Raw genomic sequence first — 57671 nt, 5'->3', positions numbered from 1 at the left:
CCACGGAGTAATCTTGCGGCCGACGATATTCGCCAAGGCCTGTTCGAGTACGGAGAACTCGTCACGCTGCCGTTGCGACTGGTAGACAATCGGGCACAGATGCCCCGCCTCGAAGGTCTCCATGCCAAGCACGTACTGCGCCGCTGGGGAGTCAGCGCCGACCACGAGAGCCACCACTCGGACGACCTCGCCGGACGCGTTCTTCACCGGGCCTAGGAACAGGCAACGGTTGACCTCATGGCCGCGCCTCGTTTCGCTCAACAATTCCGACGGGGCTTCCTTGCACCCTTGAAGGAACCCGGAGAAGCGCACTTCCGGGTATTGCGGATAATAGCAGAGCTTCGCGTTGGGAGCGTCGAATTGACCATTCGGCGTGACCCACTGCCACGTCACGGGAATCTGGATGACTGGATTGCCGGCCTTCTTTTTCTGTGACTTGGTTGGAGTGTATGACGGCTCTCCCAAGGGAAGGAATGACAGATCAGACGGATCTCCCGCCAGATACACCTGCTGCTTCGAGTTGTTGTTTGCAACGAGTCGCTTGACCCAGATGCTGCTTGCACCGGTGTTGGTGAGCAGTTCGTTGACTCGGCTGATGTCGGCCGTGTCGTACCATTGACGGGCCTCATTGACGTGGGTATCGCACATGCAACTACGATACCCGCGAACAACGGACAATGGCCGGCACGACACCGGCCATTTCAGGACTAGTTCTCGCCGGCTCCGGCAATGGCAAGCTCTCGCGCCTTCTGGATCTCGTCCACGGACTTTTCTGCATCGTTCAAAATCGTGCCTTGGTCGCCTTCGGACATGACTTTGAGGATGTGGGGGCGCATGATGCGCGCGACCTCGGCGATGGCGGGCACGACCACGCTGTTGCCGAACTGCCGGTAGGCCTGTGTGTCCGACACCGGGATGCGGAAGTCATCCGGGTAGCCCATGAGACGGGCGCACTCGCGCGGCGTCAGACGGCGAGGACGCTCGTCACCTTGGGCGACGAGGATCTCGCTGCCGTCCTTGTGGTAGCGGGCGGATAGGGTACGCGACACCATGTCCGGGGTTACGAGCCCGTAGCCGAATCCATGCCCGAGGGCTTCGTGCTTCTTCCTGTAGTCTTGGAGGTACTGCCACAGACGTGGAGTGAGCGTGTACTTGTCCTGTACCTTCTGGTGCTCGAAGTCGAAGTACTTGTCGCCATCCCACGGCAGATAAGGCTCCGTTCCGTCGGTCTTGTGGAGGATGTCGGCAAGAATCGGCTGATGATCCGGGAACTTCAGGTCGTCCCATGTGAAGTCGGTCTTGGAGCAGAATCCGACGATGTAGATGCGTTCACGATGCTGGGGTACGAAGTGCTGGCCGTCGACGACCTTCCAGTGGACCTCGTAGCCGAGCTCGTTCTGCAAAGCGTCGAGGATGACCTTGAACGTGCGGCCTCGGTCATGCGAGGTGAGGTTCTTCACGTTCTCCAGGAGGAACGCGGCGGGACGCTTGGCGGCGATGATGCGGGCCACGTCGAAGAACAGGGTGCCCTGCGTCTTGTCGCGGAACCCGGTCTCGCGTCCGAGGCTGCGCTTCTTCGAGACGCCGGCCAGACTGAACGGCTGGCAAGGGAAGCCGGCGAGCACCACGTCGCAGTCGGGGATGTCGTTCGCGTCCACCTGCGTGATGTCGCCGGCCATGGTCTCGGCGAACCCGTAGTTGGTGCGGTAGGTGCGCGTGGAGAACTCGTTCCACTCCGAAGAGAACACGGCATGGCCGCCGGCGGTCGCGAAGCCACGGCGGATGCCGCCGATGCCGGCGAACAGATCTATAGTGCGAAAGTCAGTGCCGGTCTCGTGCGTGGTGCCATAGTACAGCTCCTGCAACGCGGGAACATAGGCCGGTTTGCACTGGACCTTGCCCGACTCCCAACGCTCCACGGTGGACGTGGACAGGCCGAGCGATTCGGCCAGCTGGCGTCGGGTCATGCTCTCGCGCAGCTTGGAGATAAGCTCGTCGGCGTCATCAATGGTCTTTTGGGGAATCAGATTACTCATAGGGAAGAATATATATCATTATGCTGACAAAAATTCCCAGCGGTGTATAGTGGATGACAATTAAGCATACGACACCACGTTCCAATAAGGTCCAAGGTTCACACCGTGTCGTGCGGAAGAATGGAGGCAAGCAGTGGCAAAGGGAAAACAAGCGAAACCCCGACACCCGATTGACATCGATGAGGCAAAAGACACTCTGCGCCGCTTTGTCGTCCGAGCAAGACGCGTTGCCGCCCATTCAATGGTGAAGGATCAGTCTGTGCTCAAGTATGTCAATCCGACATTCACAATCCAGCGCCGAGAGGGAGAACCAATAAGACTCAAGTATCACATGCCAGACCAAGAGGTCTTTGAATCCCTTGCCGCGCGCACCCGTCCTTGCATTCTGGAACGAGAACCGGTCTATCTGGACAAGGTGTTCAGATCCGTGACAATGTGCTTGGGCGCACGGAAAATGAGTGAAACGGCGCAGAAATGCTTCGACGAGTGCAAGGCGCATTTCGCACATCTACGGGACAAGGATGGCGGCACCTCATATTCCATACAGATGTTCGACACGAATGATGTTCCGCAAGGCGAACCTATGTCTGATCTGCTGATTGGCGAGGCATGGCTATATTCAGATCTGGTGCACACCGATCCCCAAGGCCGAAAGGCAGAAGCGACGGCACTCTCGTACCGAGACCGGTATTATGCCGGCACTTCGTTCTTTTCGCAACTGTCTATCATCATCGTCAACATGCTGAATCTGATTACGGCACTCAATCGAGATTTCGGATTCGGCATTGATCCAAAGGCATGGGAGGAACAGGTGGTGGCTGCCGACGAGGATTCAGAACGAGTCGCAGAAAACATGTACATGCTTCCGCAAGGGACACAGATACCAGATGGAGTGAGACCCAAGGACATGCCCAATGCTGTGGATGTGTCGTCTATGACGGAAACCGCATGGGCGTTGAATCCGCAACAGCGCGCCACCATAATCCTATGTAAGGCGGACGGGCAGCTAGTAGACCGATTCCACGGCATTTATTCATGGAACGACGACAAGATGACACTTCTTGTAGGAGATACATTCATCTGTGAGTTGGGTATTGGACAGCAAGCCGCGCTCCCTGCGGGATTCAAAGAGATTGAGGTCACTCGACGAGTATTCAAGGGAGATCCCACGATGACCACAAAGGTATGGGATGCCGTTAAACGTGCCGATCTCATGATAGGAGTCATACCCCGTAAGGAAGGTACCGCCTACGTAATTGTGCCGTTCCGGGAAAATCAAGTTCATGTCGAGAACGGGAGAATGCTAGTACGCTCAGCGGTCGAAGAAGACCATCCGACGGGCGGAACATCAATGTAGTGTCAGACGGACGGCCTTACTTACTATTCGTTCACTAGCTCTTGCTCAGCTTGCCGTTGAACGCTTGGTTCACCAAGGTGTAGACGGCTTGCGCGACGCCGATGACGCCGGTGAGGACGATGCCCCAGCCGTAGCCGTGGAAGCCGTTGGTTGCGGCGATGGCGATGACGCCGAGCAGGACGCTTACGACGAGGCTGGTCAAGCCCACGTAGTCGGCGGGGATGTATTTCTTGAACGCCTGCACCAAGGCGGGCGCGACGAGGGCGACGATGCCGGCGGCGAGGGTGGTCGCTGCGGAAATGTCCATGAATGTTCTCCTTAGGTTGGTTTGGGTATGGGAGTGGCGGCCTCCGGCGTGGTGTCGAAGGCCGCAGTCGGTATGACAGCTGCCTAGTAGCGCAGCTGCTGTCCGGGGTAGATCAGGTTCGGCTTCCTTTATTGTTTTCTCGGCCTTCCGCCGCCAATGCCGCGGCCCGGGCGTGCGGCGTTCCACGCGTCGATAGTCTCGGGTTTCCAACCGCGCGTGCGGCCTATCATCACGTCGGATTCGGGAAGCCGGTAGCCTTTTGCGGATGCATTGGTGATACCGAGGCGCTCGCTGACTTCCTTGATGCCGAGGTATCGTTCAGTCATGGTTCTCGCCCCCTTATGATGCCTGCGCAGCCGATGGTCCCTGTGGCGATGGCCATGACGGCGATGACGGCTGGGTGGAATGCGGTAAACGCTCCACATGCCGTGGCGATGGCCATGATGGCGTAACTTGCTATGTTGAGTTGATATTTCATGGTGGATGCGGTTGGATGGGTTGGAGGGATTCTAGATAGTTGGTATACCTGGAATCCCTTTTTCATTTCTTGCGATGTTTAGGCTTTTTGCACCTGTCCAGCTTGTCGATGATGAAATCGACCAGCTGCAGCAGGAAATCCGGTTCAACAACAGCATCCTCATCGCGTTCGGCGCGCGCGAGCACGGCTTCGGCCGAGGTCTGCATGGCGCGGACGTAGAGGTGTTCGACGAGGCGCAGATCCTCACCGTGCGCGCCCTGGACAACCTCGTACCCGTGATAAACACGGCGCCCGACCAGTTGGTGGTGTTCCTGGGCAACCCGCCCATGCCCGGCGACCCATCCGAGGTGTTCGCCGACAAGCGCGCCAACGCGTTGGCCGGCGTGGCGGGCGTGGCCTACGCGGAGTTGAGCACCGAACCGGGCTGCGATTTGGACGACCGTGGGCAGTGGGCGCGCGCCAACCCCAGCTATCCCAAGCGCACCAGCGAGCAAAGCATCCTGCGCCTGAGGAAGACCCCGCTCCCAATCCTTGACACGCACCACACGCTGCAAAGCATCCTGCGCCTGAGGAAGACCCTCGCCGAGGACGCCTTCCGCCGTGAGGCCTTGGGCGTGTGGGACACCGATACCGTGCTCGCCGCGATCGGCGAGGACGAGTGGGCGCACGGCAACGTCCAGGAGCCGAACATGGACGGGCGCGTCAGCTTCGGCGTGGACATGCCACCCGACCGGCCCATGCTGTCCATCGCGGTGGCCATCAAGCACGACCAGGGCGGCACCGCGATGGTCAACCTGCAGGAATACGCCGACGTGCGCGCCCAGGGCACCGCGTGGGCCGTCGACTGGCTCGCCGACAAGTGGACGAAGGCGTCCGCGATCGTGATCGACTCGATGAGCCCGGCGATGAGCATCGTCCCGGACCTGGTCAAACGCCACGTACACGTCACCGTCACCAACGCGCGCGACCTGCTGGTCGAGCTGGTGGCCGCCTTGGTGGACTCGTACGGTGACATCGCCGCCACGGCCGCGTCGGAATGGTATATGCAGGTGCGTGCGCGCAACACCGGTGACACCCGCTACCGGGGCATGCTGGGCGAGGGGTTCCCATCACAGGCCGTGCAGGACTCGATACGCTGGAAGGCCGGCGTGCTGTGGGATGACCCGGAGATGATGTACCGGTTCCTGCACAATGCCATTGACCGGTGAATGAAGTACTACGGGCGCGACACCGTCATGTCTTGTGTCGCGCACGATCCGCTCCACCCGCGCTACGCGGTCGTGCCACATGGCAAGTGCTGCGCGTACTGCACGATGATCGCCTCGCGCGGCTTCGACTACCACCCCGCCAACACCGCTCGTGCGGCCCTGCACGATAACTGCGGGTGCATGCCATGCCCGTCATGGGAAGCGAAGCGCCAGGTCATCGCCGGCTACGACCCGGACGCGATGAGGGACCAATACCAGCATGCCGTCGATGCCGTGGAAGGCAAAGCCGACCCTCCGGCATGGGCTGCGAAACTCGACGCGTTCAGCCAACGCGACAGGATTCTGGAGGCGATGCGACGACTGAAGCCGGACGAATACACCGACGGCGTGCACGGCTACACCCACGACAAGGCCACGAAGAGCAAGGCCAGCGTGGGAGACCTCAACCTTGCCACATGGCAAGACTACCGCGCCTCATTGGCCGAACGGTTCATCGCAGCAAACAACCTCGAATGGAAAATGCCACCCGAGCAGCCCGCACCGGTTCCTGATGTCTGGATCAAGGGGCTTCCATCACTGACGCCCAAACATTGGGCGCATATTCTATATGGTGATAGACAGAGGGACAGGAAGACGAAAAAGTATGAGTATGGCGGAGGTCATCTAAGCGGGTATGGGTGGATTGCGGGAAAACCTATGTTCCCAAGCAGATGCAATCCTGAAGGTGTGGCACTCATCATTAGAAAGGTGATCGAGACTGGAGACAAGGTCGGCATGGCAATACTCGGATCAGTAGATGGTGTTGAGTATTGCGTCCGTCTTGGTCCGAAGGGTAATATTATTACAGCGTTTCCTGTCGTTACCTAATTCACGTATGGGGAGGCGTATTCATGTCAGTCGAATCGATGCCATCCGATTTTTCGTTTGATGGCCTGTGTGATTGGCTATGCGCCGTCCTCGAGAAAGTCGGCTTCGAGAAAGAAGCGCATTTCGCAAAAAACTCCCAGCGTTGCGATAGTAGTTGGCTGGGAATGTACGATGCGTTCATGAGTATTGCACAGCATGATATCCCTCTTCCCGTTCCGGTTCTCGAAGCGCTGCTTGACCAATTTGACGGGCTCGAAGACATGGATGATGCGATGCTGGTTTGTCGCCGCCCACTCAAGAAAGGTGGTGCCGATGCGTCGTGATATGGATTTGGTGCGTCGTATCCTGTTGGAGGTGGGTGATTCCGACTTGCCGTTGGATGCGAACGCATTGGTGACCGATGAGTATCCATTCGAGCAGGTCGCGTATCATATCGATCTGATCGGGCAGGCGGGTCTGGTGTGGGTTGATGTGTCGCGTATGATTGGCGATCGCATCGTGCGCGCTGGCATCGGCCCGTTGACGTGGGAGGGCAACGAGTACCTCGACGCGATTCGCGACGACACGGTGTGGCGCCGGGTCAAGACGCGCATCGCCAAGACCGTGGGTAGCGCCACCATTGACACCGTCATTGCCCATTTGCGTGTCGACCAATGGTAAGGGCAAGATAACCAGCGCCTATGTGGAAAGGAGACGGACGAGTGAAACTTGACATTAAGCAGGAGACGGACGCTGATGTTCTTTTCTGCCTGTATGTTCAGAAACTGCTCGATTCCGGCCATGTGGATGCGGTTGAGGATGTAATGCGCGACTACTATGCCGGCGAACCTGGCATAGCGTTGGACGGAGCGGTGTTCTATGCGAATGACTATGGTTTGGATATTCCTAGAAAGGTCTTGGAACATACGTTGCCTTATCTTGAACCTGATAGCTACGGGTTAGAAGCGTGCCGCAAGCTTCTCAAGAAGGATGCCACACATGCGTCGTGATATGGATTTGGTGCGTCGGATCCTGCTCGAGGTGGGTGATTCCGACTTGCCGTTGGACGCAAGCGTGCTGGTGACCGATGAGAGCCCATTTGAGCAGGTCGCGTATCACATCGATTTGATTGGTCAGGCCGGTTTGGCGCAGGTGGACGTGTCGCGTATGATCGGGGGCCGCATTGTGCGTGCCAGTGTAGGCCCGTTGACGTGGGAGGGCAACGATTTCCTCGACGCGATCCGTGACGACACGGTGTGGAGCGGGGCCAAGACGCGCATCGCCAAGACCGTGGGTAGCGCCACCCTTGACACCGTCAAGGCGTTGGCGGTGCGTGTCGCCACCGACATGCTCATGCAATAATTCATCTTGTTTTTTCTGAAGGCCATCCTACGGGGTGGCCTTTGTGTTTTCTGGCTGGATATCCAAGCGGTCGACGGGGCCGGCCTTGTGCCGGGTGGCATTCGCCTTTGCGGGTTCGAACCCCGCTCCAGCTGCTCCGCCGCACGTTTTCGTGTGGGAGGCGTCACGCACGCGCCTTCATCCTTGTGTGGATCATTCCATGTCCACGGCGGACTCAAGCCGGCCCATCACTCATTATCGAGGAGCAATCATGTTCAAACAGTATTGGCACGCGTTCAGCAAGCTTCATAATGTGCGCACCATCGTCGAGCCGGACCTGGACGCCGGTTCAGGAAGCGACGCGGACGCTGGCGAGCCACGTGAAGAGACCCGCGAGTACACGCAAGCGCAGATTGACGCGATTGTCGAGAAGCATATTGGCCGGGTGCGCCGCGAGTACGCCGACTACGAGGACATGAAAACCAAGGCGGCTCGTCTCGACGAGATTGAAGCCGCGAACAAAACCGAGTTGGAGCGGACTGTGGCCGATCTGGAAGCGCTCCAAGCCAAATACGCCGAATCGCAGCATGCGATGCTCATCCAGTCCGCGTGCGTCAAGCATGGCGTGCCGGCCGAATATGCGTACCTTGTGTCCGGTGCGAACGAGAAAGCCATTGATATGGCGGCGCAGAAGGTCGCCAAGCTCGCCTCGGCGAGCGGACCGGCGCCACGACGCCAACACGTCACTGAAGGCGAGCATCCCGCATCCAGTGCGATGCGCAGCCTTGACGAGCAGATCCGCACCGCCGAAGCCAAGGGCGACTGGGCGCTGGCGGGACGGCTCAAGACCTTCAAGCTCGCACAACACTAACAATCATGGAAAGGAACCATCATGCCCGACATCACAGGTATGGGCACCACCTACAACCTGCCCAACTACGTGGGCGAACGGTTCGCCGCTTCCCGTGAGGACACGCCACTATTGTCCTCCATCGGAGGCCTGACCGGCGGAAGGCCCACCAAGAGCACGCGTTTCTCCTGACAGGGCTACGACCTGCGCGACGCCGATTCCGAGCGCCAGCGTGTCGAGGGTGCGGACGCGCCGGAGGGCGAGGAGCGCGTGTGCTTCAACGCGTCCAACGTGCTCGAAATCCACCAAGAGGCCGTCGACCTGTCCTACACGAAGCAGGCCGCGACCTCGCAGGCCAGCGTGGAGGGAGCCAAGACCATCGACATCGGCGGCACGATCGTGCCGGCCGACGAGATGACTTGGCAGATCCAGCAGGCGCTCAAGCAGGTCGCCCGCGACGTGGAACTCTCCTTCATCCAGGGCACCTATCAGGAACCCGGACGACAACACCAGGCCGCGCCGCACGCGTGGCCTGCTCGAGGCGATCACCACGAACACGGTGACCAGCACTCATGCCGCGAAGACCCTCTCCGAGGACGACGTGCTCGACCTGATGCAGATGGCGTGGGACAATGGTGGTATCCGCGAGGCCGAGACGCGCACCATCGTCGTCAACTCCGACCTCAAGCGCGCCCTGACGCGCATCTTCATCAAGGATGCCGGCTACAAGGAAGAGACCCGCAACGTGGGCGGCGTGAGCCTGCAGACCATCGAGACGGACTTCGGCCGTTGCAACATCATGCTCGACTCGCTCGTGCTCAAGGACAAGATGCTCGTCCTGTCCTTGGATCAGCTCGCGCCGCGTTTCCTTGAAATCCCTGGCAAGGGCCATTTCTTCGTCGAACCGTTGGCCAAGACGGGCGCGTCAGATAAGGTGCAGCTCTACGGTGAAATCGGTTTGGAGTACGGCAACGAGAAGGCGCACGCAGTGCTGACCGTGAAAACCCCGACCGTAACGGAACAACCCTCAAACGGCAAGTGACGGCCATGGCCAGCGAACCGTTCGCCACATGCGAAGACCTCGCCGCCTCATGGCGCCCATTGGACGAAACAGAACGGGTGAAAGTCGGCAAACTCATCGACTACGCATCCGACCTGATCCGCACGTACTCGGGGTGGCGTACGGACAGCGCAACAACGCTGGAACGCATCTGCTGCTCCGTGGTACGCCTCACGATGGAATCAGACGCCAACGGCGCGCCTGCCGGCGCCAGCAACATGACCCAGACAGCAGGCGCGTTTTCCAAATCGTTCGCCTTCTCGAACGCGTCCGGAGACCCGCGCCTATGGCCCAGCGAGGAAGCTCAACTGCGACGCAACCGCAACCGGTACGGCAGCCTGGACATGATGAGCGGAACGCTGGTGGACCATGATCAAGGGTGAAACCGTGACCGTGCTGCGCCCGCACACCACCGGACACGACCCGTACGGCACACCAATGGTCGAATGGGACAAGGAACACGTCGACAATGTGCTCCTCAACCCGCAAACCGGCACCACCGTGGACGACTCGACCACACCGGACGCATTGGAAACCACACTCGTCATGTACTTCCCACGCGTCTACGCCAAAACGTTGCGCGGCTGCGACATCCGCGCACGCGACCGCATCTGGCACGTCACCGGCGACCCGCTGCCAATCGACGGCGGAATCAGCCCCACACGGTGGAATAGGGAAGTGCTCGTGACCCGCGACGACGGGGGATGACATGGCACACACCACCATCGACCGCCAATGGGTGCGACAACAGCTGCTCACCAACCCTGACGTGCGACGCGCCCTGAACGCCACCGCACGCCGGCTAGCCCCGCTGGTACAACTCGAAGCGTTCAAAGACGACAACCCCGACTACGCGGCAAGCGTGCGCGTACAAACCGGAGACACCCGCCCCGGCGTCAAAGCCCCCACAAGGATGAAACGCCCCTACGCGCGCGTCATCATCGGCGACGAAACCGCCAGCGAAAAGGAATACGGCAGCAGACGCTACCCGAAAAAAGGGTTCCTCCGCCGAGTGGTAAGCCGCCTGTAAAAAACCACCAATGATCCACTACCAATGGGCACAACCCATACCCATGCTCATGGCATGGATCATGGAACACAACCCGCCCACCAACCTCACCTGCACAAGCCAACCCCCCCGGAAAGCCTGCGCGAACACCTGCCATTGCTCGTCATCAGCGCAATCCCCGGAGGCTTCTACGACGACTACACGCGAAACCAGGCATTGGACATCGACGTGTACGCCCCAACCCTGCAGCGGCCGTGGAAACCATACAAACCATCGAACCAAGCCTCACCGCCCTGCAAGGCGACAGCAACGAACTGGGCTACGTGGACACATCCACACTGACCATGTTCACCCAAATCAACAGCAGCATGACAGGCGTGACCAGAATGACCGCCACCATCACCCTGAGCATGCGTCCACAACCAAGGAGCTGACATGGCAGACACATTCGTCACCGTCGCCGAACAAATGAACAACAACAACGTGTGCAAATGGGGTACCCAACTGCTCGCGATCGCAGGAGCGGTGTCCACAGTGGCGACGGCTTTCGGCATCGCCTACAGTCCCTGCATGTATGATGTATAGAATGATGTCGCATGTGAAAAACGTCTCTTCCTATATAGCAAGGGGAGGGATGTTTTTTGTGTCATTTGTCGTAAAGAATATTAGTGGGGATTAATGCAGCGCGTGACCCGTTCATGACTGAGGAAAGACCACAAGAAAGCCGCCGTTGTTCCGAATCGTTCCGCTAACTGATTTCAAACAATATACCGACTCGTGAAAACCGTTGGAATTCCAACGTTCCAAGTCGGGCCGGCGGGATTTGAACCCGCGACCCCTTGACCCCCAGTCAAGTGCGCTACCAAACTGCGCTACGGCCCGATGTGTCTCAGGATTGCTCCGTGAAGCACCGAGTAGGAAATATACCATTGCGAGCGCCAGTGTCAAAATCGCAGGTCGTATGCGCGTGTCGGATTCAGCGTTGAACGGATGCAAACGTTTGTGATGTTTGGTTGAGTGGAATTTTTTTCATAAAACGTGTATGGTTCTGCATCGGTCAATGGAACAACTGGTGTTGTTGCGAAGATTACGTGTCACAATCCCCTGAGGTGATGCGTTGATGAGTAGAATGCGATCATAACAGAAACAATTGCGTAATAATTTCTGTATGAGCAAGCCGTTTTCTATAACAGAACGACCTTGGATGGAAAGGGTGACCATGGCGGAGCTATTCGAGCGTTCAGCTGCCAAGATGCGTGATCAAGGGCTCAGCGAAGTGGCTATTGCCCAGTTTGAGCATCTGTATAACGAATGGCAGAACAATGACTCCACAAGTTGGATCCGTGAGATTGATGTGGAGTGCTTGTCTGATGTGCCGAGTTTCCATGATGTCTATGAGACCATCGACCATGACCAGGCGGTGGGTGCGTTTGCGAAGACGGCTTTTTTGAAGCTCAACGGGGGATTGGGCACGTCTATGGGCTTGGATTGCGCCAAGTCGTTGCTGCCGGTCCGTCGTCACAAGGCCCGTCAGATGCGTTTCCTCGACATTATCTTGGGACAGGTCCTCGTGGCCCGCAAGCGTTTGGGCGTTGAACTGCCATTGACCCTGATGAATTCGTTCCGTACATCAGCCGACACAATGGCTGTGTTGCGCGGCAACAAGAAATTCCATCAGGAAGGCGTTCCGATGGAAATCTTGCAGCATCGAGAGCCCAAGATCGACATCGCCACCGGTTTGCCTGTGGAGTATCCGTCAAATCCCGAGTTGGAATGGTGCCCGCCAGGCCACGGAGATTTGTTCTCGACGATTTATGAGTCGGGATTGTTGGATTCGTTGGAAGAGCATGGTTTCAAATACCTGTTCATTTCAAATTCCGACAATCTTGGCGCTCGTCCTTCGCAGACACTTGCGCAGCATTTTGAAAATACCGGCGCGCCAATCATGATTGAAGTCGCCAAGCGGACGCATGCGGACCGCAAGGGTGGCCATCTGGTCATTGACAAGCGTACGGGCCGTTTGGTGCTGCGTGAAATGACCCAAGTGCATCCGCAGGACCGTGCCAATGCGATGGATATCACGATGCATCCGTATTTCAACACGAACAACATCTGGGTGCGCGTGGATGCGCTCAAAGCGTTGCTGGAGCAATATCATGGCGTGTTGCCGCTGCCAGTGATCCGCAACCAGAAGACGGTTGATCCCACGGATCCCGATTCGACACCTGTCATGCAATTGGAGACGGCGATGGGCGCGGCGGTATCCTTGTTCGAGGGAGCGACCTGCGTGCTCGTGGACCGCATGCGTTTCCTCCCCGTCAAGACCACGGATGATTTGTTCATTATGCGTTCCGACCGGTTCCATTTGACTGATTTGTATGAGATGGAAGATGGCAACTACATTTTCCCGAGCGTGTCGCTTGACCCGCGCTATTACAAGAACATCCATGATTTTGATGAACGGTTCCCGTATTCCGTGCCTTCCGTGGCCGCGGCGAACTCCATTACGATTGAAGGGGATTGGACGTTCGGCCGTAATGTGAGTTTCTATGGGGATGCCAAGCTGGAGGATGGCGGCAAACCAAATTATGTTCCGAATGGTGAATATGTGGGGCCGCAAGGCGTAGAGCCGGATGAGTGGCTATAACATCGGCGTTCGTCCATGCGTGTTGCCGTTCGATTTCCAAGAAATTCTAGGAAATGTGAATGCAACACGCAAAAAGGCATTATCATAGAGAACCAGTTGTGCACTCCAACGTGCACGTATAACCAAAACAATAACGATACGGTAGGACTTAATGGCAGAAGGAAGTAACGGAAGGCGCCGCTTCTCGGATAAGTGGGGCAAACACGAACTCGATGTGTTGGCAGTATTGTCTTCCGCGTTCCCCCAATGGCTCACATCTCGTCAGATTGCGCAGCGTGTGAAGGCATACGCTGATTCGTATGGTGAATTGGCTGATCAGGCCGCCAAGGCAGCGTTTGCCAAGCAATTCCAACGCGACCGCGCCAAGCTGGCGGCCATGGGCATCGCCATTGAATCACGCCAACCCGAGTACTCCTCAAAGTCCGAAGGCCAGGATTTTGCGTCATACCGTTTGCAACTCGGTAGTGAACCGCGTATCCGCTTGCATTTCGAACCCGAAGACATGCCTGTATTGGCTGCAGCCAACTATTTGGCCCGTTCGGTGTCCATCTCGTCGATGGCCGAAGAACCTGAGCCGGCCCACGTGTCCCGTACGGCACCGCGTGTGCCGCAAACGCCGATTCCGGGTTTGGGCCTGGATTCCATTGCACCTGGTTTGGGCACGCAGCATATTCCTGAAAGCCTGGTCAAGGAAATCGATTCACGTCGTTTCGCCGCCAAGGTGATGGACGGTGGCGAATTGCTCAATGTCGCCTATTCGGATTCCGATGACTTGGCGATGTTCCTGCTTGAGCATCCCAATGCGCATATCGTCAGTCCCCAAGAGGCTGTGGACGCTTACCGTCGCCGCCTGAACGCTGCAATCAACTTCGCGTTGGCTGACGATTCCGAAGGCAAGTCCAGCGCCACGGTCCGCGCGAAGTCCATCAGCTCGAACACTGGTGACGAAGACGATGACCTGGAAGCGTCGCAAAAGAACCATGCCAAGAAGAGTTCGTTCCAAACCGGCAGCGAAGTGGATCGCCGTCTGCGTCTGATGCTGTTCCTGTCAGCCCATCTGGGTGAGGAATACTCGCTTGATGAGCTGGCGGTGCGTTTCATCGGTGTGCCCAAGAGCGATGATGAAATGCGCAAGTCGGTCAATGTCATCCATAAAGACATCAACACGTTGACCACGGTGTCTGATGATGGCGAGATGGCAGGCAGCCAATTCTTCGATATCGATTGGTCATTGATGGACGCCGAAGGCATTGTGTCAGCAACGAATTCATTGGGCTTGGAACGTTTGGCGGGCATTTCGCCGCAGTACATGAGCATGCTGACGGCATCGGTCAATTATTTGGCCCATTCGCGTTTGCTGCCAGCCGACCAGCGTGCCCAGGCTGAATCACTCAATGAGCGTATGCGCGCCCATGTGACGCCAGGGGACACGCCATGGTTGAGCTTGACTGGTTATGAGGCTGAACCGTTCAGTTTCTCCGTGGTCAAATCGGCTATCGACAACCATGCGCTGCTCGATATGGAATATCGTGACGGTGCCGGCAACATGTTCCGCAAGCTCGTCGCCCCTGCCAAAATTTTCGTGGACGAAGGCGTGTATTATGCGGCCGTATGGACTGATGTGGCTGATGTTGCGCCCGAAGACAAGCGCAGTCTCGTGCACAAGGATGAGACGCTGAACAAGGTGACAGGGGAGCCGCGCATCTGGCAGATCCTGCGTTTGGCCCGCATTGAGCATGCGCGTATTGTCAAACCGTTGAGCGAACCCCAAATTCCTGACGTATCGGTCAGCGAGTTGCGTCGTTGGGCCATTGACAATGGCACACCGGCCGTGTTCATCACCGATCAACCACACCTCGAGTTCATCAAGACGCTGTCTGATGCGACGGTGGAACCCTGTGGTGACGGTGAGAAAGTGCATTTGACCATCAGGTCCGATTCCTGGTTTGTGGCGTTCTGCATTGCTCACGCTCGGCATATTGTGGCTGTTGCCCCCGAAACACTCCGTACAATGATTATTGCGCGAGCACAGCGTGAACTGAGCGTCGTCGGTGCAGCTGACGATGCTGACGACTGATAGTGACGGTACCACTGCAAGGAGGGGATTATGCCTTGGTGGATTTGGCTGGTTTTGGCCGCTTTCTGGCTGGCTATGCTGATCATTGGTGCCGTGTATGCGATCCGTCATGCTGTGCGTGCAGCGCGCATTGCTTCCGCCTTGGGTAATCAAGTGAGCAAACGTATGGCTCGTATGACTGTGGACACGGATGCTCACGCTCCACGTCCAGCCGCAATGTTCACCCGACCACTTGAGGAGGCGTCAAACGCATATGCCGACGCCCACGCTGGTGTAATCCGCCGTCGTCAGGCCCGTCGGGAACGCTATGCGCGCACGTGGGAGCAGTGGGAACAGTTCAATGACCTACCGAATGCGTAAAGAAAAATGAGCCGACATCGTCGAACACCATCCACCACACCCGTCAACGAACCCGAGCAGGAATCGCCTGCGGAACGCTACCGGCGTTTCCAGCGCGTGCAGCGTACGCGTGCGTCGGTGGCATACGAATTTGCTGAGAAAATGCCATTTGACCTTGACGGGTTCCAGATGGAAGCGAATGAAGCGTTGGAAGATGGCAGCAACGTGCTGGTTGCTGCCCCGACCGGCGCCGGTAAAACAGTAGTTGCCGATTTCGCTGTGTTCTTGGCGCAGCATCGCAATGCCAAAGCGTTCTACACAACGCCGATCAAAGCGTTGAGCAACCAGAAGTATCACGATCTTGTCGCCGTATACGGTGCAGAAAAGGTCGGCTTGCTTACGGGAGATACCTCGATCAACTCGGAAGCCGACATTGTGGTGATGACCACGGAAGTGTTGCGCAACATGCTCTATGAGCATTCCTCCACGTTGAACGCGTTGCGTTATGTGGTGCTTGATGAAGTGCATTTCCTGGCGGACAAGTTCCGTGGCCCCGTGTGGGAAGAGGTCATCATTCATTTGCCGCAAAGCGTGCGGATTGTGGGACTGTCGGCCACGGTATCCAATGTTGAGGATTTCGCCAAGTGGATCGCTTCCGTACGTGGTGAAACCAAGCTGGTTGTCTCTGAATTGCGTCCTGTGCCGCTCGAGCAGCATGTGATGATTCAAAAGGACCCGCGTACCGAACCTGAGTTGTTTGATTTGTACCGTTTCGACGAGGATGGCCATCAGACCACCAAGATCAATGGCCGTTTGGTCGCGCGTTTGAGTGAATTCGATCATCGTGCCGAACAGCGCTTGGAGCATGAACGTCCCAAACGGCGTGGCCGTTTTGGCCATCGTCCCAACGGCCGTTCACGTGGTGCGCAGGCTGAACGGTATATTCCGAAACGTTGGGCCGTGGTGGACGAACTCAACTTCCTGGGATTGTTGCCCGCAATTTATTTCATTTTCTCGCGTAACGGCTGTGATGAGGCTGTGGAGCATTGCTTGAATGCGGGACTGCAGTTGACCACTGATGATGAGGCGCGTCGCATCCGTCAGATTGTTGACGAGATGATTCAAGGCCAATTGACGCATGAGGATTTGAAAACCCTGCAATTCTCGCGTTTCCGCTATGCGCTCGAAGAGGGATTCGCTCCGCATCATGCCGGTATGGTCGCGTTGTTCCGCCAGATTGTCGAGCGCTTGTTTGAAGAGGGTCTGATCAAGGTCGTGTTCGCTACGGAAACGTTGGCGTTGGGCATCAACATGCCTGCACGTTCCGTAGTGCTCGAGAAACTTGAAAAATATGACGGAACCGGCATTGTCGGTTTGACACCAGGGGAGTACACGCAGTTGACGGGCCGTGCAGGACGCCGCGGCATCGATACGATTGGTCATGCTGTTGTCGTGGACTACCGCGGATTCAAACCTGAGACTGCGGCAGCATTGTCCAGCAAGCGCGTGTATCCGCTGCATTCAAGTTTCAAACCCACGTTCAACATGGCCGTGAACCTGTTGAATTCCAGCGATTACGAGACTGCGCGCACCACATTGGACCACTCGTTTGCCCAATGGGAAGCCAATGAATCGTCGTGGAAGCTGGAGGCCAATCTCGACAAGCTCAAAGCATCCATTGCCGCCTATGAACAGTCGTTCGCGTGTGAACACGGGGACTTCCGTGAGCTCATGCGCATGCGTATGCAACTGTCCGACATGCAGAAGAAGGAACGTAAAGCGCTCAAAACAGCGCAGTTCGCAAACAACGAGGCCCGTTCGCGCGCCTTCCGCCAATTGGACAAGCGTATTGCCGATTTGAAGCAGCTTGAAGCGCAGCATCCCGCCCATCAATGCCCTGATTTTGAAGAGCATCTTCGTTGGGGGCATCGTTGGGCGCGTGAAATGCGTGAGCTTGAGCGTCTTGAGGAGCGCTATGAGACGCGCACTGGTTCCGTGGCGCGCCAGTTCGACCGCATCTGCACGATTCTGGCGTCGCTGGGATATTTGGAACCGGCGGATCGTGATGGACACCGTGATTACACGTTGACCGAAAGCGGCCAACTGCTGCGTCGCCTGTATAGCGAGCGCGACCTGTTGCTTGCTGAAGCGATTGACAATGGTGTGCTGGAAGACCTGACAGCCGCTGAGCTGGCCGGTGTGCTGTCGTCCATTGTCTATGAGGCGCGTAGGGGAGCGGGCGGTGAACCGCGTTATTATCCGGGTGGTGCCCATGGTCGTGTCGCCGATGCCGTCACCGAGCTCAAGCTGTTGGATTCTCGGTTGAATGTGCTGTGCGAAGACGCTGGCATGACGCGTGATTTGCCGATGCTGGACTTCGGTATCAGCGACATTGTCTATGAATGGGCGTCTGGTGATTCGCTGGCTGAAGTGTTGCATGACAGTGAATTGACGGGCGGTGATTTTGTGCGCAATGCCAAGCGTTTGGCTGATGTGTTGCAGCAGATTTCCGTAGCCCAGGAGTACATGGGTCCTGATGGCGCGCAGCTGGCTGATACGGCGCGTGAAGCGTATGAACGTGTCAACCGTGGCATTGTCGCATATTCGGGTGTGGACTGATCCGTTGATACTGTGGCGCACTGGGCTGTGTTCCCGCTTGGTGCGCCACGCATCGCTTTGCGTCATCTCACATCACGCAAGTTGGTATGCCGCAGTGGCATACACCGTGGAATAAGTTGCACGTCCCAAGTGTTTTGTAGCGTAGACAAGTAATCGTCATGTTGAGGAGGAATCAATGGCAGAGCGCAGCCTGCGTGGCATGAGCATCGGTGCCAAGTCGTTGGAGAGCGACGACAACGTTGAATTTGCGGCGCGTGTGGAAGTGTCGTACGTTTGCGAGAAAGGCCATCGCACCATCCTTCCGTTCGCTGAAGGCGCTGATCTTCCCGCCGAGTGGGAGTGCCGTTGCGGTTCCGTAGCCCATCGTGAAGATGGGGATGACACTGAAGCGAATGAGATTGCCAAGCCGACGCGTACGCATTGGGACATGCTGCTGGAACGTCGTAGCGTTGAGGAATTGTCCGATTTGCTCGACAAGCGTCTCAAAATGCATCATGAGGGCTGGTTCCCGGACTACGAGTGATGCCGTTGTTCCCGTCACCATATGGGGCGGGAATTTTTCGTGTTGGTGAGAGGTAGTTGACCATAGAGAGAGGGGAGTGCTGTATCCGATGGCACAGCATCCGAAGAAAGTAGTTCTGCTTGACCTTGATGGAACATTGACCAAGTCCGATCCTGGCATTATCGGTTGTGTGGTCAAGGCGTTTGAGGCTGTTGGTTGTCCGGTTCCGGATGATGCCGAACTGCATCGTTTCATTGGTCCCGCCATCATCGAATCGATGAAGCGTAACCATATTCCTGACGACAAGCTTGATGAAGCCGTGCGCGTGTACCGTCATTATTACAGTGAGGAACCCGCGTTTGACGATCCGAACAATCCGGGTCATCTGGTTCCCGGCAACCTCTATAACACGGTGTATGAGGGTATCCCTGAGCAGTTGGCCAAGTTGCGTGACGAAGGTTATGTGTTGGCTATTGCCACGTGCAAGCCGGAATATCAGGCCAAACCTATCGCTGAGCATTTCCATCTTGATCAGATGGTTGACGCTGTGTATGGTGCGAGCCGTGACACGTCGCGTATTGACAAGGACCAGGTCATCCGGTACGCGTTCGAGAGCATGGGTTTCGATCCGCAGGCTGGTGACCGTGCGTTGATGGTTGGTGATCGTTGGACCGATGTTGACGGTGCCAAGGCCTGTGGTATTGACTGCTTGGGCTGCGGTTGGGGTTACGCCGAACCTGGCGAACTCAAGCAGCATGGTGCGTATCGTGTTATCGACACCACGAGCGAACTTGCTGACGCAGTCAACGATTACTTTGCGTAAGTCGACTGTCGGCTGATTTGCTGTGCGGACGGTATCTGGCTGGTACAGGCGCCGTCCGTTTTTCTTTTGCTGGAACGAGTTCTGTATGACCGCACATGTTACGTGGTATTCCGACATTGGTATGGCTTGGAGACTCGTGTTTCCTTCCGCCCATAAATATCCGATAAGGTACGTTATGTCAGATTTGATAGAGTCGGATGAGTGTGGGTCCCGTTTTTCCTCTCCCTCACACCTGTTCGGCTACCCACTCGCTTATATTGCAATGCTGTGATTGATCGGACTGGTTTGCTGGTATGCTGCGTCCTGTGCCGGTTCGGCGTGGCCGTACCGTAACGATATTTGGTTGTATTGAGTAACAATTATTATTTCTGATTTTTCGACATGTCAATTCTTGAGTTCACTGCGTCTAAACCGCGCATAATAAATGATATGCCCGACGCAATGAACCTAGTAAAAACATTCAGAATGCGCCTATTCAAAGTAATAAATATTTATTCAATATCGACTATGCGGTGAAGTTTGATGATATATTTTCATGTCATGTATCGGGGATGCCATACAAAAAAACTGGTTGCGCATCATCGTGTGATCGATACGCAACCAGTGTTCTTCCCTAGTCCAATCCTCTCATCGGTGGCATGTCCTACGCGATGGCGTCATAGTTATTGACGATAGGTTGAGAAGAAGTGTCCGATCTTGTCAACGGCGGTGCGTAGCACTTCAACGCGCGGCAAATATACGACGCGGAAATGATCGGGCTCGTGCCAGTTGAAGCCTGTCCCCTGCACCACGAGTACTTTTTCTTCCTTCAACAGGTCCAAAGCGAATTGCACGTCGTCAGTCATGTGGAAGCGTTTCGTGTCAATCTTCGGGAAGATGTAGAACGCGGCTTTCGGTTTGACGGCGGTGATGCCTGGGATTGCATTCAACGCTTCGTAAATGTATTCGCGCTGCTCGTAGATGCGTCCGCCAGGCACCAGGTAATCGTTGACGCTTTGATGGCCGCCCAACGCGGTTTGCACGATTGACTGCGCGGGCACATTCGAGCAAATACGCATGTTCGTCAGCATGTTCAAGCCCTCAATGTAATCGCGTCCGATGCGCGTGTTGCCGCTCAGAATCATCCAACCAATACGGTACCCGGCGATCATATGCGATTTGGACAATCCGGAATAGGTGACGCAGAACAAGTCAGGAGCCAATGATGCGATGGATGTGTGCTGGAGCCCATCCATGACGAGACGGTCATAAATCTCGTCGGAGAAAATCATCAGCTGATGCTCGCGGGCCAAATCCACGATTTGCTGCAGCACTTCCACGGGATACAGTGCGCCCGTCGGATTGTTCGGATTGATGATGACAATGGCTTTGGTCTTGTCCGTGATCTTGCTGCGCATGTCTTCGATATCCGGGAACCAGTCCGACTGCTCATCGCAGACATAATGCACGGGTGTGCCGCCGGCCAACGTGACGCATGCCGTCCACAACGGATAATCCGGGCTTGGCAGCAACACTTCATCGCCAGTGTCAAGCAATGCGGACATACTCAAGTTGATCAGTTCGGATACGCCATTGCCTGTATAGATGCTGTCAATGGTCACGTTCGGCAGGTTCTTGAGCTGCGCGTATTGCATGATGGCTTTGCGTGCGGAAAACAGGCCCTTGGAATCGGAATACCCTTCCGACTCGGTCAATTGGCTGGCCATGTCGTAAACAACTTCGTCAGGAGTGCGGAATCCGAACGGTGCCGGATTGCCAATGTTGAGCTTGAGCACGTTTGTGCCTGTGGCTTCCATGCGTGCCGCTTCCTGTACCACCGGACCGCGCACATCGTAGAGCACATTGTCAAGTTTGGTGGATTTGTTGAACGTACGCATCGTGGTCTCCTTGCCCGTATGCCGAGGTGATGGTGCAGGAACGGGCACTGATTCATCAGGCCGCTCCCCTACAAGTTCAATATGATTCGGCTCATGGTGGCGTGATTCTTTTTGAACTTGCATATTGCCATTAAGTTCAATCTCTTCTGTATTGAACTGTTGGGGTTCAGTGTCGGTGATTGCTGTGGACTCGAGTTCATGGCCGCTCAACCATTCTTGGTCCACTCCGAGTGTTGAGGCCAGAAACGACATAATGTCGGATCGCGGTATGGTTTTACCGCTCACATATTGGCTGACATGGCTTTTGCCGAGTTTCATGCCTTGTGCCTGAGCGGCGTTGACAATATCAATCTGGCGCAACCGTTTGGCATCCATTGCCATGATGAGCCGTTCCTGGAATGTGGCCATGTTTTTCACCTTCATTGAACTGATGATGACGATTGTCACCAACAGTTCAATACTGTATCAACAGGTTCAGTTCAAAACAACTATGTATCAGTATATGATTAGTTCAATTCTTGGAGATTGAACTTAACTCAGTTCAATTATATTGAACTTGACTTATAGATAGTTCAAAAGATAGTTCAAGTCATAAGCCGTTCCATTGAACTCTATGCAATTAAACTTCATGCAATTGAACCATATGTAATTGAACGCAGTGTGGTTCATGACATATGGTTGCGTAGCCACTTGGCTACCCCATCATCATTGTTGGACTCGCAGACCTCATCCGCGATATCCAGTACTTGCGGGACGGCGTTGGCGACAGCCACCCCGTGTCCCGATTGACGCATCATGTTGATGTCGATGATGTCGTCACCAAACGTGACCATGTAGTCGGTATGCACCTGCCACTGCTCCCCCAACACGCGCAACGCGTGTTCCTTGTTGGCATCCTGATGCGTAATCATCAACAACGTGCCTTCCGACACATGCACATCCATCGATGCGGGTACCATCGCCAACACTGTATCCCATTGTTCCGGCTTGGGGAATACGATGATTTTGGCTACTGTGCCATCTGGCACATCAGTGAAATCGGTGTACTGCCAGGTTTGTGTCTTCCAATATTTCGAAATGTCAAACGATGTATAGCGCACATCGTCCATGACAATGCCGATTTCCAAATCCGGAAACACTTCAAGCATCTGCAAGCACAGTTGCGCGGCCATCGGCGAGGGGAACCCGATCAGCCTAGTCGTCGGCGGCAACGCGTGTGCCGGCTGATTCAATGACGCGAATGTGGAATGTGCGGGATCCAAATCGATCAACGCGCCATTGAGATACACGCATGCGTCTGGCTGGAGTCGTTCAACAAACGGTAGCGCCGTGGACACGGGCCGTGCCGTGGCGATTGCGAAGGGAATGTGTTGCTTATGCAATTCCTCGATTGTCTGCTCGCTGTACGGTGAAAGGTCGCGTTCTTCAAACGTGGGTGCGTCATGCAGCAACGTGCCGTCCAAATCCACTACCACCATCGTTGCGTCATCAAGCATGTGCGACCGCATCGGAACCCGCCACTCCTTACCACCTCTACCGGCGTTGTACGGTTCGAGTGTATGGAATGGGCCTGACCATATATCGCTCGCACCATACAAAAATCCCGCAGCGTCATGCTGCGGGATTGAACCATATGGTTGTTGCAATCAGGCGATGCCAAACTTCGTGAACAAGCCAAGTGTGATGATGATGGCCACCCAGACCAATGCGATAATCACAGTCCAACGGTTCAGGTTCTTCTCAGCCACACCTGAGGAACCAGCGTTCTGCGTCAGTCCGCCACCAAACATGTCGGACAGGCCGCCGCCCTTGCCCTTATGCATCAGGATCAGCAGGGTGAGCAGCAGGCTCAGCAGCACAAGCAGAATCTGCAGAACGAGTTTAACAACGGCAAGTGCTTCCACTTGTAACCTCCAGTTCGGTTTCTAACTGTCCTCTACCATAGCGCATCCTCACGAACAATAGACCCCCCAAATTGTGAAAAGCTCGTGGAAAATCAGCGCATCTGACCAGTTTGTGTATGTGTCAGCCCGACCATGCACGAAATTCAGCGGCGACGATACGCCCCTGATGTGGCTTGCAATGTTTGCATGCAAATATGAGTCAGTTCGTTGACGTCAAGCGCTGCCCCACCAATCAGGAAGCCGTCCACATCGGGTTCGCCGATGAGTTCCACCGCATTCTTCGAGGTGACTGAACCGCCATACAGCACGCGCACGGTGTCGGCCACCTGGTCACCGAACTGCTTGCGTAAACTTTCACGAATCGCATGGGCCGCATCCTGAGCGGATTGCGGTGTGGCCACCATGCCGGTGCCAATGGCCCATACAGGTTCGTATGCCACAATCATGCGGGACGCTTCTTCATCAGACAGGTCACGCGTCACATCGTGTACCTGACCGACCGCGAAATCAAGTTCAATACCTTGGCGCCGTTCCTCAAAGCTCTCCCCCACGCACAGGATCGGCACCATGTCGTCAGCCAACACGGCCCTCACCTGGTCCACAATGTTCGCATCGTCTTCAGGATGGTATTTGCGCCGTTCCGAATGGCCCACAATCACGTATTCACATCCCAAAGCGGCCAACATGTCGGCTGACACATCGCCGGTGAACGCGCCTTGTGAGGTGACCGACACGTTTTGCGCACCATAGTGGATGCGCAACCGGTCGGATTGCACGAGCACTTGCACGCTGCGCAATGAGGTGAATGATGGGAACAACGCCACTTCGCAACGGTCATAGCGGAACTTGCGGTTTTTCAAGTTCCATGCGAGTTTTTGCACGAAGGCTGTGGCTTCACGATGGTCAAAGTTCATCTTCCAGTTGCCTGCCACCATAGGAACGCGCTGCATTGGCGAAGAGGTCATGACCTACCATCCTTCATGCATGAATCAAAAAAGAAAATACAGGCGATACGCGGGCACTGTCTTAAACCTGGATGCCAAAAGCGCATGGCATCCAGGTTTAAGACAGTGAACGGATATCAGTCGAGCACCGTCAGGCCCGGCAGCTGCTTGCCCTCAAGGAATTCGAGCGAAGCGCCGCCACCCGTGGAGATGTGCGAGAAACCATCCTCCGGGAAGCCGAGGTTGCGCACGGCCGAAGCGGAATCGCCGCCACCGACAATCGTGAACGCACCATGCTCGGTAGCGTCGACAAGCGCCTGGGCCACAGCGCGCGTACCTTCAGCGAACTGCGGGATTTCGAACACGCCCATCGGGCCGTTCCACACGACGGTCTTGGAATCGACAATCTTGTCGTGGAACAGCTTGCAGGATTCGGGACCAATGTCAAGACCCATCATGTCGGACGGAATCTGGTCAGCCGGCACGACCTTCGGGTCGATCGGGGTGTCACCAGCCGGGAAGCCCTTGTTGACGACGATGTCGACGGGAAGCACGAGTTCCACGCCGTTCTTCTTGGCGGTCTCGATGTAGCCCTTGACCGTGTCGATCTGGTCTTCCTCAAGCAGCGACGTGCCAACCTCATAACCTTCGGCCTTGAGGAACGTGAACACCATGCCGCCACCGATGACGAGACGGTCGGCCTTGTCAAGCAGGTTCGAAATCACGCCGAGCTTGTCGGAAACCTTCGAACCGCCAAGCACCACGGTCAGCGGACGGGCCGGATCGTTGACCGCGCGGGACAGTGCCTTGACTTCCTTTTCGACGAGCTTGCCAGCGGCAGCCGGCAGATCCTTGGCCACGTCAAAGTTCGAACCCTGGGCGCGGTGCACCACGCCAAAACCGTCGGACACGAACACGTCGCCCAGAGCCGCGATCTTCTTGGCGTACTCGGCGCGCTCAGCCTCGTCCTTGCTGGTCTCTTCAGGGTTGAAACGCACGTTTTCGAGCAGCACCACGTCGCCGTCCTTCATGGCGGCAACCTTGGCTTGGGCGTCCTCACCGTACGTGTCGGAAGCCAACTCGACCGGGCAGCCGAGCAGTTCGCTCAAACGGGCGGCCACAGGAGCCAGCGACAGCGCCGGCACAACCTGGCCCTTCGGACGACCCAGGTGGGCCATCAAAATCACTTTGGCGCCAGCGTCACGCAGCGCTTCAATCGTAGGCAGGGCAGCCTTGATACGGCCGTCATCGGTGATGGTCGTGCCGTCGAGCGGAACATTGAAATCGGCACGCACGAGCACGCGCTTGCCCTTGAGATCGCCGAGATCCTTGAGTGTCTTCATGTATCGTTTCCTTTCCTGTCCGTGGCCGTGCGGCCGCGGGGAATGGCAGTGATGCCACTTCCTCAGCATAATACGCACCATCATGAACTACTGCGCATTGCGCTGACGGAACGCCACGGGTGCGTGCCAGCCTGCGAAACGCGCAATCGTGCGGCAGATGGCCAGCGCAGTACCACACCGCTGTGCGGCCGCACGTACGACAATGGCTCGGATCCTTGGCACATGGCGTGGATCCGAGCCATTGATCAACGCTAGGTTCGTGTTGGTGTTTGCAATGTTCCCAGTGCTTTCACCAACTCAGCGTGCTTCGCGGGCGCGTGCTTTCTCAGTCTTGTCGGACAGTTGCAGCAGACGGCGGATTCGACCAGCAACAGCGTCCTTCGTGATTTGCGGATCAGCCAAACGTCCCAGTTCCTCCAAACTGGAATCGGGATGGTCGAGACGCAGCTGGCCGGCGGCACGCAAGTTTTCGGGAATCTCATCGCCAAGCAAATCGAAAGCGTGCCGTACTTTTTCACACGCTTCAGCAGCGGCTTTGGCGGAACGACGCATGTTCGCATCATCAAAATTGGCCAGACGGTTCGCTTTGCCACGAGCCTCACCATCAGAACGCTTGCCCGTCCATTCACGTGCTGAACGTGGCGCCCCCATGAGGATCAGCATGCGTTCAATCGCATCAGCGTCCTTAAGTGTGACGCGTTCGGAACTGCGTACCTGGCGCGGACGAGCCGTAATGCCCAAACGGTGGGCTGAAGCGACCAGAGACATGGCGGCTTCATGCGTGGGGCAAACGATTTCCAAATAGGATGCTTTGCCCGGGTCGGAAATGTCGCCGTGCGCGAGGAACGCGCCACGCCAAGCGCTTTTGATTTGCGCGATATTGCCATTGACAATCTCATTGGGAAGTCCCATGACCACATGCTTGCGACGGTCCAGCAAACCCGTTTGCAATGCCAAAGCGGCGCCGCCACGTTCCACGAGCACCTGATAACGCCGGATAGTGCCCGTAGGTGTCGGGCGTTCGATTGGCGACAGCAACGCCTCATGGCCATACAGGTTGCGAATCGCGTTCTGCAACCATTGTGCGGCCTCAAGGGAATCAAAGTGTGCCTGAACGAGGATCTGACGCTGGACAAGCCGTAGTCCGCCACCAAAGCGGATCATTGCGGTGGCCTGAGCCTGACTAGCTGCAGGTAGCTCACTATCAATTTGGGACAGTTCGCTCTTGACCTCATCGAGAAGTGCCAAAAGGTCCTCCTACTTCATGGAAAATGCTCTCTGCGGGATGGCTGATATTCGGCGTGTCGCCATGATAGCCGGATATCTGGTGTACTCAATGAGTTGGACAACAGGCACCCCGTCAGTCTCACTCGAATTCGAGTGGCAACTCGAATTCCAACCTAAACGACACGCCAGGAAAAATCAATGTGTCAGTCCTGATGCTGGGCATCAAGTTCACGTGCTGAAACACTGACCGTCAGCCCGAACGCACGCAACCGTTTCGCCAATGCCTCACTCATCGCCACAGAACGGTGCTGACCGCCCGTGCAGCCAATGGCCACCGTGACAAAATGCTTGTCTTCCTGGACGAACCCATGAATCGCAATGTTGATCGCCTCAGCATACACGTCCAAAAACTCCTGCGCCCCGTCACTCGACAGCACATAATCGGCGACGAGCCGGTCACGTCCGGTCATCTCCCGCAATTCCGGCACCCAATACGGGTTGGGCAGGAACCGTACGTCCGCCACAAAATCCGCGTCAATCGGAATGCCATATTTGAAACCGAAACTGAACACATGCACCGACACGGTGTTCGGATTCGACCCCACCATCGCATCATAGAGTTGCGTGGACAGCTGATGGATACTCAGATTCGTCGTATCAATTTCAATGTCCGCCCGTTCTTTGAGATGCGTCAGCAGTTCACGTTCCTCAACAATGCCGTCAATCAGCCGGCTTCCCTGCTGCAACGGATGGGGGCGGCGCACTTTTTCAAACCGGCGGATCAGTTCAGCATCAGTCGCATCCAAAAACATGATGCGCGTGTGCACACCCAAATCGTCCAAATGGCTAAGCACCGCCGATAAATCCGTGAAATAATCACGTGACCGCACGTCAATCACCGCGGCAAGACGGTGCACGCTACCTTGAGAAGACGCCGTCATCATGTCCACCAACGGCACGAGCAATTTGGGAGGCAGATTATCAACCACATACCAACCCATGTCTTCCAAGCTGTGTGCAGCCTGCGAACGTCCCGCCCCGCTCATGCCCGTGATGAGCATGACATCAAATCCTTCAGACGGTTCTGGCAGCATATGGTGCTCGGACTGACTTGTCATTCGTTGACGACCTCCTCCAACGCCGTTCTCATGGCGCCTTCCAGCATACTCAACAAATCCCCTCGCCCAGACATCACCTGATCAGGGTTGAACGAGGCATCCACTCCCGTCATCAGCAACACTTGGGCGATGGCTTGGTACAACAACATTTCAGTACCGCTGATCACCGTGCCACCAGCGTTGCCGACCACGTCCATAAGCTTGGTGACACGCGGCGCGTACACCACATCCAACAACGTGCCCGACATGCTGGCCGCTGTACACTGTTGCGCCACAATGTCAGCACCGAAACCCGGAATCGTCGACACAATCAGATCAGCATCAGCCATCCGGTCTGCCGCGTCCTCAAGACCAATGGACTGGATGGGTTCCCGGATTGCGGGTTGCACCGCCGTGATATGCCGTAACGCTTCGGTTTTTTCCGGGTGCCGGGCCGCCACGGTCACACGGCTGACGCATCCCATCATCACTGCGGCCGCCACCGCGCTCGCCGCCGTGTTGCCGTTGCCGAGTACGAGCATGCTCGCGTTTCTGGGTGGCACCGTGCCACGGTCCATGAAGGATCGTTGGAACGCCCGGGCGATGCCGTAGACATCCGTGTTATACAAATCCATTTCACGTACGGCATCAGGTGTCCACCGCAAGACTGCCGTGTTGGCCACGTTCAACAGTGACGCCCATTCGTTGCGTGGCGTACCATACGGCTGGATGGTGCGTTTCAACGGCATTGTCAGGCTCAGCCCGCGCCACGTGTCATCAATACAGTTCAAAAACGACGGCAAGCCCGCTTCGTCAACTTCCACACGTTCATACGTCCAGTCGGTCAGTCCAAGTGCCGTATAGGCTGCGGCGTGCAGTACGGGAGAGAGCGAATGGGCAATCGGCTTGCCCAGCACGGCGCAATGTTGCTCGACCATGGATGGTTCCTCACTTCAGGCGGCTTTGTGACGGTTCCACCGTAGTCGCCAGACACCCTAGCGTCGAGTCCGTGTTCGTTTTTCTTACGCAATGCCGTACGCTCCACACGTCACCCAAGCGTCAGGCTTGCTTCATGGTTTCTTGATTTCCCTGGTCGCTCCCATCACTGTCGTGAGCATGCAAGGCGTCAAAGATACTCTTGGCTTTGGCTTTCCCAACGCCTTTGACCGCTTCCAAATCCTCCAGCGACGCCTGACGCATGGCACGGACCGAGCCGAAATGGGCCAACAGTTTTTTCTGATAGGACGGCCCAATGCCGGGAATGTCGTCCAAGACCGAACGCAACGCGCCTTTACGTCGGGCCTGACGATGATACGTGATGGCAAACCGATGCGATTCGTCACGCACGCGTTGCAACAGATACATGCCTTCGGATTGGCGTTTGAGAATGATCGGGTAATCATCGTCGGGTACCCACACTTCTTCAAGACGTTTGGCCAATCCGCATACGGCCACATCGTCCACACCGCAATCATGCAACGCCTTGGCCGCCGCCAACACCTGCGGATAACCGCCATCAACAACAATCAGGTTCGGTTTATAAGCAAAATGACGTCGATCCGTGTTCTGCTGCACAGTCGACGGCCCATCGGATGACTGCATGCCGTCATCACCGTCCGATTGACGGTTCTGGTCTTGACTGGCCTGCTGGTCGCGCACACGGCGTTCATTGTCAATACTTTCACCCGTATCCCCAGCAATGTTGCCATGGCGGAAACGACGCGTCAGCGTCTCATAAAGCGCACTCAAATCATCCAACGCGCCCTTGCCATCATCACCACGAATCGCAAACCGGCGGTATTCGCTTTTCTTGGCCATCGCGTCCTCAAACACGACCATCGAGGCAACCTGATAAGCGCCACCGACCGTGTTGGAAATGTCATAGCATTCAATGCGCAACGGCGCTTCAGCAAGACCCAAGGCTTGCGCCACATCGTTCATCGCCTCCGTGCGGGCAGCCATATCGCTGATGCGGCTCATCTTGCTACGTTGCAACGCTTGAGACGCGTTGTCTTGCGCACGTTGCATCAAATCCTTTTTCGAGCCACGTTGCGGCACGCGAATGCTCACCGCCGATCCACGCATTGACGACAACCAACGTTCAAGCTCATCCGCGCGAGTGGGCAGCAATGGTACAAGAACCTCACGTGGAATCGGAGCGATAGGAGCCAACAAGTCGGCACGACCCGTTTGCTCCAAACGCTTCACACGCTCACGCGTGGTCTGGGCTCGGGCCACACGATCCACAGCGGTGACTTGTTGCGTGGACCCCATGGCATGGCGATGCTCCACAATATGCGTGGCCTGTGTGGATGGCGTGACCGGTGTGACTCGTGTGACCGAATCCTGATCGGCACTGCTGGCAGGCATCGGGGTGGTATCCGCATGCTCGTCTTCCCGCACAGTGACACCATCATTAGCGGTGTCGTCGGCATCCTCATCATCGTATTGACCATCCGTCAATATGGATTGATCATCGGATGCGGCGGCAATACTGACACTTTGCGAGGTTTGCTGCTCATGCATGATTTGCGAATAGGCTTGCACAATCAAATCAGCCAGCAAATCGGCGTCGGACACGTCCTCAATGCGTTCCACGCTCCAATTGCGCTCGCCACGGATTGATCCGCCCCTGACAAAGAACGCGTGCACTGAAGCTTCCAATTCGTCGGATGCGATACCGAACACGTCAGCGTCAACGTCCTGGTCGAGCACCACAGCATTTTGCTGGGCAACGTTACGTAACATGCCGATCTGGTCGCGCAAGCGTGCGGCTTTTTCGAACTCCAAATCCTGGCTTGCCTGTTTCATTTGGCGCGTGAGATCGGCGATATAGGATTGGCCGATGCGTCCAGTGAGCACACCGACCAATTGGCTGACGAGCTGACGATGGTCTTGCGCGCTGATACGGCCCACACAAGGCGCTGAACATTTGCCAATGGACGCCAACAAGCAGGGACGGTTGGTCAGCTGTGCTTTTTTGAACACGGCCGGTGTGCATGTGCGCACCGGGAATGTGCGCAACAGCGTATCAAGGCTCTTGCGTAAATCCCACACTTTCGCATACGGGCCGAAATAGCGTGTATCACGACGCTTGCGACTGCGCGTCACCCAGGTGCGCGCAATCCGCTCCCCCACGGAGACGGCCAAATACGGGTAGGTTTTATCGTCGCGGAACACGACGTTGAACCGTGGATCGAATTCCTTGATCCACGTGTATTCCAGCGTCAACGCTTCCAATTCGGTGCCGACAACCGTCCACTCGAGGCTACGTGCCGTCAATACCATGGTTTGTGTACGCGGATGCAATTGGTGTAGCGGTTGAAAATAGTTGGACAGACGATTGCGTAAATTCTTCGCTTTGCCAACATAGATGACGCGTCCCTGGCCATCACGCCACTTGTACACGCCTGGTTCGGCTGGAATCTGCGAAGTTTTAGGACGGAACAGGTCACGCGAATCACCAAGCAATGGCGCGCCATTGGCGTTGACACCGTTGCCGCCATCTTCAGTACGCGATTCGACAAGCAATGCCTGGGCGGTGCGACGCCACGTGCCAGGGGCATGCCGTTCGAATATTGCCATCGTGCCTGTTCCTTTCCTGTGCTGCCCAATACGTTTAACGCAACATGGGTTCGAGGTAGCGTCCTGTCCAGGATTGCTCGATGTGCGTTACCTGTTCGGGTGTGCCTTCAGCCACAATCGTGCCACCGCCATCGCCACCTTCAGGACCCAGGTCGATAATCCAATCCGCACTCTTGATGACATCAAGATTATGCTCGATCACAATCACCGTGTTGCCTTTGTCGACCAAACCTTGCAACACATGCAGTAGCTTGTTGACGTCTTCAAAATGCAAACCTGTGGTCGGTTCGTCAAGAATATACACGGTCTTGCCGGTGGAACGACGCTGCAATTCGGTGGCCAACTTGACGCGCTGTGATTCGCCACCCGACAACGTGGTGGCAGGCTGGCCCAAACGGATATAGCCCAATCCCACATCGACGAGTGTGTCAAGATAGCGTGAAATCGACGTATATGCCTTGAAAAACTGCGCGGCCTCACTGATCGGCATGTCCAAAATGTCGGCCACAGTCTTGCCGTTGTAAGTGACTTCTAACGTTTCGCGGTTATAGCGTTTGCCATGGCATTCCTCGCATTGCACATACACGTCAGGCAGGAAGTTCATTTCGATTTTGAGCGTACCGTCACCATGGCATGCTTCACACCGGCCTCCCTTCACGTTGAACGAGAACCGTCCTGGACCATAGCCGCGCACTTGCGCTTCAGGTGTTTTGGCGAACAACGCGCGAATCTTGTCCCACACGCCCGTATACGTGGCCGGGTTGGACCGTGGTGTGCGGCCAATCGGATTCTGGTCGACATGAATCACTTTGTCACACTGGTCAACGCCTTCCACGCGCGTATGCTTGCCCGGCACAATGCGTGCACCATTGAGCTTGTCAGCCAACACGGGATACAGGATCTGATTGACAAGCGTGGACTTGCCCGAACCGGACACACCCGTCACACAGGTCATGACGCCCAACGGGAACGACACAGTAAGGTTTTTCAGATTGTTTTCCCGCGCACCAACCACGGTGAGCCGTTTCGATTTCGACACCGTACGCCGCACGTCGGGTACGGCGATGGAACGGCGTCCGGCAATATAATCGCCGGTAATGGAACGCGGCGCCTTGACAAGATTCTTGGCGGGACCCGAATAGACGACTTCCCCACCATGCTCACCCGCACCGGGGCCGATATCAACCACCCAATCGGCGTTGCGTATCGTATCCTCATCATGTTCAACGACCACGAGCGTATTACCCAAATCACGCAAGTGATGCAACGTGTCAATCAGACGCGTGTTGTCACGCTGATGCAGACCAATGGACGGTTCGTCAAGCACATACATCACACCCACGAGGCCGGAACCGATTTGGGTGGCCAGACGGATGCGTTGCGCTTCACCACCCGACAGTGTTTTGGCAGCACGCGACAAAGTCAGATAATTCAAACCGACATCATTGAGGAACCCAAGTCGTGAACGGATTTCCTTGATGACTTCACTGGCGATTTGTGCAGCCGCGCCTTTCAGTTCAAGGTTCGTGATCCATTGCAACGATTGTTGCGCCGACATGTCACACACGTCGGCAATGGATTCGCCATCCACCGTCACAGCCAGCACTTCGGGCTTGAGTCTGCGTCCTTGACATACGGGACATGGCACTTCACGCATATACGACTCGTAATACTGTTTCATCTGGTCGGAATCCGTTTCCTCATGACGGCGCATGAGCGTACGGATCACACCTTCAAAACCCGTGGAGTACTCGCGCATACGTCCCCAACGGTTGCGATAACTGACCTCAACCTTAAAATCACGGCCATGCAAAATGGCATGACGCACTTCTTGGGGCAAATCCTTCCACGGCGTATCCAGATCAAAGCCCATCTGACGGGCCAAACCTTCCAGCAGATGGCGATAATAATCCCCTGTGGTCTTGGTCATCGTCCATGGCTCAATAGCGCCTTCATTGAGTGTTTTGTCAGGGTCAGGCACCACCAGTTCAGGATCGATTTCCAAACTGAATCCCAACCCTGTGCATTCGGGACACGCGCCATAAGGCGCGTTGAACGAGAATGTGCGCGGTTCAATCTCGTCAAGTTCCAGCTGATGGCCGTTCGGACATGACCGGTGTTCGGAAAACGGAATGCGACGCTCCGGGTCGTTTTCATCGCGATCAACGAAGTCAGCGACCATGATGCCATGGGACAGGCGCAATGCCGTTTCGACGGAATCGGTCAACCGTTGACGGATACCATTCTTGATCACCAAACGGTCGATCACCACTTCAATCGTATGTTTCTTCTGCTTGGTCAACGTGATTTCGTCCGACAACTGGCGCATTTCACCATCAATTAGCGCTCGCGCATAACCGTCGCCGCGCAGCAGTTCGAGCAAATCCTGGAATTCGCCTTTGCGGCCGCGCACCACGGGTGCCAGGATTTGGAAGCGTGTGCGTTCGGGTTGGCGCAACAGTTGGTCCACCATCTGCTGTGGTGTTTGGGCGCTGACCAGCGCTCCGCATTGCGGGCAATGCGGGATGCCTGTGCGCGCAAACAGCAGTCGCAAGTAATCGTAAATTTCGGTAATCGTGCCCACGGTGGAACGTGGATTGCGGTTCGTGGTTTTCTGGTCGATGGAGACAGCGGGACTCAACCCTTCGATGAAATCCACGTCAGGCTTGTCCATTTGGCCGAGGAACTGGCGTGCGTATGCCGACAATGATTCGACGTAGCGTCGCTGCCCTTCGGCGAACAACGTGTCGAACGCCATGGATGACTTGCCAGATCCCGACAATCCCGTAAACACAACCATGCGGTTGCGTGGGAATTCAAGATTGGCGTTCTTGAGATTGTGTTCGCGGGCGCCCTGCACGGTGATTTTCAAATCTTTGGGCAACCGGTCGAGTTGCGCGACGAGTGAACCGTCGTGCTCGTGCAATGTGGCTTTTTTGAGTTCGCGGCTTAGGAACGTATCACTATCCATGATGCGCTCCACCACGACGGGAGATTGCTTCGATGCGGATCGTGTGGCCAAACTATTCCTCCAAAACCATAGTGCCATTGCGGACCGTCGGCTGGTATTGCCGGATGGTGTCCAAGTTCAGGGCATGCAACCATATTCAACAATACCTCGAAACCGATCAAAAGTCGAACACATGTTCGATTGTTGATGGTTGGTGGTGACGTGTCGTCAGCACAGTGATGGGTTCTTTCATGGCTCTAGGTGAACATCCATCTCAACGCGTGATAATCAAGGCATACCGCATATGCCACAAGGAGCCAAGATGAATACCGACAGCCATACCGGACGTGAACATCGTGCCGACGTTACCTCTTCAACTAATCAACACGCGCAGGAGCATTCCCATTCCCGCACAGGCAATCAACATAATCATAGGCATCTGATTCGTGACGTGGACCTTGTCGTGCTATGGGCCGCGTTGGTGGTGTTCGCCGTGTTTGTGACGCTCATGCAATTCGGTGTGCTGGGCGCGCAACGCGCTTCGAACGCAGTGTCGTATTTCACGCCTGAACCGTGGATCAGTTTCGCGTGGATTGCCGTGTTTGCGTTGCTGGCGTTGTGGGCGATTCGTCTTGGCAACGCCAAACGTCGCCCACATCCTGTGCTGCGTACGCCGTTGAGCATGATCACGCTCGTGGCCGTACTTATTGCATTGTGCAGCATCGGATGGGTGGTGTGCTGGCATGTGGGCAATGCGCCCGGTGCGGTGCTGTGCATCATCGCGATGACGTTGCTCAGCTGGCAGGAAGGACGCATGGCTGTGCATCACGATTCGTCGCACTGGGCGAAATGGGCGTTTGAAGTGTTGGGCGCCTGGCTGCTCGTGGAAACCGTCATCGACATCTTCCGCATGGTGACGTCATTCATGGCCGTGGACGGTGTCGTCTCCGCTGTGGCGCAGAGCATATTCACGATGATTCTGGCTGCGCTGCTGCTTGGTGTCTCATGCGCGTTGAAAGCCAAGCGTCATGTCTGGCTGTTTGGCGTTGTTTCAGTCTGGAGTTTGTTGGCGATTGCTTTTAGGCTCATGTCAGTTTCCAAAGTGACGGCCATTGTTGTGATTGTGCTTATCACTTTGGCCGTGTTGTATATGGTCGTACCATGGGAACCCGTGTCCACAATCCTCGCGAAGCGTGACGCCGCCCACCAGGACACTTCAGCTGAAGACCATGACAATGACCATGAAATGGATGCATCGGCCGATACGGATACGGCAAGCACGACGCCATCATTGACGCCGCCCACTCCTCCGGCACAAGCGAATGATATACAAGCTGCAACTTCGCAGCAGGAATGAGGCAACGGGATATGACAACTACAACGCGTCGTCGCAAGCCGGTATCCCAAGGCACCTGGATGCATGTGGAGCATGGGTTCGGTCCTTGCTGGAACGAGCATTCACGCGTGCTGTTCCTCGGTACCATGGCCAGTCCGAAATCACGGGAGGCTGGATTCTTCTACATGCATCCGCAGAACAGGTTTTGGCCGATCATGCAAACCTTGTTCGCCAACCCGGACGATCCTGATGACCGTGTAGGCACCACTGCACAATCCCGCCGCGCTTTCGCATTGCGTCATGGTTTTGCGCTGTGGGATACCGTGGAATCATGCGACATCCTGGGTGCTTCCGACTCTAGTATCCGCAACGTGCACCCCGCTGATTTGGCGCCGATAATTCAAGGCTCCAACATCGACCATATTTATCCGGCCGGAACGAAGGCCATGCAGCTCTATGAGAAATACTGCAAGCCGAAACTTGCCCAAGACGGCATCGACTTGCCGGTGACAGCGCTGCCCTCAACCAGCCCGGCGTACGCCGTCAAAACGCTGCAACAAGTGACGGACATGTTCCGAGAACGCATGGACCCGCGAGATATTGAAGCGCTACGGGCCGGTGTGGGCGGCAAATAAACGCCCACACCTTAAGCCGGTCACGGTTCGACGTTGACGTCCACTTCCAACACCGCATGGAACAGGGCGGCCAATGACAGGATCGTGGCGCCAATGACGGCCGCCAACAAACCCGGATGGATTTTCGTAGCCGGACGCACATGGACATTGACGTGCGCGGCTTGCGGAACAGATGAATGTGCATGGTTCATGAAGTGACTCCTTGACGATTCATTGGTGAGTAATCCAACATGGGGCGGCCATCAGCGTTCCAGTGAGATGGCGTAATAATCAGCGTACCCGCGGTAAGCGCCGATGGACGTCCAACCATGGTCACGCAGCGCAAGACGACGCGCGGACGCGCCAGGACGCGCTTTGGTGACGAGACGGACGTTACCGAAATACGAGCGGAACGTGGAAACGGCATAGTCCAGCAATTGGCCAATAATATCAGGCTGTTCCCAAGCCGGCGCCAAATCGATACGCAGCACGCCAGTATCTCCCCCGAACCCCTCAATCGTGCCCACCGCATGAGCCGTAACATTCGACACCACAGTGAAACGCACAAAATTGCGTTGACGATAGTGGTCCAACCAATACGCAATGGTCGTTTCCATCTGTTGCCGGGACGGCATATAAAACCCGAAATCACAGTTATCGTCATTCATCAACGCCACAGCCTGCGGATCACTATATACAGTGGTCAGATACTCGGCATCATCCGGACTGACCAAACGCAACGTAACATCGGTAGTAGCCCGCACGGGCACAGTCTGATAAATATTCATGACTCCTCCTTGAACATGATGTCCCCCTACCGTCAACCATAGCCAACCTACCATAAACCAGCCGCTCAACGCGTGCACATTCGGTGAAAATCAAGAAAACATGACATCGCCCACAACACCGCCGTTCAACCGTGTTCGCTATGATGGACGGTCGGCAAGCAGTGAACAGAGAATCAGCATAAACCCAAGAAAGCGGTGGAACATGGCCATTGATGCGCAAGGACTGGAAATACAGATCGGTGCGCGCACACTGTTGCACCCAACAAATTTCCACGTGACCAAAGGCGACAAAATCGGTTTGGTCGGACGCAACGGAGCCGGCAAAACCACATTAACCCGCGTCATCACAGGCGAAACATTACCCACAGCCGGAACAGTGCGAGTCTCAGGCAAACTCGGATACCTGCCGCAAGACACGCATGCCGCCGACCCCGAACAAACAGCGTTGGACCGCATGATGAGCGCACGAGACATCGCCACAATCATCACGCGAATCCGCAAAGCCGAAAAAGAGATGACCGATCCCGACCCGAGCGTCATGACCAAAGCCATGAACCGCTACGACAAAGCCATGCAAGACTTCGAAAAAGCCGGCGGATACGCGGCACAATCAGAAGCCATAACCATGGCAACAAGCCTTGGACTACCCCAAGACGTAATGAGCCAACCACTAGGCACACTATCCGGCGGACAACGCCGTCGCATCGAACTGGCACGCATCCTGTTCTCCAACGCCGACACATTGATCCTGGACGAACCAACCAACCATTTGGACGCCGACTCAATCGAATGGCTACGCGACTACCTGAAAAAATATGAAGGCGGATTCCTCGTCATCTCCCACTCAGTAGAACTACTCGACGAAGTCGTCAACAAAGTCTGGCGCCTCGACGCGCAACGCGGCATGATCGACATGTATTCACTCGACTACAAATCGTATCTGAAACAAGTGGAAGTCGACGAAGAACGCCGACGCCGCGAACGCGAAGTGGCCGAAAAGAAAGCCGCCCGCCTCATGCAACAAGGCATCCGCCTACACGCCAAAGCCACCAAAGCCGTAGCCGCAAAAAACATGAGGCGCCGCGCAGAAAACCTACTAGCCGAAACAAGCGAAGCACAAAAACAAGAAAAAGTAGCCGACATCCGCTTCCCAGAACCAGCCCCCTGCGGCAAAACACCAATCGAAGCCAAAGACATCTCCAAAGAATACGGAGACAACCTCGTATTCGCCGGCGTGGACCTGGCCATCGACAAAGGCTCACGCGTAGTCATCCTCGGCTATAACGGCGCCGGCAAAACCACAACATTACGTCTACTCGCCCATCTAGAACAACCAGACACCGGCTCAGTCGACTACGGCCACGGATGCAAAATCGGCTATTTCGCACAAGAACACGACACACTCGACCTGGACCGTACCGTACTGGAAAACCTCCAAGCCGTAGCACCCGAATTAACCGATACCCAAGCACGATCCATCCTGGGATCATTCCTATTCTCCGGCGATGACGCATTCAAACCGGCACGCGTACTGTCAGGCGGTGAGAAGACACGATTGGCGCTCGCCACACTCGTCACGTCACGAGCCAATGTGTTGTTGCTTGACGAGCCGACGAACAACCTCGATCCGGCATCGCGTGACGAAATCCTCAAAGCCATCGCCAAATATGAAGGCGCCATTGTGCTCGTGACCCACGATGAGGGTGCCGTCAAAGCATTGAACCCCGAACGCGTGCTGATCATGCCTGATGGCGATGAGGATTTGTGGAACGACTCCTATTTGTCGTTGGTGGCTGAAGAATAACCCGAACACGGTTGAACAACATGCGTGAACCCCAAACAGCATCAGACATGATGGCTGTTTGGGGTCCACGTGTTGTTATGCGGTACGAGTTGCTCCGCGTTCGTTGTGGCCTATTGCTGGTCCGGCAGGCAGGCCAGCGCGTTAAGTGTGCGCGGATAGCCGATGTACGGCATGATTTGTGAGATCACGGCAATCAGGAACTCGCGTGAATTGCCAATGGCGATGTTGCCGGCGGTATGCGCTTTCATTTGCGGTTCTGTGCCGCCAAGACCGGCAAGGAAGCACAGCGTGACCATCTCGCGTTCACGCAATGACAACCCTTGACGCGTGTAATAGTCGCCAAAACAGTTGGCGGACAGCCAACGATTGATGTGACGGCGATCCTCAGCTCCCGAGGAAGCGAAGCCACGCATACCTTCGCCAAAAATCGCAACTTGCAAGTCCTCACCCGCTTGGTCACGTTGATCATGGTTCACGGTGGCACCGGATGCCAAGGGCAGTTGCACGTTCTCAGCGTTGAGATACTCATTCGTCTTTTTCAGGAACGGCAACATGCGCGCAAAACCGACATAAGCAGTGGACTGGTAGATGATTTCCTTGAGCGCCACGGAATCCAGACCTGTGCTGTATGAGACGGGCAGCATCATCTCAAATGCATCCAAACCACCAGTACCAATGATTGCCGCCATGATGGCCATCGAACGGGTACGGTCGTCAAGGTCGGGATGCGTAGCACCTGGATCATTGATTACCTCGTCATAGGCGAAATTGGAGAACAGTGCCACGAATTCAGGGTCAGTCTGTTCCAACGTGCGATCGTCATTCCAGAATTTGTTCATCCTCCGTTTGAGATCATCAAACATGGCTATGTCTCCTCCATCCGGCATGCCGTTATTGCATACATCATCATTGGCATGGTGTGGCTACCATCCATGCCGCACCATGCAAGCGTTCCTCCCGAGCATACAACCAGAGGCGTGCCACTGGGATTGCAATCCCGATGACACGCCTCTGGTAAACGTCAATCGCAAGTCGCGACTAGTTGGGAAAACTCAGGCAGCCTGCTGGATTTGGTCGCTCGTCAAGTCGAAGTCGCTCAATGCGTGGGCCTTGACCGTGTAATCCTCATACGTGTTGTAGTAGTACGTATTGGTCAGCGCCGAATAGCAGCTTGAGTAAATCGTCTTCTCGAACTGGCCGCCGGCCACTTCAGCGCCGCCAAGGATGAAGGCCGAGTTCTGCAGTGTCTTGAGCAAGCGCTGCACATTGTCCTTCTCACCCTTCATATCCGGGTAGTGGGCGTTCGCGTAAGCGGCGCGCACAAAACGCGACGGCGAAGAATAATCGCCAGGCAGGCCAAACATGCTCGTGCCGGAACCCCAAGGAGTGAGCTCAAGCTTGTCCCAAGTCTCAGTGGCCGGGAACTCAGGCTTGGCGCCCATGTAGTTACGCAGGTTCTCCAGATGGTAGCCGAAGGTGGGCTGGTTCGTCAGCACATCCACCGGGTTGTGATACAGATGCAAACCGTCAGCCATGTATTCAACGATGATGGAACGGTCCTTGTCCGCAATGATCCAGTGCAACATGGAAACCGGATATTCGTCGCTGACAGGCACACCAACGATGGCCACATCCTTGAGTGCCGCTTCAGCCTCATCGACTGTGTCGAAGTTGCGGGCGATCCAGAATGGGAACTCATAGGCGGCCACATTCGTCTTGCCGTCAACAGGGCCTTCCTCATACTGGGCATAACCCGGGAAGTTCAGGCCGCCAACAGCCAAGCCATTCTCGTTGGCACAATCGAAGTACAGCGGAATGCCATCGCATGTGATGCCCATGCCGAGCACGGCGCGCTTGCCGTCAGGCGCACCGAACTTGGTTTGATAGGTGAAACCTGCTGGTGTCATCGTCACCTTCTCGCCGTAATCAACAGTCCAGTCCAGGTTGCGGCCAAAATACAGGTTGCCGTCAGCATCGGTGAAACGAACGCCAGTGCACATATCATGCCCCTTTTCTTTCTCGACGCCCCATCATGCGTGTGATTGCCGCACAGTGGCGCCGTATCGAGTGGATGCCCTGATTGTAGGAACGCTACTCTGAAGAATTTCTGAGTGTTCTCTGGTAAAGCAATGGCATCCGGAGTGGTGACACTGCCGGCATGCGGTATTGTGCTGGTGTAGGCGTGGTATTGCAAGGCCTTACGCAACGTGGCTAGTGCGAGCGGTGCGCGCAGGCGTATGTACACTTCACGCGAAGAGCAAAGTATTGCAATGATTGGCATGATGTGGCGTATATACGTTGCATGACTGTGACACCGCGAAAGGACCTCGCCCATGGATGAGCATCTTGAATCCACCCATTTGCACACATTGGTGCATGGCGCGTATGACGTAGCCACTGTGCGCGCCATGGAACAACCGCTGCTGCGGCAAGGAGTGCCGCTCATGCAATCCGCGGCTGCTGCCGTGGCACAGAACGTGCGCCATATGCTTGACACCCTGCAGTTGGTGCCTGAAGCCACACGCATCGCATTGCTGGCCGGCGCTGGCGACAATGGTGGCGACGGCCTCTATGCGGGAGCCGTGCTGGCCCACCATGGTTACCATGTCACAGCCATTGCCGTAGGCCGTTCATTACACCGAGAAGCATATCAGGCATTCATTCAGTCGGGCGGCCATATTTGGACGCTTGATCCGGACAACCATATTCCGGGTTCTCCTGCCGGGTTCAGTGCGGGCGAAGCAGGTGAACGCTTGGAACGCGCCATCAGTTTTTGCCATAATGCCCATGTGCTGATCGACGCCATGACTGGAATCGGCTTGTCAGGGCCATTACATGGCATTCCGGCAGCCATGGCCCAAGCGTTGGGTGTGGAATGCGGTGCGCCGGACCGTCCTGCCACCGCTGTGCGCAACGACATTGACGGTATGGCACAGCACTATCCGATCGTAATCGCCGTTGACACGCCATCCGGCGTGGGTGTTGATGACGGCAATCTTGATGGTCCATATATCCCAGCTGATTTGACTGTGATGTTTGGTGCCATGAAACCCTGCGCCATGTTGCCTCCGGCCTCGTATGCATGCGGTACGGTTTCACTGGTCGACTTCGGTTTTGATTTGGACAACGCCACTGCGCTCGTGACAATGACGAGTGCCGACGATGCTGCCGCCTGCATCCGTCCCGTACGTTTGAGCGATGCCAAATACGCGCGCGGTGTGGTAGGCCTAATCACCGGTTCACAACGCTACCCAGGTGCCGCCGTATTGTCCGCCAGCGGTGCTGCACGGTCCAACATCGGCATGGTACGGTACATGGGTCCCACACGAGCACAGGATCTTGTGCTCCACACACTTGCGGAGGCCACCATCGGCAAAGGCCATGTGCAATCCTGGGTCGTGGGATCCGGCGTGCCAGGAGCTCATGATGCCGGGGCGGATGAAGACATGCAACGCGAGGCCATTGCGGCATTGCTAGCGCACTATGCGCTCGATGCGCAACAGTCTTCGTCAATATCCGAACCCACCATGCAGGCCGCCGTATCAGATTCGACTTCCCTATCGCAAGCTGAACTGATGCCGCCTATCGTCGTGGACGCCGGTGCGTTGGACATGTTGCCAACCCATGTAGGACCCCAAGTCGTCCTCACCCCCCATGCCGGTGAATTAGCACGGCTGCTCACGCGTCTGGGACACGACGTCACCGAACAACAAGTGCAACAAGCACCATTGCGCCATGCGCGCATCGCAGCCGATTTGACCGGAGCTACCGTGCTGATCAAAGGTGCCATCACACTCGTTGTGCAACCCGGAACGCCCCGCGTGGTGGCAGCCGGTCGCGCTCCAGCCCAATTGGCCACAGCGGGCGCGGGCGATGTGCTCGGCGGCGTCATCGCAGCATTGCTCGCTCAGCAAGCCGACATCATTGACTACAACCCCACTGCTATCTGTGAGGTAGTGGCTGCTGGAGCTTACGTGCATGGATTGGCCGCGGCGCTTGCCGCTGATGCACAGCAGCGTGGTTGGATGCGACCCTCACTGTTTGGACTCGAAGACTTTGAGGAAGCCCCCGTGGATTGCGGTCATCCCATTGTGGCGACCGACGTGGTCGATGCGCTCCCTCAAGCGTTCAGCCGGTTGTGCTGATTGTGCTACGGCGCCCAGAAGCATACTGCCCCCGTGCCGTTCATGGCCATGGTGCCAGTCTGACCCTCGCAATAGCGCAATATCGCCGGAGGCCGTGTCCATGCATCCATGACGACGTGTGAACACGGACTCCCATATGGTGGTACACCCTCCCGTGCATCGATACGAGTTGCCACTCAATGCAATACCGGTTGCACTGCATTGGTTTCAGCTGGCATCCTCAGGCATCTGCTGTGCCACAAGCCGCTGCATATTCGTCACCATTGAGGCCACCATAGCATTCAGCGTGTCAGCATCGGCGTGCATGGCCGGCACCAAGGCGTCCAGGTTTTCTTCAAACTGTTCCGGAAGCGCTGCACAATCACGCAACGCTAACGTGCGCATACGTTTCTCACCCGGGTGCGTGACGCGATTGAGCGCGAACAGTGCGTCAAAATATGAATCCAGGAACGCTGCCACACGGTTGATCACATTGACAGTGTCGCCGCGCGATGCGGCTTTGGCAATTTGATGGTCGTATGCGGGCAATGTGCCGCTGAGCAGGTTCATGTTGCGTTCCACCACCGCGCGACGCAAGTTTTCCGGGTAGGCGACGTCAAAGCGTTGTTTCGCTTGTTCCAGACGTCCGTTGCGGTCAAACACCGTGCGGCTGGTAATCACGTTGTGCCACATGCACGTCGTGTATCCGTTGGACGGATTGGCGTGTTCCACCACTTGGGCGACGCCGTCCATAAACCCGTCAATGTCGCGGTACAGGATGTCAATGTCAATGCCGTCATTGAGTGTGCAATTGTCTTCCATCTCCCAGTAATGGTTGCCGATTTCCAGCACGGAACAGTACTGTTCCAGCAGTTCGTGGCGTTGTTCGTCGGGGATGGGTTCATTCACATAGACATACACGTCGTAATCGGAACGCGCATCGTTGTTGCCGCTCGCTCGCGATCCTCCCAGGGCGATGGCTTCGACTTGTGGCCATTGCGCCATGCGTGCGAACAGTTCTTCCACGTCTACGGTCGGTGTATTGGTATTTGCCTGCTGCATGGAGCCCTCCTTGGCTGCATTGTTGAACAAGGCCATGCTTCTCATCTCGCGACGTCGTCGTCCCTTGAGCCAATGACAGCGTAATCATCTGTTGAAAGTGGTCATTGTTGAGAGGCGTTGCAGTCAATTCCTGCAATGATGACAACGTTATCATATTGTGTTGTACTATCTCAATGCACAACCGTTTTCCAAGCAACATGCACTGTTGCGCTAGACTCAACAACCGTTGATGACTTACTGGTGTCGGAACACTGTCCGGCCCACATTGCGTTCAAGGAGGGTTCGTGGTATGACCGCTTCCCAGTCCCCTATCACTGATATCGTATTCGATTTTTGTGGCGTGCTTGTCAACTGGCAGTGCCGTGCCGCGTTGGAAGGCCGCTATGATCCGGACCTTGTGGATCGCATTTGTGCCGATGACGATCTGCTTGGCTTCTTCCATTACGAAGATTTGATGGATGGTGGCATGCTGCTTGAGGATGTGCTGCCGATTATCGCTCGTGAGCAAGGTGCCGATATTGCTGAGGTCTATCGGGATTACATCGCCCATTATGGTGACGCGCTGCCCTCACTGATCGATGGCAGCCTGGAGTTACTCGAGGATTTAGATAAGGCTGGTTACCGGTTGTGGGGTTTGACAAACTGGTCCGGAGAGACTTTCCATTTCGCATTTGAACGCTTCCCCGAGCTTGCTGAACACCTACGCGACACTATCGTTTCAGGCACGGAGCGGCTACATAAACCTGAGGCCCCGATTTATGAACTCGCCATCGCCCGTTTTGACCTCGACCCTGCACGTTCCGTTTTTCTTGACGACACCGTACGCAACGTTGACGGCGCACGTGCCGTGGGATTCAACGGACTTGTTTTTTCTACTTCCGCTCAAGCGCGCAATGACCTTCGTAAGCTCGGCGTGACCTGCTGATTCGATTTGAGGTTAACCATCAATCCAAGACTGCGATGTGCACTGTCATGATGGCTTGCCGTACGACGTCATCAGACAATAACCGAGTAATAGCAGAAACGGTATCGGTGCAGCCATTCATGGATATTCGCGAGTGGCTGCGTCATGGGGTATCGCGTTGGCACTCAATCAGACCCCTGCTTTCGGTGCTTATTTATGCTAACGCAAAGTTGAGGCATAGGCTGGAACAGTGTGATGAGACACTTACTATTCGTAAGTATATATATTTTCGTATGTTACAATAGCGACATGGCAGACATTGATATTTTTGATAAAAACTGCCCTACGCGGTTCAGCCTTTCGGTGATAAGCGGCAAATGGGGCATGTTGATTATCCTCGCGCTTTCGCGCGAATCATTACGATTCAGTGAAATTGTGCGCACCGTTGGTGGTATCAGTGAGCGCATGGCGTCACAAACGTTGCGTTATCTTGAGCGTGACGGTGTGGTGCGTCGCAGTGTGGTGCAGCATGCGAAGCCGCCGCAGGTATATTACAGACTGACTTCGTTGGGTCGTGCCTTCGTCACTCCCCTATCGGACCTGGTACGCATTGCCAATGATCACGTGGATGAGTTGGTGTATCGTCGTGAATGAGCGGCGCAGTGTTGCGCTGTATGTGTGAGGTGTTGGTATGTTTGGTGCGATTGTTGGCGATATTGTCGGTTCGAGGTTTGAGCATTCTCCTATTAAATCGAAGGATTTTGCGTTGTTCACCGATGAATGCAGGTGTACTGATGATTCGGTTATGACATGCGCGATTGCCGAGGGAATCATGAACGGTGGCGATGATGATGATTTCATTGACGCGTTGAAGAAGTATGGGCGTATGTTTCCATCGGTTGGCTATGGTGCGCGGTTCATGCGTTGGGTATTTTCTGATTCTCGCAAACCTATCGGTAGTTTCGGCAATGGTTCAGCGATGAGGGTTTCGCCGTGCGCGTGGGTTATGGATTGCGGGTTTTTGGCGCGTACAGGTTTTTTGCCAATTGTTGGTCGTGAGTTGGCTGAGCGTTCGATTAAGGTCACGCATGATGATGAGCGTGGTGTTAAGGGTGGTATGGCGGTTGCGGATTCAATTTTTCTTGCACGCTATTATTTCGGTGGCTGCCATGATGAATGGACGCATAGTATCGCTGATAATCCACGAGAGTGCAAGCGGCGTATCCAGGATTTCGTCATTCGTCATTATGGATATAATTTGGATCTTTCACTTGATAGGATTCGTCCATCGTACCGTCTTGATGCGTCGTGTCAGGGTTCGGTTCCTGAGGCAATTGTGTGCTTTCTTGAGAGCGTAGATTTTGAGGATGCATTGCGTAATGCTGTTTCATTGGGTGGCGACAGTGATACGCAGGCGGCAATCGCGGGCAGTATCGCTCATGCGGCGTACGGCATTCCTGACGATATCGCGAAGCGTGCGTTGGAGTTTGTTCCTAGTCCGTTGCGTGATGTTTTGGAACGTTGGAATGACTATTACCACCCTTATGACAATCCACATCTATTCTTTGAGCACCACCCACGCAAAGAATGATGATCATGAACGCAATCTGTTGTTTATTGATAATTTAGGCGCATGAATTGATATTCTGCATTAATTTTATATTTACAAATTCTTCATGACTATTGCAACGAATTTCAGTCTGTCAATCGGTTAACAACACTCATTTTTCGCATGTGGAGTTGTATTATTCCTAGTCTCACACATATACGTACACACGAAAGACGAATGGTGCCTACTTTGGTTATTCTGCTGAGTAACCAAAGTAGGCGTCGTGTGGTGCTCTATTATCGTGTTACGCGCCGTATTGCGTCAGGTATGCGTCCGCGGCTTGTGCGATTTCATCGTTGACGTAGGGTTCACCTTCGTCGTTGGTCAGTTCGCGCCCTGCGGCGAAGATTTCCTTGACGTTCGCGATCGCATAGACGCCGAAACCGAATTCACGGCTGACATCCTGAACGGCGGACAGATTGGAGTCCTTCGTTTTTTCCATGCGGTCAACCGACAGGATCAGTCCGACAATGTTGATGTCGGCTTGCGCCTTGAGTTTCGGCACGACTTCACGCACTGCGGTACCGGCTGTCATCACGTCGTCAACGAGCAGCACGTTCATGCCGTCCTCAAGCGGCTTGCCGACCATCGTGCCACCGTCGCCATGGTCTTTTTTCTCTTTGCGGTCGAACGTGTATCCTACGGTCGACCCATGGTTGAGCTCAAGCGCGATCGAGGTTGCTACAGCGAGTGGAATGCCTTTGTATGCGGGACCGAAAATCGTGTCAATACGCGTTGAAAGATGCCCATTGACAATTTCAGCTTGGATTTTTTCCGCGTAAAAAGCGCCAAGTGTCGCGATCTTCCTGCCATCGTTGAACGCACCAGCATTGATGAAATATGGTGAGCGTCGTCCTGATTTGAGTGTGAAGTCGCCGAATTTAAGCGCTTGTGATTCAAGCAGGAATTGGGTGAATCGACGGTCGAGCGGTTCGGACATTACGGTTCCTTTCAATTGCATGGTCGTTGCGTCGTTGTGGCGGTTCAACGCCACGTGCCGCCCTTGGCCAATGTGTGAGCCAGGTCAGGACGTTCGTCGAGCAGCAGTTCCAGTTCTCGAGCCACACGAATCGGTGCTGTCGGATCGAGCAACGCGGCACCACCCACTTCCACAGCATTGGCGCCCGCATACAGGTATTCCAAAGCCTTTTCACCCGAATCAATGCCGCCGATACCAATGATCGGCACATCCGGCAGTACGCTGCGTACACGCCAAACACAAGCCAATCCCACAGGGAACACAGCTGGTCCTGACAAACCGCCCGTGACATGTTCAATAATCGGTTCGCCCGTGTTGATATCGATACGCATGCCTAGCAGCGTGTTAATCATGCTCAACGCATCCGCTCCTGATTCCACAGCTGCGCGCGCAATCAGCGTGATATCAGTAACATTGGGTGTGAGCTTGACAATCATCGGTTTGTCGGTTAGCTTGCGCAAACGCGTAATCAAACGGCTCAACGCCACAGGATCAGTGCCAACGGAAATGCCACCAGCCGACACGTTCGGACAACTCACGTTAATTTCCAACATATCAGCGTCACAGTCGGCAAGCTTGGCCACCACTTCGGCATACTCGTCATCACTATGACCGGCGACATTCGTCACCACAGTGGCTCCAGCCGCTTTAAGTTTCGGCAGTTCATCCACGAGATACGTATCAACACCAGGATTTTGCAAACCCACAGCATTGACCGTACCCGCCGGCGATTCAGCCGTACGCACACCCGGATTACCCTCCCACGGCACCGGTGACACACCTTTCGTACTGACCGCGCCCAACTGGCTGACATCATAAAAATAGCGTACAGCCGCATATTGGAACGTGCCCGACGCGGTGCCCACAGGGTTTTTCCACGGCACCCCGGCCACCACAGTGCTGTGACGCCACTGATGTGGCGCATACAAGTTCATGTCGTCATTGTGCGAGGGGTTCATATCAGTCATCGTTGTATTCTCCGCTTTGTTCACTCGTTCCAACCCATGTCCTCAGCGCGGAACACAGGACCATCCGAACATACTTTCTTACGACCGTCCTTCGTGTCGACCGTACAGACCACACACGTGCCATACCCGCATCCCATACGCTGCTCCATGCTGACTTGGCATGCAATGCCACGGTTACGCGCCCAAGCGGCCACAGCTTTCATCATGCCCAACGGGCCACATGTCAAAATGATGTGCTCACGCGAATCCTGGCTCAATGCGGGTTCCAAACGATCCAGCAACGTCACCACATTGCCTTGCGACTCGTCGATACTCAACAGTTCATCGGCATACTGGTCAACAAACGCATCGGCAAAATGCTCATCCCGATACCCAAACACAGCCGTACAAGAAACGTTGTCGCGGGCAGCAAGATCCTGAGCCGTCTTGATCAGCGGCGGCACTCCCAATCCGCCGCCAACCAGAATGTAATGGGCATCAGCCTTGACTTGGAAAGGCCGACCCAACGGGCCGAGCATGTCCACCATATCCCCCGCTTGGAGATTGGCAAATATTTCCGTGCCATAGCCCACCACAGCGAACATCACTGACACCTGATCACCATTGACTTCACTGACACCAAACGGACGTGGCGCCGAATGCAACGGATCAGGCGTGAACAGGTTGACAAACTGCGCGCCCTTGGCATGCTGCGCCGTATACGCGTCCGTGAACGTCAACCGCACCACACCATCGGTAAGATGCTGAACCTCGGTAATGGGCACACGGCGTCGCGCCGGCACAAAACCGGCTTCACAGGCTTGGCTGACCGTTTGAGTGAACATGGGGGTGGCCATGAGAGGATAATCCCTTTCTATAGGTTGATGTGATGGCATGACAGTACTGCACAGGTCAAGGCAACATGGCGCGCAGGTCATCACGCATGTCCATGGCGGCTTGCCTGGCGCAACGCGCCACAATGTCAAGAGCGGTTGACGCATTCACATCGTCACTGTAGGACGGATCATCGCGCCATGCACCAATGATTCCACGCGACGAGTTCACAATGGCACCCATGCCATCAGCGTCGAACATGCCTCGCACCGTGGCCGCCGTACCGCCCTGGGCACCGTAGCCAGGAACCAGGAAGAACGTGTGCGGCATGCGTGCTCGCAGCTCACTCCCCTGCTGCGGATGCGTGGCTCCCACCACGGCGCCAAGCAGCGAATACCCATGACGGCCAATATGGTCGGCACCCCACTGCGACACCAAGTCAGCAACATGCTCATAAAGTTTGGCTCCATCAGCCAATTCAAGTTCCTGGATTTGCGCACTTGATGGGTTTGACGTGCGCACGAGCGCGAACACATCCCCATCCGATGCCGCAGCCGCCTCAACAAACGGTGTGATACCGTCGGAACCCAAATACGGGTTGACCGTAATGCCGTTTTCATGCCATGCGTCGCCAAGACAATCATCGCCAAAATGCTTGGCATAAGCGGCCGCCGTTGAACCGATGTCACCACGTTTGATATCGCCCAGCACGTATAGTCCCTGCTGTTGCGCATATTCACAAGTCATCGTGTACGCATCCACACCTGCGGGACCAATGGCCTCATACATTGCAATCTGCGGTTTGACCGCAGGAACAATATCAGCCACAGCATCAATGATGGCGCAATTGAATTGGAAATACGCCATGGCCAACGCGGCCGCAGGCGCTTGGCTCTCATCATCGACAGCATTCGTGGCTTCCTCCGTGTATGCGGCAAGCACCGGAGCCGGAACCAACGCTTCGGTGGGATCCAACCCCACAATGCTCGGATTCTGCGCTTGCTCAATGGCGTCAATAAGCTTATCCATGCTGCTCCTCTTCTTGCTGGATGCCTTGTGCGACAGCGAACAGTGGCGCTGTGCCCGGTATGCGTGTGAAAGTGGCTTGGCCATCAACAATGGTGGCCATGGGCCGTCCCGTGACCTGCCATCCTGCGAACGGTGTGTTGCGTGCCTTTGACAAGAATTCGTCGGGTTGTACGCTCCACGAGCATTGCGTGTCCAACACGACCATATCCACGCGTGCAGTGTCTTCCATCGTGGTCAGGTCAAGACGGCGCCGTGGCAGGCCGACCAGTTCCGACCCATGCTGTTCCAGCAACGCGGGAATATCAACAGCCTGGCGTCCCATGAGCTGATGCGGGTTTACGCTCATCAATTCAATAAGGCGTTCCTCAGTAATGATGCCGGTGCTCACCAATGCCTGATGGCACACGCCGTAGGCACATTCCAAGCCGATAATGCCGTTGGGAGCGTCAAGGAAGCCAAGCTGCTTTTCCTCCAGCGTATGCGGAGCGTGGTCGGTGGCGATCATGTCGACCGTGCCATCGGCGATGGCATCCAACACGGCTTGCCGGTCCGCTGCCGAACGCAACGGCGGATTCATCTTGGCCAACGTGCCATATTCAAGCAACGATTCGTCACATAAGGCGATATAGTGTGGCGCAGTCTCACACGTGACCGGCAATCCCTCGGCCTTCGCTTGGCGGATGGCATCGAACGCAATAGCCGTGCTGATGTGCTGGAAATGCACATGCAATCCCGTGCGGCGTGCATGTTCAATATCACGAGCAACAATGGCCAATTCCGTATCTTCCGCAATGCCAGGCACGCCAAGTTCACGTGCCACAGGCCCATCATTGACCGCACCCGTGTCATGGTGTTCGCAATGCTCAATCAGATACAGGCCCAAATCCTCAATGGTAGCGAACACGTCATCGAGCACGGCGGTGGGAACAGCCGCCCCATCATCACTGACTGCGGTGACGGGATGCGCCAACTGAGCTGCAGTATGCTGCGCCGCATTGGCACGAAGATAAGGGCGAATATCCGCGGCGTCAATCGATGCTGCGCCAGCCCGACCTTTGGTGGCGCTCACACACAGGTCATAATGCACAGGAAGCTGCACATCATGAATCGTGTCGTATTGCTGCAAATAGTCGATGACGTTGATGCATCCGGCATCAAGCACCTCTTGAGCACCCGGTTGGCCTTCCACGACAGGTCGACCATCCATGGCCGGTTCGGTGTTAGGCATGATCAACACTTGCGTGTATCCGCCAGACGCCGCCGCCCTCGTGCCGGTCATCATGTCTTCTTTATAGGTTTGCCCCGGATCTCGAAAATGCACGTGCGGATCAGCCAAACCTGGAGCGAGTGTGAACGCCGTGGCATCAATGGCAAGGTCGGCAACATCCTGGCCTTCAGCAGTCCGTGTGGCTGTAGGCACTACGAGGTCAATACGCTCCCCTGTGTTCCACACACGGATATTCGTCAATGTCAATGCCATCAGAACTTCGCCTCTTCATCACAATAATCGCAACGGTATTCACCACGAGGCGTATCCATGCGATGGAACCGTTGCACCAAGCCGCGTTCACTGGTCGTGACACAACGCGGGTTGCCGCAAGTGATGATATTGACCACATGGTCAGGCATCGTAGGATGCAATTTCTTACGGATTTCACCGCCTTGCACCACATCGACCGTGGCCTGAGGCGCCACGAGACCGAGCACATTCAAATCAATGTCGTCCACGCCCGTGCACCCTTGATGCCGTTGTTGGCTTTCGATCTTGATCATGTCTTTGGTACCGAACTTGTGCGATGGTGCGTTCATGATCAACGCCAACCGTGTATGCGCGGGATCAATGGCCAGATATTCCAGCACTTTGAGTGCTGTACCGGCTGGCACATGGTCGATGATGACCCCGTCTTGAATGCTCGTAACTTGCATCAGGCTGCAATCTCCTTCCCTACTGCCGGCTCGTATCCAGGCAATGTATCACCCAATACGCTGCTTTCCAATGCCATGCGCATGAGCATGCCGTTGCGCACCTGTTCAAAATAGGCGGCACGAGGATCGGCATCCACATCCACGGCGATCTCATTGACTCGTGGCAGCGGATGCAGCACGGCCATGGATGGTTTGGCGAGCGCTAGTTTGGCCGCGTCGAGGATGTATGTGTCGCGTAAACGCAGATAATCATCTTCGTTGAAGAACCGTTCTTTTTGTACGCGGGTCATGTAGAGCACGTCCAGATCGCCGATTACTTCAGTCAGGTCGCGCACTTCAACATAGCTGCAGGTGGGTGACGCGTCGATACGGTCGAGTACGTAGCGTGGGGTGACTAGTTCCTCGGGGCTAATGAGTACGAAACGTACGTGGCCGAAACGGCATAGGGTTTCGATGAGTGAGTGGACTGTGCGACCGAATGTAAGGTCGCCGCACAAGCCGATGGTTACGTCGTCTAAACGGCCGAAGCGTGATTGGATGGTCAGTAGGTCAGCCAGTGTTTGTGTTGGATGCATATGGCCGCCGTCGCCTGCGTTGATGACTGGTACATCGTATGGGGCGGCCGCTTCGGATGCGATTAGGGCGGCGCCTTCTTTGGGGTGGCGGATGGCGATGATGTCGGCGTAGCATGACACGGTTTTGACTGTGTCGGCGATGGATTCGCCTTTGGTGACTGAGGCGAGTTGGGCGCCGGCGAAACCGATGGTTTTGCCTCCTAAACGCAGCATGGCTGTTTCAAAGCTCAACCGTGTGCGTGTGCTGGGTTCATAAAATAAAGTGGCGAGCACTCTGCCATCGCAGGTGTGCGCCACTTGGGTTCGATGCGTGTCAATATATGCCGCTTTTCGCAACAATGCGCGGATTTCGTTGACTGACAGGTCATCCAACGACACGACATTTCTGCCGACCATGGAAATTGCATCGGGCGTTGCGCCCTGACCGTTCACGATGGACAAGTGTTCACCTTCCGATAGGCAACCAGATGTGGCAATGGTCGCTGTGACCGCATTCACCATAACAGACACCCCCCGTCATTGTAACGGGCATGTTCGCATAGCGTCCATGCCTATGGAACATGCCTGGTGGCTGTGTCAGCCGCTATGCATGCAGTTGGTTTGGTCGGCTTATTCCTGTTCGGCGGGCATGCCATAGAACACTCGTTCCGTGACGTCGCGAGCGCGGCGCATTACGGCGAGGATGTCGTTTTCGAATCGTTGTCCTTGATTGGCGTCGTATCCCAAGTACACGGCGATGCCGCCTAGGGAATACAGGTCGTCGGGTAGGATGTCGGCTTGTGTGGCGCGTCCGCTCCAGAGGAAATTGCCGTTGCGTGCTGCTGTGCACATGGTCCATGAGCGGCGTAACGCTTCGGCGTCTGTGGGTTCGATTAATGCGTTTTGTTCTAGTTCGTTCAAGGCTTGCATAGTGGATTGCGTGCGTAGGTCGGTGTCTGTTCCGGCGTGTTGCAGTTGTAGGAGTTGTATGGTCCATTCGACATCGGATAAGCCGCCTTTGCCGAGTTTGAGGTGGCGTTCGCGGTGGACGCCGCGTGGTAGTCGTTCGGCTTCCATGCGTGCTTTGAGTTTGCGTATTTCCGCGAGTTGTGTGTCGTCCAATGGTGTGGTCGGATAGCGTAGTGGGTTGGCGATGTGTTCGAGGAAGTCTTGGGCGAGTTGGGCGTCGCCTGCCACGTATCGTGCGCGTAACAATGCTTGGTGTTCCCATGTGCTGGCCCATGTACGGTAGTATTCTTCGCAACTGGCGTATGAGCGTACCAACGGGCCGTTTTTGCCTTCGGGGCGCAAATCCATGTCCAGTTCGATTTTGGGTTCCAATGATATGGGGCCTTGTACCATTTGGCGTAGTTTGTCTTGTACTTTGCGTGCGCATTGATGGGCTGCCGTGTCGTCGGCATTATGGTTGGGCCGGTAAATGATGATGACGTCGGCGTCGGAACTGAAGTTCACTTCTCGTCCGCCGTATCGGCCCATGCCGATGATGCTCATGACTGCTGGTGGTTCGTCCAATCCTTGTTCGCGTAGGTAATCGTTCATTGACCATTGCAATGCGGCTGCCAGTACGGCGTCATACACGTCGGTCATGCCGATTAGAGAGTCTTCCAGTGTGACGACTGCGTTCATCCAGCCTAAGCCGATGCGTTCGATTTCATGGCGGCGTAGCGCGCGCAATGCTGTGGCCGCTTCTTTCATTGCTGATGCGTGCCGTGTGATGATTGCTTGGCATTGCACGTCGAGTCTGTCTCTCGAACGTGGGGACAGTTGGGTGTCGTTGCCAAGCCATGTGATGGATTCCAATGATTTGTTGAGCGCGTCGCCGAGGAACCGTGAGTTGGATAGCACATGGCATAGTCGTCCGCATGCGGAAGGGTTGTCGCGTAAAAACCCTAGATACTCGTGTTCGCCACCGAAGTGTTCCTCGAGTTTGCGCCAATACAACAATCCCATGTCCGGGTTTTGACCGTTGCCAAGCCAATGCAATACTGCGGGCAGTAGGATCCTGTTGATTTTTGCCGCGCGTGTGATCCCTTCGGTCAATGCTCCTACGTGGCGCATGGCCGCTTCCGCATCGGCGAAGCCTACGGATTCGAAGCGTTCCACTGTGGCTTGTTCGGAAAGTCGGAATGGTTCGTCTCCTACGGAAGCGCTGATTGGCAGCATTGGTCGATAGTAGATATCCATGTGCAGCCGTCGGATTTCATGGCGTGTTTCGTCATAGCGTGCCACGAGTTCTTCGGCATGCATGTCGAATGATCGGGCCAAGCGCACCAGTTCGGCATTCATGTTGAGTGAATCGATGCTGATGTTGCGTTTGCGGTCCAATCCGCCTATGGACCCATTCCCCAGATCGGGGAACAAATGGGTGCGTTTCAACGCCCACATTTGCTGGCGGTGTTCCATGACGCGTTCAAAACGGTAATCCCAGCTGAGCCGTTTGGCTTGTTCACGCGACACGTAGCCACCGTCGGCCAACGCTTGCAATGATGCCAATGTGGCACTCGTATGTAAGGATTCATCCGTACGTCCGTGCACGAGCTGCAACATTTGTACGGTGAACTCGACGTCACGCAAACCGCCCTTGCCGAGTTTGATTTCGCGGTCTTTGAGTGCTGGCGCGATCAGGTCTTCGACGCGTTCGCGCATATGTTGGCAGTCCAGCACGAAGTTTTCGCGTTTGGATGCCGACCAGACGAATGGACGTGTCATGGCCATGTACGCATCGCCCAGACGTTGGTCGCCGGCGACGGGACGAGCTTTGAGCAATGCTTGGAACTCCCAGTTTTCCGCCCACTGCTCATAGTAGGCCTTATGTGATTCCAAGCGGCGTACGAGCACACCGTCCTTGCCTTCGGGACGCAACGCCCCGTCGATTTGCCAAAGTATCGGTTCGGATACGCCGGCGATCACGGATTGGCATACGCGTTGCAACAACGTGGCCATTTTGGTGCCGATACGCGTCAATTGCATGTTGGACACATGTCCTGGCGCATCCTCGTCGGTTACCAGCGGTTCGACCACATAAATCAAATCAACGTCGGACACATAGTTGAGTTCACGAGCCCCCAATTTACCCATGCCGATAATCGTGAACCGTACCAAAGCGCTCTGATCCACCTGGCCGTAAGCGATGGCGAGCGCGCCTTGCAAAGCCGCGTCGGCAAGGTCGGAGAGTTTGCGGCTGATTTGGGGTTGCAAGAAGATGGGATCATCGGCTGTGACATCCTGCGCCATGATCGCGGCGAGTTGTTCCCGGTATTGTGCGCGCAACGCGGTGGTCGCTTGTGCCAGATCGAGATGGCTGACGGGCCGCCCCTCATCATCGGGTTCAGCCTCAATACTGGTGAGCAGTGCTTGTCGACGTTCGTCAGCGTTCATGTCGCCATAATGATGCGGATCAGCGGCTGCCGCATCCACCAGTGCGGGGCGTGAACGCATGAGTTTGCCCATCGCGTCGGATGCGCCCAGGACTTGGATCAGTGTGGCGAAGTCGCGCATATTGCCGATACGGTCGGGCAGGTTGATGTTCTGGAATGATAACCCATGTTGAATATCGACCAAGGATTGCAATGCGGTATCGGGGTCGTCAGCTTTGACAAGCATGGCGATGATTGAGTCCAACTGTCCACAATCGTACCCGGCGGCGGATAGTTGCTCAAAATGCTGTTTCGCCTTGCTTACTTCTTGCAATCCTGCATGCAGTAGAGCGCGTGTGCTTATTGCCGTATCGTCATTCATACACTCCAGTAGTACACCATTGTTGTGTCAGAACATAGCAAGCACTGCAAGGACTGGTAGATACCGGAGGGGGCATGCGTATGCGACGTGGGCGTTGCCAACGGATGGAACGTCCACGTCGCATATGAGAGAAATAGAGAAGAAGAAGGAATCCAACGAACCGCTTGGAAAGGTTCCCTCATGGAACCTCAGTGCGCTGGCTGTACAGCAATTACGACTTGGGGTGAATAGCGGCTCCTTTCTGGGTGTGATCAGCAGTCTGGCCGGTCGTGTCGCCGACGCTGTGCGTGACCCAGCCTTTGACGGCGTTGACAGCGCAATACACGCATACGATCAGGATGCACAGCGAGAAAATGATGTTCGACCAGGTGAACAACGTGCCGTCAACCTGGGTTTGCACAATGTTTTGCACGAACCAAATGGCTGTGGCTACGCTGGTCAATGCGTACAGGCGGGCTCGGCTGGCGGCGTTGAGTTTCATGATGAATCCTTGAAGTCGTGGGACGTGATCTGATGCAGGTGAAGTTGGGGATATCTACCAGGTTATTGCGCACTGGCCTGTACTGCGCGGTTGGGTTTGCAGGCCGGTGCGCGAGGAAGGTCAGGCCTTCTTGCGCTTGGACATGATGTCGACAGCGACAGCGAGCAACAGGATGAGACCCTTGATTGTCTTGACGACTGCCGTGTCCACACCCATGATTGACAGGCCCTGGTTGATCACACCCATGACGAGTGCGCCAACCACAGCGCCCGGAATCGTGCCGACGCCACCGGTGACGGCTGTACCACCGATGAAGCAGGATACGATCGCGTCCATTTCGAATTCCATGCCGGTTTGGGCTGTGGCGGAAGCCAGACGGGACAGCACACACACGGCGGCGACAGCGGACAGGAAGCCCATGTGTACGAACAGCTTGAAATCAACGAGTTTCGTATTGATGCCCGAGAGAATGGCCGCCTTGCGATTGGCGCCCAC

At 55.7% G+C, this 57671-nt stretch carries 53 protein-coding genes, 2 tRNA genes and 3 pseudogenes (2 of these 58 cut by a window edge); 28 read left to right on the top strand and 30 right to left on the bottom strand.

The annotated features are described in order from the left end of the window. A protein-coding gene (locus BGLCM_RS05195; RefSeq protein WP_006294197.1) for an MvaI/BcnI family restriction endonuclease crosses the window boundary here: on the bottom strand, window positions 1–648 show its beginning. It extends 771 nt beyond the left edge of the window; the window shows 648 of its 1419 coding nt (coding positions 1–648); it begins with the start codon at window positions 646–648; its stop codon lies off the left edge, out of view. Window positions 649–707: 59 nt separating this feature from the next. Continuing rightward, complete coding sequence (gene dcm / locus BGLCM_RS05190; RefSeq protein WP_006294196.1) at window positions 708–2036, bottom strand: DNA (cytosine-5-)-methyltransferase; 1329 nt, start codon at window positions 2034–2036, stop codon at window positions 708–710. Between the two features lie 133 nt (window positions 2037–2169). Between dcm and BGLCM_RS05185 the strand changes: the two genes are divergently transcribed. Further along, window positions 2170–3393: a hypothetical protein gene (locus BGLCM_RS05185; protein ID WP_044085015.1), complete on the top strand. Its 1224-nt coding sequence runs from the start codon at window positions 2170–2172 to the stop codon at window positions 3391–3393. A 34-nt stretch (window positions 3394–3427) separates the two neighbouring features. On the opposite strand, the gene BGLCM_RS05180 is transcribed toward BGLCM_RS05185, so the two are convergent. Together BGLCM_RS05180 and BGLCM_RS08300 are read right to left on the bottom strand one after the other, a co-directional pair. Beyond that, window positions 3428–3700 carry a hypothetical protein gene (locus tag BGLCM_RS05180; protein WP_006294193.1) on the bottom strand — a complete coding sequence of 91 codons (273 nt, stop codon included), beginning with the start codon at window positions 3698–3700 and terminating at the stop codon, window positions 3428–3430. A gap of 128 nt (window positions 3701–3828) precedes the next feature. Further along, a complete protein-coding gene (locus BGLCM_RS08300; protein WP_044085014.1) occupies window positions 3829–4026 on the bottom strand; it encodes a hypothetical protein in 198 nt (65 codons plus the stop codon). A 226-nt stretch (window positions 4027–4252) separates the two neighbouring features. On the opposite strand from BGLCM_RS08300, the pseudogene BGLCM_RS08790 reads away from it, so the two are divergent. From BGLCM_RS08790 to BGLCM_RS08450, 14 genes and pseudogenes are all read left to right on the top strand, one after another. Continuing rightward, window positions 4253–6253, top strand: a pseudogene (locus BGLCM_RS08790) (VG15 protein). 23 nt (window positions 6254–6276) lie between these two features. Beyond that, on the top strand, window positions 6277–6576 hold the full coding sequence (locus BGLCM_RS05155) for a hypothetical protein (RefSeq protein ID WP_006294189.1): 300 nt from the start codon (window positions 6277–6279) through the stop codon (window positions 6574–6576). Beyond that, window positions 6566–6913, top strand: coding sequence for a DUF2513 domain-containing protein (locus BGLCM_RS05150; RefSeq protein ID WP_006294188.1), 348 nt, complete (start codon window positions 6566–6568; stop codon window positions 6911–6913). The genes BGLCM_RS05155 and BGLCM_RS05150 overlap by 11 nt, the downstream gene beginning before the upstream one ends. Window positions 6914–6954: 41 nt before the next feature. Continuing rightward, on the top strand, window positions 6955–7242 hold the full coding sequence (locus BGLCM_RS05145) for a hypothetical protein (RefSeq protein ID WP_044085012.1): 288 nt from the start codon (window positions 6955–6957) through the stop codon (window positions 7240–7242). Beyond that, entirely contained in the window at window positions 7232–7594 is a 363-nt protein-coding gene (locus tag BGLCM_RS05140; protein WP_006294185.1) for a DUF2513 domain-containing protein, read from the top strand. Before BGLCM_RS05145 ends, BGLCM_RS05140 begins: the two co-directional genes overlap by 11 nt. A 52-nt stretch (window positions 7595–7646) precedes the next feature. Then, window positions 7647–7728 (top strand) — tRNA-Gln (locus BGLCM_RS05135). A gap of 116 nt (window positions 7729–7844) precedes the next feature. Then, window positions 7845–8444 carry a capsid assembly scaffolding protein Gp46 family protein gene (locus tag BGLCM_RS05130; RefSeq protein ID WP_006294184.1) on the top strand — a complete coding sequence of 200 codons (600 nt, stop codon included), beginning with the start codon at window positions 7845–7847 and terminating at the stop codon, window positions 8442–8444. 21 nt (window positions 8445–8465) lie between these two features. After that, window positions 8466–8615 carry an SU10 major capsid protein gene (locus BGLCM_RS08575; protein WP_202961060.1) on the top strand — a complete coding sequence of 50 codons (150 nt, stop codon included), beginning with the start codon at window positions 8466–8468 and terminating at the stop codon, window positions 8613–8615. Between the two features lie 12 nt (window positions 8616–8627). Further along, a pseudogene (locus tag BGLCM_RS08775) lies at window positions 8628–8915 on the top strand (SU10 major capsid protein); the annotation flags it as partial. Then, the gene (locus tag BGLCM_RS08570) at window positions 8911–9465 is read left to right on the top strand and encodes an SU10 major capsid protein (protein ID WP_202961061.1); all 555 of its coding nucleotides are present in this window, start codon (window positions 8911–8913) and stop codon (window positions 9463–9465) included. The pseudogene BGLCM_RS08775 and the gene BGLCM_RS08570, both read left to right, overlap by 5 nt. Before the next feature lie 5 nt (window positions 9466–9470). Beyond that, the gene (locus BGLCM_RS05120; protein WP_006294181.1) at window positions 9471–9866 is read left to right on the top strand and encodes a hypothetical protein; all 396 of its coding nucleotides are present in this window, start codon (window positions 9471–9473) and stop codon (window positions 9864–9866) included. Next, window positions 9853–10191 carry a hypothetical protein gene (locus tag BGLCM_RS05115; RefSeq protein ID WP_006294180.1) on the top strand — a complete coding sequence of 113 codons (339 nt, stop codon included), beginning with the start codon at window positions 9853–9855 and terminating at the stop codon, window positions 10189–10191. The genes BGLCM_RS05120 and BGLCM_RS05115 overlap by 14 nt, the downstream gene beginning before the upstream one ends. A 1-nt stretch (window position 10192) precedes the next feature. Beyond that, a complete protein-coding gene (locus tag BGLCM_RS05110) occupies window positions 10193–10513 on the top strand; it encodes a hypothetical protein (protein ID WP_006294179.1) in 321 nt (106 codons plus the stop codon). A 414-nt stretch (window positions 10514–10927) separates the two neighbouring features. Further along, the gene (locus BGLCM_RS08450) at window positions 10928–11077 is read left to right on the top strand and encodes a hypothetical protein (RefSeq protein ID WP_006294177.1); all 150 of its coding nucleotides are present in this window, start codon (window positions 10928–10930) and stop codon (window positions 11075–11077) included. A 223-nt stretch (window positions 11078–11300) separates the two neighbouring features. Here BGLCM_RS08450 and BGLCM_RS05100 read toward each other — a convergent pair. Then, window positions 11301–11374, bottom strand: a tRNA-Pro gene (locus BGLCM_RS05100). A 337-nt stretch (window positions 11375–11711) separates the two neighbouring features. Between BGLCM_RS05100 and BGLCM_RS05095 the strand changes: the two genes are divergently transcribed. The 6 genes from BGLCM_RS05095 (at window position 11712) to BGLCM_RS05070 (ending at window position 19499) form a co-directional block, all read left to right on the top strand. Then, a complete protein-coding gene (locus tag BGLCM_RS05095) occupies window positions 11712–13139 on the top strand; it encodes a UTP--glucose-1-phosphate uridylyltransferase (protein ID WP_081450357.1) in 1428 nt (475 codons plus the stop codon). Window positions 13140–13290: 151 nt separating this feature from the next. After that, entirely contained in the window at window positions 13291–15216 is a 1926-nt protein-coding gene (locus BGLCM_RS05090; protein WP_006294175.1) for a helix-turn-helix transcriptional regulator, read from the top strand. Window positions 15217–15246: 30 nt separating this feature from the next. Next, on the top strand, window positions 15247–15576 hold the full coding sequence (locus BGLCM_RS05085; protein WP_006294174.1) for a hypothetical protein: 330 nt from the start codon (window positions 15247–15249) through the stop codon (window positions 15574–15576). Between the two features lie 6 nt (window positions 15577–15582). Then, on the top strand, window positions 15583–18174 hold the full coding sequence (locus BGLCM_RS05080) for a DEAD/DEAH box helicase (protein ID WP_044085008.1): 2592 nt from the start codon (window positions 15583–15585) through the stop codon (window positions 18172–18174). 175 nt (window positions 18175–18349) lie between these two features. Next, complete coding sequence (locus tag BGLCM_RS05075) at window positions 18350–18697, top strand: RNA polymerase-binding protein RbpA (protein ID WP_006294171.1); 348 nt, start codon at window positions 18350–18352, stop codon at window positions 18695–18697. 88 nt (window positions 18698–18785) lie between these two features. Next, window positions 18786–19499, top strand: a complete 714-nt coding sequence (locus BGLCM_RS05070; protein ID WP_006294170.1) for an HAD hydrolase-like protein — start codon at window positions 18786–18788, stop codon at window positions 19497–19499. 662 nt (window positions 19500–20161) lie between these two features. Here the strand turns inward: BGLCM_RS05070 and BGLCM_RS05065 are convergent. The 10 genes from BGLCM_RS05065 to uvrA all read right to left on the bottom strand — a co-directional run bounded on the left by BGLCM_RS05065 (window position 20162) and on the right by uvrA (window position 34447). Continuing rightward, window positions 20162–21784: an aminotransferase class I/II-fold pyridoxal phosphate-dependent enzyme gene (locus BGLCM_RS05065; RefSeq protein ID WP_006294168.1), complete on the bottom strand. Its 1623-nt coding sequence runs from the start codon at window positions 21782–21784 to the stop codon at window positions 20162–20164. A gap of 257 nt (window positions 21785–22041) precedes the next feature. Continuing rightward, a complete protein-coding gene (locus BGLCM_RS05060) occupies window positions 22042–22884 on the bottom strand; it encodes an HAD family hydrolase (RefSeq protein ID WP_044085006.1) in 843 nt (280 codons plus the stop codon). A gap of 138 nt (window positions 22885–23022) precedes the next feature. Further along, window positions 23023–23280, bottom strand: coding sequence for a preprotein translocase subunit SecG (secG, locus tag BGLCM_RS05055; protein ID WP_006294166.1), 258 nt, complete (start codon window positions 23278–23280; stop codon window positions 23023–23025). A 143-nt stretch (window positions 23281–23423) separates the two neighbouring features. After that, window positions 23424–24245, bottom strand: coding sequence for a triose-phosphate isomerase (gene tpiA / locus BGLCM_RS05050; protein WP_044085004.1), 822 nt, complete (start codon window positions 24243–24245; stop codon window positions 23424–23426). Between the two features lie 116 nt (window positions 24246–24361). Beyond that, a complete protein-coding gene (locus BGLCM_RS05045; RefSeq protein WP_006294164.1) occupies window positions 24362–25567 on the bottom strand; it encodes a phosphoglycerate kinase in 1206 nt (401 codons plus the stop codon). Between the two features lie 297 nt (window positions 25568–25864). Then, complete coding sequence (gene whiA / locus BGLCM_RS05035; RefSeq protein WP_006294162.1) at window positions 25865–26815, bottom strand: DNA-binding protein WhiA; 951 nt, start codon at window positions 26813–26815, stop codon at window positions 25865–25867. 182 nt (window positions 26816–26997) lie between these two features. Then, entirely contained in the window at window positions 26998–27912 is a 915-nt protein-coding gene (gene rapZ / locus BGLCM_RS05030) for an RNase adapter RapZ (protein ID WP_006294161.1), read from the bottom strand. Beyond that, window positions 27909–28829, bottom strand: a complete 921-nt coding sequence (locus BGLCM_RS05025; RefSeq protein ID WP_006294160.1) for a shikimate dehydrogenase family protein — start codon at window positions 28827–28829, stop codon at window positions 27909–27911. The genes rapZ and BGLCM_RS05025 overlap by 4 nt, the downstream gene beginning before the upstream one ends. Window positions 28830–28950: 121 nt before the next feature. Then, a complete protein-coding gene (gene uvrC, locus BGLCM_RS05020; RefSeq protein ID WP_006294159.1) occupies window positions 28951–31476 on the bottom strand; it encodes an excinuclease ABC subunit UvrC in 2526 nt (841 codons plus the stop codon). 34 nt (window positions 31477–31510) lie between these two features. Further along, on the bottom strand, window positions 31511–34447 hold the full coding sequence (gene uvrA, locus BGLCM_RS05015) for an excinuclease ABC subunit UvrA (RefSeq protein ID WP_044085085.1): 2937 nt from the start codon (window positions 34445–34447) through the stop codon (window positions 31511–31513). A 301-nt stretch (window positions 34448–34748) separates the two neighbouring features. On the opposite strand from uvrA, the gene BGLCM_RS05010 reads away from it, so the two are divergent. Both BGLCM_RS05010 and BGLCM_RS05005 read left to right on the top strand, forming a co-directional pair. Further along, window positions 34749–35783: a hypothetical protein gene (locus tag BGLCM_RS05010; protein ID WP_044085002.1), complete on the top strand. Its 1035-nt coding sequence runs from the start codon at window positions 34749–34751 to the stop codon at window positions 35781–35783. Between the two features lie 11 nt (window positions 35784–35794). Beyond that, complete coding sequence (locus tag BGLCM_RS05005) at window positions 35795–36397, top strand: uracil-DNA glycosylase family protein (protein WP_052295071.1); 603 nt, start codon at window positions 35795–35797, stop codon at window positions 36395–36397. Between the two features lie 20 nt (window positions 36398–36417). On the opposite strand, the gene BGLCM_RS08445 is transcribed toward BGLCM_RS05005, so the two are convergent. Together BGLCM_RS08445 and BGLCM_RS05000 are read right to left on the bottom strand one after the other, a co-directional pair. Continuing rightward, window positions 36418–36588 (bottom strand): hypothetical protein, encoded by a 171-nt coding sequence (locus BGLCM_RS08445; RefSeq protein WP_006294154.1) that lies wholly within the window; start codon window positions 36586–36588, stop codon window positions 36418–36420. Window positions 36589–36639: 51 nt separating this feature from the next. Beyond that, window positions 36640–37164: a GNAT family N-acetyltransferase gene (locus BGLCM_RS05000; RefSeq protein WP_006294153.1), complete on the bottom strand. Its 525-nt coding sequence runs from the start codon at window positions 37162–37164 to the stop codon at window positions 36640–36642. 202 nt (window positions 37165–37366) lie between these two features. Here BGLCM_RS05000 and BGLCM_RS04995 point away from each other — a divergent pair, with 202 nt between their 5' ends. Then, a complete protein-coding gene (locus BGLCM_RS04995; RefSeq protein ID WP_006294152.1) occupies window positions 37367–38968 on the top strand; it encodes an ABC-F family ATP-binding cassette domain-containing protein in 1602 nt (533 codons plus the stop codon). A gap of 110 nt (window positions 38969–39078) precedes the next feature. Here the strand turns inward: BGLCM_RS04995 and BGLCM_RS04990 are convergent, their stop codons facing one another. Next, window positions 39079–39831 carry a carboxymuconolactone decarboxylase family protein gene (locus BGLCM_RS04990; RefSeq protein WP_044085001.1) on the bottom strand — a complete coding sequence of 251 codons (753 nt, stop codon included), beginning with the start codon at window positions 39829–39831 and terminating at the stop codon, window positions 39079–39081. A gap of 189 nt (window positions 39832–40020) precedes the next feature. Beyond that, window positions 40021–40968, bottom strand: coding sequence for a choloylglycine hydrolase (gene bsh, locus BGLCM_RS04985; protein WP_006294150.1), 948 nt, complete (start codon window positions 40966–40968; stop codon window positions 40021–40023). A gap of 333 nt (window positions 40969–41301) precedes the next feature. Here bsh and BGLCM_RS04980 point away from each other — a divergent pair, with 333 nt between their 5' ends. Next, on the top strand, window positions 41302–43113 hold the full coding sequence (locus BGLCM_RS04980; RefSeq protein ID WP_006294149.1) for a bifunctional ADP-dependent NAD(P)H-hydrate dehydratase/NAD(P)H-hydrate epimerase: 1812 nt from the start codon (window positions 41302–41304) through the stop codon (window positions 43111–43113). Window positions 43114–43320: 207 nt separating this feature from the next. Here the strand turns inward: BGLCM_RS04980 and BGLCM_RS04975 are convergent, their stop codons facing one another. Further along, entirely contained in the window at window positions 43321–44154 is an 834-nt protein-coding gene (locus BGLCM_RS04975) for a nucleotidyltransferase domain-containing protein (RefSeq protein ID WP_044085084.1), read from the bottom strand. Window positions 44155–44443: 289 nt separating this feature from the next. Between BGLCM_RS04975 and BGLCM_RS04970 the strand changes: the two genes are divergently transcribed. From BGLCM_RS04970 to BGLCM_RS04960, 3 genes are all read left to right on the top strand, one after another. Next, on the top strand, window positions 44444–45079 hold the full coding sequence (locus tag BGLCM_RS04970) for an HAD family hydrolase (RefSeq protein WP_006294147.1): 636 nt from the start codon (window positions 44444–44446) through the stop codon (window positions 45077–45079). 288 nt (window positions 45080–45367) lie between these two features. Continuing rightward, window positions 45368–45712, top strand: a complete 345-nt coding sequence (locus tag BGLCM_RS04965) for a winged helix-turn-helix transcriptional regulator (protein ID WP_044085000.1) — start codon at window positions 45368–45370, stop codon at window positions 45710–45712. Window positions 45713–45749: 37 nt separating this feature from the next. Next, window positions 45750–46649: an ADP-ribosylglycohydrolase family protein gene (locus BGLCM_RS04960; RefSeq protein ID WP_006294145.1), complete on the top strand. Its 900-nt coding sequence runs from the start codon at window positions 45750–45752 to the stop codon at window positions 46647–46649. A 262-nt stretch (window positions 46650–46911) separates the two neighbouring features. Here the strand turns inward: BGLCM_RS04960 and pyrE are convergent, their stop codons facing one another. The 10 genes and pseudogenes from pyrE to BGLCM_RS04910 form a co-directional block, all read right to left on the bottom strand. Continuing rightward, window positions 46912–47607, bottom strand: a complete 696-nt coding sequence (gene pyrE / locus BGLCM_RS04955) for an orotate phosphoribosyltransferase (RefSeq protein ID WP_044084999.1) — start codon at window positions 47605–47607, stop codon at window positions 46912–46914. A 44-nt stretch (window positions 47608–47651) separates the two neighbouring features. Beyond that, complete coding sequence (locus tag BGLCM_RS04950; protein WP_044085083.1) at window positions 47652–48614, bottom strand: dihydroorotate dehydrogenase; 963 nt, start codon at window positions 48612–48614, stop codon at window positions 47652–47654. Between the two features lie 20 nt (window positions 48615–48634). Then, window positions 48635–49450, bottom strand: a complete 816-nt coding sequence (locus BGLCM_RS04945; protein ID WP_006294142.1) for a dihydroorotate dehydrogenase electron transfer subunit — start codon at window positions 49448–49450, stop codon at window positions 48635–48637. A gap of 55 nt (window positions 49451–49505) precedes the next feature. Further along, on the bottom strand, window positions 49506–50456 hold the full coding sequence (pyrF, locus tag BGLCM_RS04940) for an orotidine-5'-phosphate decarboxylase (RefSeq protein WP_006294141.1): 951 nt from the start codon (window positions 50454–50456) through the stop codon (window positions 49506–49508). After that, complete coding sequence (locus BGLCM_RS04935) at window positions 50449–51936, bottom strand: dihydroorotase (protein WP_006294140.1); 1488 nt, start codon at window positions 51934–51936, stop codon at window positions 50449–50451. The genes pyrF and BGLCM_RS04935 overlap by 8 nt, the downstream gene beginning before the upstream one ends. Next, window positions 51936–52382, bottom strand: coding sequence for an aspartate carbamoyltransferase regulatory subunit (locus tag BGLCM_RS04930; RefSeq protein ID WP_006294139.1), 447 nt, complete (start codon window positions 52380–52382; stop codon window positions 51936–51938). Before BGLCM_RS04930 ends, BGLCM_RS04935 begins: the two co-directional genes overlap by 1 nt. After that, window positions 52382–53353: an aspartate carbamoyltransferase gene (gene pyrB / locus BGLCM_RS04925; protein WP_044085080.1), complete on the bottom strand. Its 972-nt coding sequence runs from the start codon at window positions 53351–53353 to the stop codon at window positions 52382–52384. The genes BGLCM_RS04930 and pyrB overlap by 1 nt, the downstream gene beginning before the upstream one ends. Window positions 53354–53566: 213 nt before the next feature. Then, window positions 53567–56695: a bifunctional [glutamine synthetase] adenylyltransferase/[glutamine synthetase]-adenylyl-L-tyrosine phosphorylase gene (locus tag BGLCM_RS04920; protein ID WP_006294137.1), complete on the bottom strand. Its 3129-nt coding sequence runs from the start codon at window positions 56693–56695 to the stop codon at window positions 53567–53569. A 211-nt stretch (window positions 56696–56906) separates the two neighbouring features. Further along, window positions 56907–57176, bottom strand: coding sequence for a hypothetical protein (locus tag BGLCM_RS04915; RefSeq protein WP_006294135.1), 270 nt, complete (start codon window positions 57174–57176; stop codon window positions 56907–56909). Between the two features lie 120 nt (window positions 57177–57296). Continuing rightward, a pseudogene (locus BGLCM_RS04910) lies at window positions 57297–57671 on the bottom strand (ABC transporter permease subunit); its annotated part runs 588 nt beyond the window's last position; the annotation flags it as partial.

Source organism: Bifidobacterium gallicum DSM 20093 = LMG 11596, from assembly GCF_000741205.1.
In the GTDB taxonomy this organism is placed as follows: domain Bacteria; phylum Actinomycetota; class Actinomycetes; order Actinomycetales; family Bifidobacteriaceae; genus Bifidobacterium; species Bifidobacterium gallicum.
Note: the sequence above shows the minus strand (reverse complement) of the source record. Positions and strands in the feature narration are given on the sequence as shown.

Excerpts from the sequence above, each read along its gene's own strand:
- BGLCM_RS04930 (WP_006294139.1), bottom strand. The coding sequence starts at position 52,382 with ATGCAAGTTACGAGCATTCAAGACGGGGTCATCATCGACCATGTGCCA.
- rapZ (WP_006294161.1), bottom strand. The coding sequence starts at position 27,912 with ATGACAAGTCAGTCCGAGCACCATATGCTGCCAGAACCGTCTGAAGGA.
- BGLCM_RS04920 (WP_006294137.1), bottom strand. The coding sequence starts at position 56,695 with ATGAATGACGATACGGCAATAAGCACACGCGCTCTACTGCATGCAGGA.
- BGLCM_RS08300 (WP_044085014.1), bottom strand. The coding sequence starts at position 4,026 with ATGACTGAACGATACCTCGGCATCAAGGAAGTCAGCGAGCGCCTCGGT.
- BGLCM_RS04965 (WP_044085000.1), top strand. The coding sequence starts at position 45,368 with ATGGCAGACATTGATATTTTTGATAAAAACTGCCCTACGCGGTTCAGC.
- pyrF (WP_006294141.1), bottom strand. The coding sequence starts at position 50,456 with ATGGATAAGCTTATTGACGCCATTGAGCAAGCGCAGAATCCGAGCATT.
- BGLCM_RS05120 (WP_006294181.1), top strand. The coding sequence starts at position 9,471 with ATGGCCAGCGAACCGTTCGCCACATGCGAAGACCTCGCCGCCTCATGG.
- BGLCM_RS05065 (WP_006294168.1), bottom strand. The coding sequence starts at position 21,784 with ATGGCCACATTCCAGGAACGGCTCATCATGGCAATGGATGCCAAACGG.
- BGLCM_RS05070 (WP_006294170.1), top strand. The coding sequence starts at position 18,786 with ATGGCACAGCATCCGAAGAAAGTAGTTCTGCTTGACCTTGATGGAACA.
- BGLCM_RS04945 (WP_006294142.1), bottom strand. The coding sequence starts at position 49,450 with ATGGCCACCCCCATGTTCACTCAAACGGTCAGCCAAGCCTGTGAAGCC.
- BGLCM_RS05060 (WP_044085006.1), bottom strand. The coding sequence starts at position 22,884 with ATGCGGTCGCACATGCTTGATGACGCAACGATGGTGGTAGTGGATTTG.
- BGLCM_RS05045 (WP_006294164.1), bottom strand. The coding sequence starts at position 25,567 with ATGAAGACACTCAAGGATCTCGGCGATCTCAAGGGCAAGCGCGTGCTC.
- BGLCM_RS04960 (WP_006294145.1), top strand. The coding sequence starts at position 45,750 with ATGTTTGGTGCGATTGTTGGCGATATTGTCGGTTCGAGGTTTGAGCAT.
- BGLCM_RS04990 (WP_044085001.1), bottom strand. The coding sequence starts at position 39,831 with ATGTTTGATGATCTCAAACGGAGGATGAACAAATTCTGGAATGACGAT.
- bsh (WP_006294150.1), bottom strand. The coding sequence starts at position 40,968 with ATGTGCACTGGCGTTCGTTTCACCGATGCTGACGGCAACCTGTATTTT.
- BGLCM_RS08445 (WP_006294154.1), bottom strand. The coding sequence starts at position 36,588 with ATGAACCATGCACATTCATCTGTTCCGCAAGCCGCGCACGTCAATGTC.
- BGLCM_RS05005 (WP_052295071.1), top strand. The coding sequence starts at position 35,795 with ATGACAACTACAACGCGTCGTCGCAAGCCGGTATCCCAAGGCACCTGG.
- BGLCM_RS05150 (WP_006294188.1), top strand. The coding sequence starts at position 6,566 with ATGCGTCGTGATATGGATTTGGTGCGTCGTATCCTGTTGGAGGTGGGT.
- BGLCM_RS05095 (WP_081450357.1), top strand. The coding sequence starts at position 11,712 with ATGGCGGAGCTATTCGAGCGTTCAGCTGCCAAGATGCGTGATCAAGGG.
- BGLCM_RS05010 (WP_044085002.1), top strand. The coding sequence starts at position 34,749 with ATGAATACCGACAGCCATACCGGACGTGAACATCGTGCCGACGTTACC.
- BGLCM_RS04935 (WP_006294140.1), bottom strand. The coding sequence starts at position 51,936 with ATGGCATTGACATTGACGAATATCCGTGTGTGGAACACAGGGGAGCGT.
- BGLCM_RS05080 (WP_044085008.1), top strand. The coding sequence starts at position 15,583 with ATGAGCCGACATCGTCGAACACCATCCACCACACCCGTCAACGAACCC.
- BGLCM_RS04975 (WP_044085084.1), bottom strand. The coding sequence starts at position 44,154 with ATGCAGCAGGCAAATACCAATACACCGACCGTAGACGTGGAAGAACTG.
- BGLCM_RS05140 (WP_006294185.1), top strand. The coding sequence starts at position 7,232 with ATGCGTCGTGATATGGATTTGGTGCGTCGGATCCTGCTCGAGGTGGGT.
- BGLCM_RS05115 (WP_006294180.1), top strand. The coding sequence starts at position 9,853 with ATGATCAAGGGTGAAACCGTGACCGTGCTGCGCCCGCACACCACCGGA.
- BGLCM_RS05130 (WP_006294184.1), top strand. The coding sequence starts at position 7,845 with ATGTTCAAACAGTATTGGCACGCGTTCAGCAAGCTTCATAATGTGCGC.
- BGLCM_RS04950 (WP_044085083.1), bottom strand. The coding sequence starts at position 48,614 with ATGACTGATATGAACCCCTCGCACAATGACGACATGAACTTGTATGCG.
- BGLCM_RS05075 (WP_006294171.1), top strand. The coding sequence starts at position 18,350 with ATGGCAGAGCGCAGCCTGCGTGGCATGAGCATCGGTGCCAAGTCGTTG.
- BGLCM_RS04980 (WP_006294149.1), top strand. The coding sequence starts at position 41,302 with ATGGATGAGCATCTTGAATCCACCCATTTGCACACATTGGTGCATGGC.
- dcm (WP_006294196.1), bottom strand. The coding sequence starts at position 2,036 with ATGAGTAATCTGATTCCCCAAAAGACCATTGATGACGCCGACGAGCTT.
- uvrC (WP_006294159.1), bottom strand. The coding sequence starts at position 31,476 with ATGGCAATATTCGAACGGCATGCCCCTGGCACGTGGCGTCGCACCGCC.
- BGLCM_RS05110 (WP_006294179.1), top strand. The coding sequence starts at position 10,193 with ATGGCACACACCACCATCGACCGCCAATGGGTGCGACAACAGCTGCTC.
- pyrE (WP_044084999.1), bottom strand. The coding sequence starts at position 47,607 with ATGTCCGAACCGCTCGACCGTCGATTCACCCAATTCCTGCTTGAATCA.
- BGLCM_RS04970 (WP_006294147.1), top strand. The coding sequence starts at position 44,444 with ATGACCGCTTCCCAGTCCCCTATCACTGATATCGTATTCGATTTTTGT.
- tpiA (WP_044085004.1), bottom strand. The coding sequence starts at position 24,245 with ATGACCTCTTCGCCAATGCAGCGCGTTCCTATGGTGGCAGGCAACTGG.
- BGLCM_RS08575 (WP_202961060.1), top strand. The coding sequence starts at position 8,466 with ATGCCCGACATCACAGGTATGGGCACCACCTACAACCTGCCCAACTAC.
- BGLCM_RS05090 (WP_006294175.1), top strand. The coding sequence starts at position 13,291 with ATGGCAGAAGGAAGTAACGGAAGGCGCCGCTTCTCGGATAAGTGGGGC.
- BGLCM_RS05000 (WP_006294153.1), bottom strand. The coding sequence starts at position 37,164 with ATGAATATTTATCAGACTGTGCCCGTGCGGGCTACTACCGATGTTACG.
- BGLCM_RS04995 (WP_006294152.1), top strand. The coding sequence starts at position 37,367 with ATGGCCATTGATGCGCAAGGACTGGAAATACAGATCGGTGCGCGCACA.
- BGLCM_RS05155 (WP_006294189.1), top strand. The coding sequence starts at position 6,277 with ATGTCAGTCGAATCGATGCCATCCGATTTTTCGTTTGATGGCCTGTGT.
- uvrA (WP_044085085.1), bottom strand. The coding sequence starts at position 34,447 with ATGGATAGTGATACGTTCCTAAGCCGCGAACTCAAAAAAGCCACATTG.
- BGLCM_RS04915 (WP_006294135.1), bottom strand. The coding sequence starts at position 57,176 with ATGAAACTCAACGCCGCCAGCCGAGCCCGCCTGTACGCATTGACCAGC.
- BGLCM_RS05180 (WP_006294193.1), bottom strand. The coding sequence starts at position 3,700 with ATGGACATTTCCGCAGCGACCACCCTCGCCGCCGGCATCGTCGCCCTC.
- BGLCM_RS08450 (WP_006294177.1), top strand. The coding sequence starts at position 10,928 with ATGGCAGACACATTCGTCACCGTCGCCGAACAAATGAACAACAACAAC.
- BGLCM_RS05085 (WP_006294174.1), top strand. The coding sequence starts at position 15,247 with ATGCCTTGGTGGATTTGGCTGGTTTTGGCCGCTTTCTGGCTGGCTATG.
- pyrB (WP_044085080.1), bottom strand. The coding sequence starts at position 53,353 with ATGGTCGGCAGAAATGTCGTGTCGTTGGATGACCTGTCAGTCAACGAA.
- BGLCM_RS05025 (WP_006294160.1), bottom strand. The coding sequence starts at position 28,829 with ATGGTCGAGCAACATTGCGCCGTGCTGGGCAAGCCGATTGCCCATTCG.